Raw genomic sequence first — 56,132 nt, 5'->3', positions numbered from 1 at the left:
TTTTTGCTTGAACCGGAACGGCCTGCGAGGGCGCCCGGAAAGGGTCAATAAACGGCAGGAAACGGTACTAAGGGTTCCCTCATTCGTTTCCGCGGATGCGTTTTTCCGTTTCCACATCGAAGAAATGGGCTTTGTTCATGTCAAAGGCCAAGGTGATTTGATCGCCGGCTTTGACTTCCGTGCGGGCGTCGATTCTGGCGACGAAATCGGTGCCGTTCAACGTCGAGTAGAGGATCTGTTCCGCGCCGGTCAATTCGGCGACTTCGATTTTCGCCTGGACCGTCGAACCGGGGAAGGATTCCAAATAGACCGGTTCATCGTGGATATTTTCCGGGCGGATGCCGAAAATGACTTCTTTGCCGACATAGCCTTGTTCCCGCAATACTTTCATTTTCCCTTCGGGGATGGCCAATTTCCTTTCGCCGAGGGCGATGGCCCCGTCTTCCAGGACGCCCCGGAAAAAGTTCATGGACGGTGAGCCGATGAAACCGCCGACGAAGACATTTTCCGGTTTTTCATAAACTTCTTTCGGGCTTCCGACCTGTTGGATGACCCCGTCTTTCATGACCACCAGACGGGTCGCCATCGTCATCGCTTCCGTTTGGTCGTGGGTGACGTAAATGGTCGTCGTCTGCAGGCGTTGATGCAATTTGGCGATCTCCGCCCGCATCTGCACCCGCAATTTGGCGTCCAGGTTCGAGAGCGGTTCGTCCATCAGGAAGACTTTGGCGTCGCGCACGATCGCCCGGCCCAACGCCACCCGCTGCCGCTGGCCGCCGGACAATGCCTTCGGCTTCCGGTCCAAGTATTGTTCCAGCCCGAGAATTTTTGCGGCGTTTCGAACCCGTTCTTCAATTTCTTTTTTCGGGAATTTGCGCAGTTTTAATCCGAAGGCCATGTTGTCGTAGACGGTCATGTGAGGATAGAGGGCGTAGTTTTGGAAGACCATCGCGATGTCCCGGTCTTTCGGCGGGACGTCGTTCATCCGTTTCCCGTCGATGTAAAGATCCCCTTGGGTAATTTCTTCAAGGCCGGCAATCATCCGGAGCGTGGTGGATTTTCCGCATCCGGACGGGCCGACGAAGACGATGAATTCTTTGTCTTTAATATGCAGATTGAAATCGGATACGGCGGTCACTTTGTTGTCGTAGACTTTGTATACGTGATCCAGGATCAGCTCTGCCATCTTTCTTCTCCTTCCCAAAAAGTTGTCCGCATTTTCAGTGTAATGAAATGGCTTTCATCGCGCTATAGTCAGCCTGCACAAAATTCCGCCGCCGATTTTCGTCACGTTGAATAATGCATTCCGGAGGAAGGGGAAGGGGTTTTCTTGCGCCGGATGGAAACGGCTTATCCGTCTGTGGCTGAGAATGGGAGCCATCATTTTATGGCGCCATGCCGGCGGAACGGATATCCGCCTAGGAAATGGGAACCGCAAGAAGGGGCCATTTCCGGAAAAAGAGGCGGGGAGGAAAAGCCGTCCGGCGGCGTCGGAGCGGCAGCGGCCCCGCGGGAATTTTCCGGGCCGATTGGCATGGAAAAAAGAGGGGGAACGGGAGCGCCAGGGAATCCCTTTTCGGCAAGGCATCGCCGGCGTTTTCGGACCCGGCATGCGGCCGGCCATTTCCGTCCCGGGCAAGGTTCCCTTTGGAACCAGGCGATGCCGGACTAGAAGCCCCGCTTTCCCAACCTCCTCCCGACGGATCGCCGCTTGGGGCTCTTTCCGGTCCGTCGGCAGAAAAAGCGAAAGCCCCGGCCGGAACGGGGCTTTAAGGAACGTCATCCTCCCCGGGGAAAACCGTCCCTCTTCCGGACGATTTCCCCGAACAGGCAGATGAAATAAACGGACACGGAACCGTGGAAGGTTTTAATATCGACGGATGTCCGCTCGATAAATTTGTCGATCCGGTATTGCAAGCTGTTCCGGTGAAGATAAAGCATCTTCGCCGTGGAGCTGATGTTGGAATTATTTTCGATAAACAATTTGATCATGGAAAGCAGTTCGTAGTCCCCGGCGAAAAGTTCCTGCCATTCTTCCGCCAAAAAGTTCCTTGCCGTCTCTTCATCGGACAGAAGCAGGAAGACGGGAAAGGCCCTTTCAAAATTGAACAGCCTTTCGTTCTGAATCTTTTTCAAAGCGGTATGGAAATAGGCCTGCTCCCGGCGAAAACGGTCTTTCAGCCCTTCATCGGCCGGGAAAAACCGCCCCCTGTAGAAATAGACATCGTAATAAAAATCCGATTGGATCGCCTCGATGAACGACTGCCATTCCTCTTCGGCCACCGGTTCCGCCGATTCCCTTTCCACGATGATCCCGTTGTTTTCATCCAGCCAAACGACGACCATCCCTTCCTGCAGGAAGGATTGCAAGGCATCGATAAATTCCTGCTGTTTGATGGGCTGCTGGATGAAAAAATGCAAAAAGCGGATCCGCCTTTCCTCCCCGTCCGGCAGCGGACCGCCGCCCAGCAGATACCGATGCCACCGTTCTTGTTCCGGCGTGCTGTTCAACCGGTTTTTTTCCGCGGCATCCGCCGGCGTGAGGAAGGCGGACAGCAATTTCCTTTCCCGGTCGGTCAGGCTTTTTTCCGGGATGTGGATGTACCGGCCGCTCGCCGGGTCGAAGAAGCTGGCATATCCCGCCCGGAAACGGGGGGCGTCCGCCAAAATGGCATCGGGAAAAATATCGCGAATGTCCATCTTTCATGACCTGCCGTTTTCGTATCCTTATGTTTTATATGGTATATTAGCCGGATATGCAGATCAATAGAAAGATTCGTTAAATGGTTTCCCGCTTGCGTGCCGCTTTGTTCGGAAAACCCGGCTGCCGCCGCTCGAACGAAAGCAGGCCCCAGGCTTGGGTCCGGCATGGCCCCGGTTCGCCACGTTTTCCCTTATGGAAGCGATGTTGAACCAGCAGCAACTTTTTGCCCGGGAATTTCGGTTCGCCCGGCGCCGCAAAACGGGAAATCATTTCGAAAGAGGACCCCATCCGTTTCGCAAAGACGGTCATGCCGCTGCGGAGAGGCCGCAAACAGCGACGGCAAAGGAAGGGGCTTGTATCCGGCAAAGCGTCTTGGGCGCCGCGGGCGGGTTGCGAGATGACCGGGCACGGTTCGGATAAAGCCGCGGGCGATGTGCCTGGCCGCCGGAAGAAGTTACAAGATGACAAGACATCGGATCACCGGCCGGGATGCGGTCATCGCCCGTTGCGGGAGAAGTTACAAGGCCACGGGGCTCATCCCCGCTGTTTCCGGATGGACGATCGCCTCTTTGGCGAGATCGGCACAGAAGGCGAAAAGGGAGCGGTTGATTTCCTCCTCCAGCCCCTTCAATTTCCGGCTGGCGAAGACGGACCTGCCCGGCTTCGAATTCGCCTCAAACAGCCAGATTTTCCCGTCCTGGTCAAAGGCCATATCCAATCCGATTTCCCCGAAGATTCCATCCAGCTGTTTTTCCAAGGCGCGGCAAACCGCAAGCGCCGCTTCCGTCAGCTGGTTTTTCCGCACAGACCTTTCTTCTTCGTTTGGAAAAACCTCTTCCAGCGTTTTTGCTTCCCCGCCGGATAAAAGATGGGTAGTGGCGCTGTTTCCGCCCGTGCATTTGGCGATAATCGCCGTCGCTTTCCAATCTTTTCCGACCTTGTTCGCATGGATCCGGAAGTCCATTTCCCGGCCCCGGAAGCGCAAAAGGCGGATGCCCCGCTGGATCATCCAGTTGCCGTCCCGGCCGGCGAACAAATGTTGATAGATCTCTCCGGGGGAGGAAAACTTATACATCCGGTTTGTCTGCCCTTCGTCACGGAAGAGGCAAAGATATTTTTTTTCGTGGATTTTCCGGATCCGGAATACTTCGTTTCCATGGCTCCCGTTCGTCCCTTTCACATAGACGAAGCCGTATTCGTCCAGCATGGACGATAGGGAGCCTTGATCCTTTAAGAGAACCGTCTGGGGCAAATATTTTTTTGTCTCCGGGAGCTTTTCCAGCCGTTGATGGATTTCCATTTTGTTAAAAAATCCCGGGTTGAACCAGGGGATTCCATATTCGGAAACGATTTTTCGCTTCATGTCCCGGACTTCCTTCAGTTTTTCGACCTTCCGGTTGGGCAAACGGTCGTAGATCACGTTGGGGAGGGGAACGGCGATTTGCCGCCAATGTCCGTTCCGGCAAGTGTAGCCGTTGACCAGCCCCCTTTCCCAATCGATATGCCGGATGCCAAAGACGACCGAAAAAACCCCGCTGTTCTTCGCCGAAGCGATGAGCCTGGCGAAAGCTTCGGAACGGTCGTTTAAAGGGGAGATTTCCGACCGGGAAAAGCCGGCGGTCAATATGCCGAGAATCGGGCCGAGATACAGGGTCCGGTCGTGGACGAAAGCGGAAAGGGCAAGCGGCGGCTTCGGCAGATGCAGTTCCTCATACAACGGGCTGCTCAGCAAAATTTTCTTTTCTCCATTTTTTAACCTTTTGATGCCGACCCGGACGAAAACGGATCCGAAACTGACGGAATGCACATCTTCGCCGAAGGTGTCCGGCAAACAGACGACGGGGACATCGTGGGAAAACGGTTCGATCCGGTATACATTAACCATTGGAGAATCCAGCTCCTTTCTTTGGAAAATGGGGCGAGAAAACGAAATCCGGTTGGGCGAATGCCATATTTCATCATATGTGGGATCGAAGTTTTTCGTGCCGCCCGGTAAGGATGAAGGACGGGCGGTTCGTTGGCGGACTGCTTCGCCGGCCGGATCTCCCGGTATTCCCACGGGCGCATGTTTTTTCCGCATGGCTGATGGCGCGCTTGCCTGCCGCGGAAGGGCCGGAAACTCGACGCTCCGGTTGCCGTCCGTTTATGGGCAAGCGGAGCCGGGCCATTTCCGGAAAGATTTTTCCCGGGTACCATGGGACCCGTTCCGCCGGCCGCTCATTCCCTATCCTCCGGCCGCGATTTTTTCCATATGAAAGGCAGGACGCTCAAAATGGGGCCTCTGTTTTACATCCGGGGAAAGGATGAAGTCCAGGATTTTGTGTAAAAGAAGCGGGCGCAAAGCCGTTCCATTTCCGGAAGGCGATGTTCCCTTGACTGGGAGCAGGATTTTACACAAATGGGAGGACTTGATCCGGGGAAAGGGGACGCCGGAAGCCTTGGGCCGCCATCGTTTTGTTCAAAAAATGTTTGGAAACGCCAATTAGAAAAAGCGGAAGGGGGAATTGCATCGGCCGGGGACGGGGATTACAATAAAGATGAAGAATTTTCCATCATTTCAGCCGTAAAATCGAAAGGGAGGAAAGAATGATGCGAATCAAAGCGGCTGTCGTACATGACAAAGGGGAAAACTTCCGGATCGAAGAGGTGGAATTGTCCGATTTAAAGCGGGATGAAGTGTTGGTTAAAATCGTGGCTTCCGGGATTTGCCATACCGACGCGGTGGCCCGCGACATCGGCTTGACCCCCTTTCCCGCGGTGCTGGGGCACGAAGGGAGCGGAATCGTCGAGAAAGTGGGTCCCGACGTCAAAACCATTCGGCCTGGCGACCATGTGGTCATATCCTTTGCCTCTTGCGGCCAATGTGAGCACTGCTTAACCGGACATCCGGGAGCTTGCTTTAAAATTAACGAATTGAATTTTGGCGGAAAAGATGAAGACGGCGACTACCGGATTTTTCAAAACGGCCGGGGAGTGTCGACCTTCTTTGGGCAATCTTCTTTCGCGACTTACGCCATTGCCAAGGAAAGAAACGTCGTCAAAGTGGATAAGGATGTGGATTTGGCGCTTCTCTCCCCCCTCGGCTGCGGCATTCAAACGGGGGCGGGAACCGTATTGAACAAATTGAAACCGGCATTCGGTTCCTCGATCGCCGTTTACGGTTGCGGAGCCGTAGGCCTGAGCGCCGTCATGGCGGCAAAGATCGCGGGATGCAAGCATATTGTCGCCGTCGACATCCATCAAAACCGGTTGGAATTGGCGAAGGAATTAGGCGCCACCCACGTTTTGAACGGCAAAGAAGCGGACGTCGTAAAAGAAATCAAGGCCGTCACCGAAGGCGGCACCCATTATGCGGTGGAAACGACCGGCGTGCCCGCTGTCGTCCGGCAATCGCTCAAGGCTTTGCGGCCGTTGGGACAAACGGCGATCGTCGGTGTAACGCCGGAAATGACGATTGACGTCCATAACGAGATTATGGCGGAAGGGAAAACAATGATGGGCGTGATCGAAGGGGACGCGGTGCCGAAATTGTTCATTCCCCAATTGATCGCCTATTACAAGAAAGGGCTTTTCCCGTTCGACAAACTCATCCGTTTTTATGCCTTTGACGAAATTAACAAAGCCTTTGAAGACTCCGCCAAAGGCATTACCGTCAAACCGGTCATCAAAATATCCGCTTGAGGAACATCCTTTCGTCCGAAACTGGGACGGGGGCCTTCGTCCGCTCCGGGCAGGCCCCCGATTCTTTGCATTCGCGGCCTTAACCACCGATGTTTTCCGTCCGAGGCGCTCCCGCCGCAGACGGTCCGCTGTTGCAAGAGCGCCGGAGGAAGCGTATAATTCATTAGAAACTGAATATGTTAAAAAGACACCTGCAAGCGCTGAATTCCGTAAGGAAGCGGGGGACCCGCCGTTCTTGGGGTGAACCTCATGGGCCTTGAGGGGGGAGACTCTTTCTTCCTAACCCGTCAGCTAACTCCGCAAGCGTGAAAGAGGGGTGGTTTTTTTGTCGTGCACAGAAATCCAGCCCTTCTGTGCCTTTTTTATTTTGGATAAACTTGGAATGAGGAGACGAAGAAAAGGGGATTGAAATGAAACAAGCGAAACGTTCATTTCTGGTCATCGGCCTGGGCCGTTTCGGAGAAAGCATCACAAAAACATTGGCTTCCTTCGGTCACGAAGTGATGGCGATCGATAAAGATGAAACCAAAGTCAACAAACTGGCCGATTTGGTGACCCAGGCCGTCCAGGCGGATGCCACCGACGAAGATGTCCTGAAGGAACTTGGCGTCTCCAATTTGGACGAGGCCGTTGTGGCGATCGGGGATGACATTCAAGCCAGCATATTAGCCACCTTGATCTTAAAGGATATGGGATTTGAGCGGATTATTGCCAAAGCAACGAACGATTATCACGGCAGGGTGTTGGAGAAAATTGGCGCCGATGTGATCATTCAGCCCGAAAAAGACATGGGGGTTAGGGTTGCCCACAGCATTTTGTTCGGCAATTTTATTGATTTGATCGAGCTTTCTCCGGATTACAGCTTGGTTGAGGTTGCAGCTTCGCAAGCCATGACCGGCAAATCGTTAAAAGAATTGGATTTGAGGGCGAAATACGGCTGTACCGTACTGGCGATCAAATCCAAAGATGAAGAAAAGGTGAATATCTCCCCCAGCGCCGACGATGTGATCAAAGAAGGGGACGTTCTGTTTCTCGTCGGTACCAATCGGGATCTCAGCATGTTGGAACAAGAACTTTTGGGCGAAAGCCATGCCAGGAAAATCAGATAGGGGTTAAGTTTATGCGCGTCCGTGTATTTAATAACGATTTAAGTCCGCATCGAACCATGATATTCGGTTTTGCCGCCGTCATCCTGATCGGCGCCGTTCTCCTGGCCCTGCCGATCGCTTCCGCCAATTCCCGGAGCATCGGATGGCTGGACGCGTTATTTACGGCAACTTCCGCGGTATGTGTAACGGGTCTCGGTGTTTTGGATACCGGCTCCGACTTTTCCCTCTTTGGCCAGCTGGTCATCATGCTCTTGATCCAGATCGGCGGCCTCGGCTTCATGACCTTTGGCGTGATTTTTGCCGTCATGCTGGGAAAAAAAATATCTTTAAAAGACAGGATGCTCGTCCGGGAATCCACCAAGTCCATCAGTTTAAAAGGGGTCGTCCGGCTGACGATCGCCATCATTGTGATTACCTTCAGCTTGGAACTGATTGCCGCTGCCATTCTGACCCTGCGCTGGGCAGGGGAATTCGGATGGCAAAAGGCGGCATATCAGGCGGTTTTTCATTCCGTTTCCGCCTTTAACAGCGCCGGATTTTCTTTGTGGCCCGACAGTCTGAGCCGATATGTGGGGGATCCGGTCGTCAATTTGACCATATGTGCATTAATTATTATTGGCGGTCTTGGCTTCACGGTGCTGGTGGACATTTATGAAAAGCGAAACTGGCGCCGGTTGGCGCTCCATTCCAAAGTTGTGATTTTAACATCGTTCATTTTAACGCTAAGCGGTTTTCTCGTTATCTTTATTTTGGAATCTTTTAACCCGCAGACATTCGGCCATTTGAGCCCGGCTGAACGCCTGTGGGCGGCGTTCTTTCAGTCCGTCTCACCTCGGACGGCCGGGTTCAACACCATTGATACGGGCGCCATGATGAGCACGAGCTTATTGTTCACGATTTTTCTCATGTTTGTCGGGGCTTCGACAGGATCGACAGGGGGTGGGATTAAAACGAACACCTTCGCCGTCCTCATCATGACCCTTAAAAGTGTTGTCAAGGGACAAGAGGAGGTAACCGTCCTGAAGAGAAGGATTAATGAAAATATTGTCTTCCAGGCGCTGGCCGTTATCATTCTCTCCTGCGGCATCGTCCTGTTGGCCAGCCTGCTGTTGACCATTACCGAGAGCACGGCCCATCACGACTTTTTGGAGATCTTGTTTGAAGCGACGTCCGCATTTGGGACCGTAGGCTTGTCCATGGGGGTGACAAGTGGATTGTCCCCATTGGGCAAACTGATTGTCATTGCCACGATGTTCATTGGCCGTTTAGGTCCGCTCACCTTCGCTTTCGCCTTGGCGTTGAAGCCGACGAAATCCAAGATCCGTTACCCGGAAGACAAGATCCTCATTGGCTGAGCGTCCGTAATGTTGCTTTATCGGATGCCCCGGATGCGGGCGGCATGCGGGCATCCCGTGCGGGAATTTGTGGCGGATGGCCGAAAAGACCGCTTCCCGGAAGCGGAAATCGCGCATCCCCGGGTGCCGGAAGGATGGCTTTTCCCGTTTTCACGCCTTGCTTTTTTCTTCATAGTTTGTTATAGTAAATCGACTTGCAAATTTACGGAAAAATTTCTAGGAGGATCAGGATGCCGGAAGATATGTATGAGGTAGCCAGCCAATTGGGGAAAGCGATTCGGGAAAGCGAAGAATTTGCCGCCCTGAAGGAAAAATACGACGAGTTGCTGAAGGACAACATCGCCCGCAAGATCTTCGATGATTTCCGCGTTTTGCAGATGCGTCTTCAGGAGAAACAAATGATGGGCCAGCCGGCCTCCGATACGGAGCTCATGGATGCCCAAAAATTGGCCCTCCAGGTCCAGCAAAACGAAAAGATCCTTTCGCTCATCGAGGCCGAACAACGGATGGGGACCGTGATGAATGAAATCAACGAGATTTTTATGAAGCCTTTGGCGGAACTGTACAAAATATTGGAATAGCAGATACGGCGGCATAATAGGAAAAACTCGCCTTTCCTTTTATGCCGCTTGTTCGTTCGGCGGGCCGCGGCTTCCGGCGGACGTCCCGGAAGGGGATCGGCGAACCCCTGGCGCCGGCTGAAGGATAGGGCGGAATCTGAAGGGAGAAGCGCTGTTGCCGATATCGGCGATCGTGCTGTCTTCCGTTCGCCGAGGAATCTGAAGGGAGAAGCGCTGCTCCTTGAAAGGGCCCGAATTTCAGCCCCGGGCGGAATCTGAAGGATGCCGGGGAAGAGCCTCCATCGGGCGGGCACGCCCCAATCGGGGACGTCGGCCGGGGGCGCCTATGGAACAAAAAAGGTTTACACCGTCCGGGCAAGGCGGGCGCATGGGCGGACGGCGCATCCCTTATCCGGGCTTTTCCGGCGCTTCCGCCGGCAACCAAAGGTCTGTAGTGTGAAAATACGGTTGCCAAAATGGTTCCTATTCCGCGGCACGGGAAATCGGATTTTCCGCAATCATTGGGCTTCCGCCGCGGTTTCCCCGATTCCGAAAGGTTTCACGGCCCCTTTCTTCTCCGCCGAAGAAAGGGTTTTTTCATCGCTTTTAACGCGAAATGGATGCCCGCCGCCGCGGGCCATATGAGGAAAAGGGCCATGCCGAAAAACGCGGCGGCCGCTCCGATGCTGAAATACAAATACGCGCAGATCGCCAATAATATGACGTTCGCGGAAAACAAATTCTTGGCCTCGAACGGCATCATTAACCGTCATCCCCTTTTTAATTTTTTAATATCGCACAAAAAATCTGACCGCATCGTCAAAGAAGTAAATGACGAGGAGATCGATGATGAGGGTAATCCAGAAAATTTTTCCGTTTTTCATGAACCATGTGAACAACAATAAAAAGAAGGCCAAAGGGACATAAAAGATGACGAGGCTCGCGCGAAGGCCCTCGAATTGCAAGCCGTAAGGAACCGCCGGGGAAAAATGCCGGAAAAAATCGAAGGCGATCAGCCCGATGACAACCGTTCTTATGAAAAACAAAAACAGTGTCAAGAATTTTTTTAACAGGATCAGCTTTTTAAAGGGCTGAACGGGGAGGGAATCGTTTTCGCCGGCTTCCCGGGGGCCGATTTCGATTTTTTTGCTGGCGGTCAAATTCGTTCTGCACACTTCGCATTCCTCGGCATGTTTTTCAATCACCCGCTTCGCCGGGACATCCAAATCGTCGTACATGGGGATTAATTCCTGGCATAGGACATGAACTTCTTCAAAACCGGTCATCCTTATCCGCCTCCCGGAAATGTTTTAAAAAGCTCTTTCTTGCCCGAAAGATCCGCGTTTTTGCATTTTCCAAAGAAATTCCCAATAAGTCGGCGATTTCCTGATAACTGTAGCCGTAATAGTCTCGCGCGATAAGGACAAAACTGTATTCGCGGGGCAATTTTAACAGGATTTCCTGAATTTCTTTGCGCTCGGGGATCCGACTCGCCGAATATTGATCGATCAGCAGCCTTTCCATCATCTGGCCGTCTTGGAGCAATGACCGTTTTTTCTTCCGGTAATGATCGATCAGCCGGTTCCTCGCGCTGGTGATCAAAAAGCTTTGGATATTCCGGACTTTTAGCATCGTCTCGGGGTGCGTCAACAGGTTGGAAAACACCTCTTGGACGATGTCTTCCGCCAGCTGCCGATCAGGCGTCAAACGCAAAAGGAAATTCAGCATGTACCGGTAATGGGTGTTATACAGATCTTCGATGACTTCCATCGGGCTTCCATTATTCTTCATGGCACGATACCCCGCGAAAAAATAAGTCCATAATGAAGGGGGTTAGCCGGGCGGTATTTAAAACCTGCCAGCGCATCCCCCACGAAATAAATTTATAATCAAGACGATTAATGGCATGCAAAAGTTGCTCCCATCCTGTTTTTTCTTGGTGATCCGCGGGATTTTAAGCAAGGGGCCGTCCGCAAAGGCCGATCCGGCGCCTTTTGCCCGCGTCTTTTTTTCGCGAACGGATTAACTCCGACTGCTGGAGAGGGGGTTGGAATTTTGCGGACCGCCTCTTTTTTCTGTTACCGCACCTGTCCCGTGAAAAGGGAACCTTCGCTTTCCGCAAGCGGTCCGGAAGGGGCACACGTGCCAGGCGGCGAAGGGGAGAGGTTCGCTTTCTCAAGGGCGATGAACGCCGCTCCATTCAGAGTTCTCCGCAAAATGGAAAGGCTTTGCGGATGCGGTCAGAAACCCGCCTGCCCCGTCCGTTCAAAGTTCTCCGCAAACAGGAAAGCTCTTTCCGCCTCATGTTCCCCGGTTCCGGCAAAAACCGCCCGGCCGGTTTTTTCCGCTGCTGGTGCTTCCCTTTTCCTGCGTCCGTCGCTGCCCGGGGGTCCGAAAATGGAAGAATGATTTTGCCGAGAAGGGGAAAATTATGGAAAGAACCGGTCCGGCATGCCGGAGAGGAAAAGGAACTGGCGGGAACGATCCGGCCGCCCCGGGGCTTTCCGTTGACACGGGGCAGCCGTAACTCGGCCGTCCTTTCCCGGCGGACAAAGACGGGTTGAAGGGCCGGAACAACGACGAAACAGGGGACGGATAACGATGAAATCCAGCGAACGGCCTCCTATGCGGTGCAAGAGAGAATCCCTTTGGGCAGGGCTCGCCCTCGGCGTTATCCTGCTCTATGTCCTTCCTTATTATCTATTGGGGGAGGATTCCCACATCCGGGTCCATGACAATCTCGACTCCAACATCGCCTGGTATAAGGTGTTGGCAAGAAGCGGAAAACTGTTTGCCGGACCCGGGGCGGTCATTCCCCAGGTGATCAATGGACTGCCGCGGGAAGCCTACGGTTCGGAATGGACGGGGATCGTCTGGCTCAACGCCCTTTTCCCGCCGATGGCCGCCTACGCGGTCAACATGACGATAACACGGATTTTCGCCTTTTTGGGCATGTATCTTTTGTTAAAGGATCATTTCGTCAAAGAGCGGGGGGCGGCATTCATCCGGATCGGCGTCTCCCTCGCCTTCGCCCTCACCCCCTTTTGGCCTTCGGGGATGCTCAGCACATTGGGCCATCCCCTCGCCCTGTGGGCTTTTTTGAACATCCGCGGGAAGGATTATTCCCTGAAAAATTGGCTGACGCTCACCCTGCTTCCCTTTTATTCCAGCTTCGTCCTCGGGTTTTTCTTTTTCCTTGTGGGCATCGCTTTTTTCTGGCTGTACGATTGGATCAAAACGGGGAAAAGAAACCTCCCGTTTTTTGCGGCCATCGCCTGGATGACGGCGGTGTATCTGCTCATCGAATACCGGCTCTTTTATTCCGTCCTTTTCGGCGGCGAGCCGTTCCACCGGGTCGAGTTTGTTTCGTCACGGCATGATTTTTTCCGTACGTTCAAACTGTTTTTGAAAAATTTTCTCTTCGGCCACCACCATGTCTTGACCTTACATACCTTCGTCATTTTGCCGGTCCTTACGGCCGTGTTTCTCCTTCTGCTTTTCCAGAGAAGCAGGGACCGCCTGGAAAAAACCATCCTGTTTTTGGATTTGTTGAACGCCGCCCTTTCCTTTTGGTACGCCCTTTGGTTCAACAAAATTTGGCTGCCGCTGAAGGAAAATTTCGGGATTTTTACGGCCTTTAATTTCGCCCGCTTCCATTTCTTGCGTCCTTTTGTGATCTATTTCAGTTTCGCTTTGTCCCTTTATTTCCTTTGGAGAAAGGGAAGGAGATGGCGGGCTGTCGTTTATGGGCTGATCGTTGCGCAAATTTGCCTTCTGCTGCCCTTCCACGAAGAAGTTCTGTACGGCCGTTACTTCCGCAGCCCGTCGTTCAAGGCCTTTTACGCCCAGGCCCAGTTTCGGGAGATCGAGACCTTTATCGGGATGCCGAAGGAGACGTACCGGGTCGCCTCCCTCGGGCTCCATCCGGCGATCGCCCAGTACAACGGGTTTTATACCCTCGACACGTACAATAATCTGTATCCCCTTGCCTACAAACGGAAATTCCGGAAGATCATCGCCCGGGAATTGGCGAAGGACAAAGGCTTGCGGATCTATTTCGACGAGTGGGGAAGCCGCTGCTACCTGTTCGCCGCCGAGCTGGGGAAAAAATACGATTACCGGAAAGATTCGAATAAAGGGATCAAGAATCTGGAATTAAACACCGATGCCTTCGAAGAGTTGGGGGGACGCTTCCTTTTTTCCGCCGTGCCGATCGGAAACGCGGAAAAAAACCGCTTGCGGCTCCTCCGAATTTTTGACCATCCGGATTCGGCCTGGAAAATCTATTTGTATGAAGTCATGGGAAAGGAGAACAACGCCGCGGGGCAAACCGGATAGGAAAGCGGGAAAAATCGGCGCATCCGCCCTCCCCCAAAATTGCTTCCGTTGCAGCGGGCCATTCCCCGGAGAAGCTTCCCGTCGGGCACGGGGATTATCCCGCCGAAAACATATGTATAGAATGTTGCGAAAATAATAAAAATGCGGGAAATGCCTGTTAAGTCCTTGTCCATTCCCGATCCTGTGGTAAAGTAAAAGTGTATCCATATGCAGAACAAAAGGGGAGGATCAATTATGGAGATGCGAGTGGAGCGGGACACCCTCGGCGAAGTGCTGGTGCCCGCGGACAAATATTGGGGTGCGCAAACGGAAAGGAGCAGGCAAAATTTTCGGATCGGCGAAGAGAAGATGCCGCTGGCGGTCATCTATGCCTTCGCCCAGCTGAAGAAAGCGGCGGCCATTGTCAACCATAAATTGGGGAAGCTTTCGGAAGCGAAAAAAAATGCCATCGTCCAGGCCTGCGATGAAATCATCGCCAAAAAATGGGACGAACATTTTCCCCTCGTCGTTTGGCAGACGGGGAGCGGCACCCAATCCAACATGAACGTCAACGAGGTCATCTCCAGAAGGGGGAATGAGCTCCTCGGAAACAGCGGGGAAAAGATCCATCCGAACGATGACGTCAATATGTCGCAAAGTTCCAACGACACCTTTCCGACGGCGATGCACATTGCCGGATACACGGAAATCGTGGAAAAACTGTTTCCGGCCATTGAACAAATGATCGCCACCCTGAAGGAAAAAGAGGAAGAATACAAGGATTTGATCAAGATCGGCCGGACCCATCTCCAGGATGCCACGCCGTTGACCTTGGGCCAGGAAATTTCCGGTTGGCGGAACATGCTGGAAAAGGATTTGGCCATGCTGAAGCAAACGGCCGATTATTTGCTTGATTTGGCGATCGGCGGAACGGCCGTCGGAACGGGGATCAACGCGCCGAAAAATTTCGGGGAAGAAGTGGCCCGGCAATTGCGGGAACAAACGGGTTATCCCTTCCGTTCTTCGCCCAATAAATTTCAGTCATTAACGAGCCATGATGAAATCGTTGCCGTCCACGGCGTATTGAAAGCGCTGGCAGCCGATTTGATGAAAATCGCCAACGACGTCCGATGGCTGGCCAGCGGGCCGAGGAGCGGTTTAGGGGAAATCACGATTCCCGCCAATGAACCGGGAAGCTCCATCATGCCCGGCAAGGTGAACCCGACCCAATCGGAAGCGGTGACGATGGTCGCGACCCAGGTTTTCGGGAACGACGCTGCCATCGGTTTCGCCGCCAGCCAAGGAAATTTTGAGCTGAACGTGTTCAAGCCGGTCATCATCTATAATTTTTTGCAGTCGGTCCGGCTTCTTGCCGACTCGATCCGTTCTTTCCATGACCGATGCCTGGTCGGATTGAAGGCCAATGAAGGCAGGATCAAGGAATTGATGGAGCGGTCCCTGATGCTCGTGACCGCCCTGAATCCGCACATCGGCTACGAAAAGGCGGCGGAAATCGCGAAACTTGCCCACAGGGAAGGCATTTCCCTGAAGGAAGCGGCGCTGAAAACCGGCTACGTCACGGAAGAGCAATACGACGAATGGGTGGATCCGAGAAAAATGGTTTGAGCGGATTCGCGGCCTTGGTTCGGCCGGAGCGAAAGTTTCCCGCCCGACTCCCGCCCGGGGCATTCCGGGGTGGGAGTTTTCTATTCTTCAATAAAAGACTTCACCGCCCCGATCGCCGTAAAGGTTTTCAACCCCAATTTTTTGTTTACATATTTGTAAACAACAGTATATAATAATGTTAACAAGATAAAAGGGAGTTGAAACCATGGACGATTATCGGAAAAGATTGTTCAGAGGGGCGAAGGTGGAAGATTGCATTTTGTTTTTTGAAGAAAATGCCCGGAAAGCGGGAGAACATAAAAACGAAGCTTCTGATGATTACGAGAAGGGGTTTTGGGAAGGGAACAGGCTGGCTTACCAGGCGGCGGCGCAAAAACTCCGCTGGGATTTCGATTATAAAAAGGATGAATGGGAACAAGAGATAACGAAGAAGGTTCATCATCTGATCGAAGTGATTGACCGGATGGAACAATCCGCCAGGGATCAGGCTTCCGCAGGGAAGGCGAAGCTTTTGCGGCAGGCGGAACCGAAAGCCGGTGCGGTTTTTCTGGAGAAGGTCCGGGAAATTCCCGAAGCATATATGAAGGGCGTCATGGAAGGCATGGCAACCACGTATCGGCTGGCCGCGGCCAAACTGCGTTCGGAATTGGAGGCGAGGGAAGGGACGGAACGGATCGGGGAAATTCTGAAGGATTGCGTCCGGGATTTTGAAAGGGACGCAAAGATATACGAGGGGAATGCGGAAAAAACGGAAGATCTCTTCAGCAAAGGCTTCTTGGAGGGATCATACGCCGCCTGTCAGACGGTTTTAAAACAATTAAAATTGGAGCTATAGCGGAAGGAGATCCCCGGATTTTCCCGCGCAAAACCGAAACGCCCATTTGCCGGGATGGGACGGGACTTGCAATCATTCTGCACTAAGTTTTCAGAAGAACCCCTGTTTTTTCCCAAGGACCGGGCGGGAGCCGCCTGGCGGTCCGGCTGCCCGCCCCGGCCGCTGGAAGCTTCCCTTCCTACACGTGAAATAAGAGCAGATTCCCTTCCGGGGAAACCAGCCGGTGGGTTTTTTCCGTCAGCCCTTTTTCTTCCAGCAGTTTTTGCCCGATTTTTTTCGCTTCCTGGTCGGTTTTCGCTTCGATCAACTGATCGATGAGTTTTTCCCCGTTTTTTTCGAAGGCGGTTAACGCATATTGGCGCATCCGGCGAAACCTCCTGTCTATGATTCTATTATTCTTAATACTTTTTTTTCTCCGAAATTCCTTTTTCTTTGTAACTTTGCCGGAAGAAAAACGTAAAACTTAGGGAAGGAGGCTCGAAAAAATGGTTTTGCAATTGGAAAATGTGACAAAACGATTCGGCAATTTTACGGCCGTCAGGAATTTGAACCTGACCATCCCGGAAAAGGAAATGTTCGGGTTCCTCGGGCCGAACGGGGCCGGGAAAACGACGACCTTCCGGATGATCCTCGGGATCCTGCAGGCCAGCGAAGGGAGGATTACGTGGAACGGGAAAAAGATCGACTACGCGCTGAGCCCGGACATCGGCTATTTGCCCGAAGAGAGAGGCCTGTATCCGAAACTGAAGGTGAGCGAGCAAATCGTCTACCTCGCCCGATTGCGGAAAATGCATCCGAAGGATGCGCTGAAACAGCTGGACGATTGGCTGGAAAAATTTAAAATCCCCGAGTACAAAAACAAAAAGGTGGAGGAATTATCCAAGGGGAACCAGCAAAAAATCCAGTTTATCGCCGCCGTCATCCACAAGCCGAAGCTGCTCATCCTGGACGAACCGTTCAGCGGCCTGGACCCGGTGAATGTGGAGATGCTGAAGCAGGCGGTCGTCGACTTGAAAAACGAAGGGACGTCGATCGTGTTTTCCAGCCACCGGATGGAGCATGTGGAGGAACTTTGCGAACATCTGTGCATCCTGCACAAGGGCGCCCCGGTCGTCCAAGGTTCGTTGAAGGAGATCAAACGGTCGTTCGGAAAGAAGAATCTGGTCATCCACGCCGACTTCGATTTAAGTTTTTTGAGCGGCGAACCCGGGGTCACCAAATCCAAATTGACGCCGGAAGGGATCGAGCTGCAGATCGAAAACGAGGCGGTTGCGGAAAGGATTTTGCACAAGATTGCCGAACGGGGCTTCATCCGGAAATTCATCCTGGATGAACCGACCCTGAACGACATTTTCATTGAAAAAGTGGGTGAGTCCTATGAATAACTTTTGGGTGGTGTTTACCCATACCTTCGTGACGAAAATCAAATCGAAACAATTCCTTTGGGTGACGGCGATCACCGTCGGCATCACCCTTTTGCTCGTCTATCTGCCTTCCCTTATCGACAAATTCAACGGGGACGGGGAAAAGAAAATCGCCCTGATCGATCAGACGGGGCAATTGGAAGAAGCCTTCAAACAGTCGGCGGCGAATCTGGATAAAAATTTGAAGTTTACGGAAACCGCCGCGGAGGAACAGGAACTGAAGGAAAAGGTTTTGGAAGGGGAACTGGACGGCTATCTCCTTTTGTCCTTCGATGAAGCCGGATTGCCGAGAGGGGTTTTTAAAGCGGAAACGTTGACGGACCAATCCCTGGGCGGCAATCTGCAGATGGCGCTCCAGCAAGTCCGTTCGCAAAGGGCGGCCCAGCTCCTCAACTTGAACGCGGAACAGCTGGCCATGCTGAATGCCCCGGCCGACTTCCGGCAAGCGGCGATCGGGGAAAACGCCAAGACGGAGGAAGAATTGAACCAGGCGCGCGGCCTCGTATATAGCATGTTAATAATCATTTATTTCGCGGTGATCATGTACGCCTCCATGATCGCCACCGAAGTGGCGACGGAGAAATCGTCCCGGGTGATGGAAATCTTGATTTCCAGCGTTTCCCCGGTCACCCATATGTTCGCAAAAATTTTCGCCGTGGCGTCGGTCGGCGTCGTTCAGATGATCATCATTTTGGCGGCGGGATACGGGGCGGTGAAACGGAACATGGACACGTTTACCGGGGAATTTTTCCAATTTTTCGGCTTCGGCGGTTTTTCTTTGCAGACGATCATTTACGGGATCGTATTTTTCCTGCTCGGGTTCCTTCTCTATGCGACCATCGCCGCCTTCCTCGGCTCGCTGGTCAGCCGGATTGAAGACGTGAACCAGATGGTCAGCCCGTTGATTTTTACCGTCGTGATCGCCTTTATGCTGGCGATGGCCGGATTGTCCAACCCGGAGGCGCCCTATGTCACCGTCACTTCCTACATCCCTTTCTTTACGCCGATGCTCATGTTTTTGCGGGTCGGGATGCTGGATGTTCCCCTGTGGGAAACGGCTCTTTCGATCGGCCTGTTGGTCGGCTGCATCGCCCTATTTGCCTACTTCGGCGCCAAAATTTATAAAGGCGGCGTCCTGTTCTATGGAAGCGCGGGGCTCGTCAAGCAGATCAAAAGGGCGCTGCAAATGACGAAGGAAAACGGGTGACCGGCGCGGGGAGCGGCACCCCTAACCCTTTCTATGGTTTATTATGATTTCTATCGTTACAAACCAGAAAGAAGCGTTTGGGGAGAATCCACTTTCTTTGGTTTATTATGGTTTCTATCGCGAATCTTGTCCAAGGGCGGTTTCCCCGTGGAGGGGGACCGCCCGCTTTTGGGCAGGATGGAAGGAGGGACCGCCGGCGGTCCTTTTTTCGTTTTCCGGAGCTTGCCCGTTTTTGGCAGGCGAGCGGCCATGCCCGCCCTTTTCCGTTTTCGGGGGCGTCCGGGCCGGCAAAGGAAACCGGCGGGAAGGCCGTTTCCGGGCCGGGGAGGGAAAAATCCTCCGTCCGGAAGGAGATCTCATTTTCCGCCAGGGGAAAGGCATCCCGGAGCCGTTCAGGCCGCGCCCCGGGAGAAGGGGGTTTCCTCTGCAAGATTACAAGCATGCAAGTCGATGCACTGCAAAGGTGGTATTTGAGGACAAAGTTTCCTCCGCAAGAATACAAGAACGCAAGCGGGACGCTCCGTCTGTCGAAATTTCCTTTGCAAGAATGCGAGAACGCATGAACGCGGTTTTTCCGGTTTCCAGGCTGCATGCAGGGCGGGACCGGATTCCCTTTTCGGTGGTGCATCGCCTTTCCATGATTTAAAATGATAGTACGGGAAAATCGTGAAAAGAACCGGGAATCGGTGCGGCGGTTTTCCGGAACACGGGCCCTGTCGAACCGATCCGGGGCATTGCTGTACATTTTTTTCGACCGGGGGTTGCTCGATGAAAAAAATTTCATTTGTCCATACGGCGGATTTGCATCTGGGAAGTCCCTTTCTCGGTTTGGAATCATTGCCGAAATCCATTTTCGAAAGGATCCGCGACGCCGCTTTCCAGTCCTTTTCCCGCATCGTGGATTTGGCGATCGGGAGGCGGGCGGATTTCGTCTTGGTCGCCGGCGACGTCTACGACGGGGAAGACCGGGACGTCCGTTCCCAGCTTTATTTCCGCAAGGAGATGGAGCGTTTGCGCGGAGAAGGGATCCCCGTCTACGTGATCCACGGAAACCATGACCATTTGAACGGGAACTGGCTGAAGGTGGAGATGCCGGAAAATGTCCATATTTTTTCCGGGAAAGTGGAGACGAAGCTTTTGGAAACAGGAAACGGCGCCCGCATCCATCTTTACGGGTTCAGCTATCCGGCCAGGCACGTCCCCGAACCGGTGGCCGCCGGCTATCAAAAGAAAGAGGGGGCCCATTATCACATCGGCCTGCTCCACGGCCACGACGGGAAAAATCCCAATCATTACGTGTACGCCCCCTTTTCCGTGGATGAACTTTTGGAAAAGGGTTTTGATTATTGGGCGCTGGGGCATATCCACCAAAGGGCCGTCCTCCACCGGGACCCGTACGTCGTCTATCCGGGAAACATACAAGGGAGAAACCGGAAGGAGACGGGGGAAAAGGGATGCTATTTCGTGGAAATGGATCCGTCCGGGACGTCGTTGGAATTTGTTCCGACGGCACCGGTGCTGTGGCTGAGGGAAAAAGCGGAAAGGGAATTCCGAACGGTGGATGAGCTGTACGATTTTTTGGCGGAGCGAAAGGAACATCACCGGCGGCGGGGGGTAAGCGCCTTTTTGCAGCTGGACCTGGACAGGCACAGGCTCTCCGACTCCGTTGCCGCCGCCGCGGAAGGGGGAGACTTGCTCAAGGCTTTGCAGGAAGGGGAAGCGGATGAACATTGTTTCGTCTGGATCCATTCCCTCCGGGTCCGGGAGGAGTTCCCGGACCTTTCCCCGCTGGCAGGCGAGCCCTTTTTCCGGCAGCTGAAAAAGGAGCGGGAAATCTTTGACATCGATGCCGCCTTGGCTCCCCTTCTTTATCATCCTGCCGCGAGGCGGTACTTGGACCCGCTGACGGCGGAGGAAAAGGAAGAAATCATGAAGGAAGCGGAAGGCTGGATCGCTTCCTTTTTCCGGAGCGGCGGGAAATTTTGACGTTGCAGGTGGATGACCATGAGACTCAAGGAAATCCGGATTTACGGATACGGAAAATTTCAAGATTATGCGCTGACAAATATCCGGCCGTTCCAGGTGATCTACGGCGAAAACGAGGCCGGAAAATCGACAATCCTTTCCTTCATTCAAAGCGTGCTGTTCGGCTTCCCGCCCGTGCGGCAGACAAACGAGTGCCGTTACGAGCCGAAGACGGGCGCAAAATACGGGGGTGCCCTCGTGTTGGAGGTGCCCGGAAAGGGGGAGGTCCGGATTGAACGGATCAGAGGGAAGTCCCAGGGGGATGTGACCGTCCTTTTCGAAGACGGGACCCGTGGAGGGGAAGAGGCGCTTGCGGAACTGCTTTCCGGGATCGATAAGCCCCTTTTTCAATCGGTTTATTTTTTCAATATCCATCATCTGGAGAATATGCATAAAATCAGCGGAGATGATCTGGGGCGTTTCCTTTTTTCCACCGGCGCCGTCGGCTCGGACAGGATCCTCGAGGCGGAAAAATTTTTGGAGCGGGAAGCGGAAAAATGGTTTAAACCCTCCGGGAAAAAGCCGCTGATCAATGAACGGATCATCGATTTGCAAGGCACGGAAGAAAAATTGAAAGAGGCGAAGGGCTTCGTCCAGTCCTACCAAACCCTTTGCCGAAGGCGGGAAGAGACCGGGGAAAAAATCCGCCGGCTGCGGGACGAGATGATGAAAATCGAGGAGGAACGGCTGAAAAAGAAGGAATGGAACTCCTTCGTCCCCCTGTTGCGGGAAAGGAAGGAACTGAAAGAAAATTTGCGGGAAATCGGGGAGGTTCCCTTTCCGGAAGACGGGCTTTCCCGGCTCGAACGGCTGGAAGTCCGCCTGAAGGCGGCGGAAGGGCAAGCCGAACGGCTGCGGGAACGGATGGACAGGGTCCGCTCGGAGCTGGAAGGGACGGAGCCGGATCCCTTCTTTTTGGAGCACGAGGCGCAGATCGTTTACGTTTACGAAAGCCTTCCCGTGTACCGGCAGCTGGCGGAAAGGGAGCGGGAACTGAAGTTTCAATTGGACGGGCTGGACAGGGAGGAAGAAGGGCTGCTTGCGGGCCTCCATTTGCCGAAAGATTTCCCCGTCTCCCGCTGGCAGATCGATTTGGCGTTGAAAAAGCGGGTGGAAACCTACACCCAACGCAGGCATTTTTTGCAAATGAAAAAAAGGGAGCTGGAACAAAAACGGGAGGATTTGGCGGACAAGCGGGACGAGAAGCGGCTCTTGATCGATCGGCTGAAACAGCGGCAGCTTCCCGCGGATCGGAAAAGGGAGCTGGAACGATGGGCCGGGGAGGAAACGCCTTTCCTGGAAAGGGAATACCGGTGGACGGAGGAACAATTGAACCGGCTGAAAAATAAAAAACGGACCCGGATCTTCCAGCTTGCCGCCGTCCTTTCCCTTTCTGCGCTGGCCGCCCTTCTTTTCGCCGGAAAAAATCCCTGGTATTCCGCTTTTGCCATCCTTCCCGCACTCATCCTTCTGCTGCTGGCGCTTCCCGAGGGGAAACGGGATCTGTCCGAAAGGCGCCGATGGGAAAAACGGAAGGCGGAATTGGAAGCCCGCTTGGGCGGTTTCCGTGGAAACAAGGAGCGGATTTTGCAGGCGAAGGAAGCCCTGGAGCGGGAAAAGGAACTGGAACAGCAGATCCAAAGGGAAGAAATCCGCCTGGAACAATTGGAAAATCAGCTTCTGGAAACGGAAGAAAGCCTCCTTCAATGGAAACGGGAGATGGAGGAAAATTGGCAAGAAGGAAAAGCCATCATGAAGGCCCTGTATCTTCCGGAACATTTGGCCGGACACCTGACGGAAGCCTTCCGGACCGTTGAACGGTTGAAAGAAATCCGGGCGCAAAAAGACCGTTTCGCGGATGAACTCGGGGAAGTCCGGGGGCGCCTGGAACAGATGGAAGCCGAGCTGAAAACGTTGGCGGAAAAAGGTTCCCCCCTTTTTTACCGGGATTATGTCGGCACCGCCGTATCGCTCCGGCAGGCGCTCAACCGGGAACTGGAAAAAAGGCGGGAATATGCGGAGAAACGGAGGAAGCTGGCGGAGCTGGCCGAACAAATGGAGGATCTCGCCAAGGAAAAGGAAGCGGCGGAGAAGGAACGGACGGCATTGTTTCGGGAGGCCGGGACGGAAGGGAAAGAAGATTTTATCCGAAGGGGGAAGCTGGCCGAAACAAGGAAAAAATGGGAGGAGCGGCTGAAGGACATCGAGAGCCGGCTGGAACCTTTGAAAGCCGCGGAAGATTTGGAAAGGATCCATGACATCCCCTACTATTCCGAGGCCTTCTTCGCCGGATTGGAAGAAAAACGGGACGGCTTGAAACGGGAGCTGGAACAGTTGGAGAAGGAGCGGGCGGCCCTGGACCACCAAATCGGCGTCATCGAAAACGGGGGAACGTTCCATGAGCGCCTCGCGGAATTTCATCAAAAAAAATACCTGTTGCGGGAAGACGTGAAAAAATGGGCGGTTTACCGGGTGGCGGCCGATCTTTTGCAGGCGGCGATGAAACGGTTCAAGGAGGAGAATCTCCCCGAAGTTTTGCGCGCGGCGTCCCGCAACTTTTCCATATTGACCGGGGGGAAATACACGCAGATTTTTCCCGACGGGGATCAATTGGCCGTCCTCCGCGCCGACGGCATCCCCTTTCTCCCCCATGAATTGAGCCAGGCGACGAAGGAACAGCTCTTCATCGCCATCCGTTTCGCCGTCAGCGATTGGAACCGTTCGCGGCGCATCCCGCTCTTCATCGATGACAGTTTTGTCCATTTCGATGAAAACCGGCTGAACCATTTGATGGGCCTGCTGCGGGAGATGGAGAAACGGCATCAGATCCTCTTTTTCACCTGCCATAAACATCTCTTGTCCTTTTTTGAAAAGGAAAAAATTTTTCATTTAAAATGATAGAATAATAGCAGAACATTTTCCGGGAGCGAAAAGAACCGGCCGGATTGCTCCCGAAAAGGAGGAAAAGGATGAAAAAAGGCATCGTTTATTATGAAGCGGGTGAACAGATCGAACAGTACCTGTACATCAAGAGCGTGACGAAAGGGCTGGCCAGCAACGGGAAGCCTTTTCTCACCCTCCTCTTGCAGGACAAGAGCGGGGAAATGGAGGCGAAATTGTGGGATATCGGCGAAGAGGAGGAAAGGCTCTATACCCCCCAGACGGTCGTGAAGGTGGCCGGCGACATCCACAACTACCGGGGAAAGCTGCAAATCCGCATCCGGAAGATCCGCCCCCTTTCCGACGGGGAAAAGGTGCCGATGGAAGAGCTGATGGAACGGGCGCCCCTTTCCGTCGAGGAAATGGTGGAGAAGATCACCCAGTATATTTTCGATATTAAAAACCCGAATATCCAAAGGATTACCCGTTATTTGTATAAAAAATTCGAAAAACCTTTTCTGGACTATCCGGCCGCAACGAAAAACCATCACGAATACTCGTCCGGCCTCGCGTACCATGTGGTGACGATGCTGGATGCGGCAAAGGCCCTTTCCGCCGTCTACCCGGTGCTGAACTGCGATTTGCTCTACGGCGGCATCATTCTCCATGATTTGGGGAAAGTGATCGAATTATCCGGCCCGTTGAATCCGAAATACACGAACGAAGGAATTTTGCTCGGCCATATTACGATCATGGCGAACGAGATCGAGAAGGCGGCGGAAGAATTGCAGATCGAAGGGGAGGAAGTGCTCCTTCTGAAGCATATGGTGCTGAGCCATCACGGAAAGGCGGAATGGGGCAGCCCGAAGCCGCCGATGATCCTCGAAGCGGAAGTGCTCCATCTGATCGACAACCTGGACGCGAAGATCAACATGTTGGTGCGGGCATTGGAACGGACGAAACCGGGGGAATTTACCGAGCGGATCTTCGCCTTGGACAACCGGTCCTTCTATAAGCCGAAAATGTATTCGTTCTGAGGTTCGGCCTTTGCCGTTGAGGAGAAAGCGGGCTCCGGATCCCGGCATTGACTCCGAGGGCGGGTCCCCTGTGGAGATCGCCCGCACGGTCCCCGGGCGTTTAAAAGAGCGGGAAATGGAAAACTTCCCTTTTTCCAACGGGGAAAGGAAGCGGGTCCCTCCCGAAAAGGCGGGCATGTTTCCTCCCGGTTCGGCATATGCTTGTAAAAACGGACAATCCTTGAACGGGAGGAGATGGCCGGACATGTCTTGGTGGGTGTATATCGTCGTTCTGGGGATCATGTTCAGCGGCTTTATGACGGTTTGGATCAGCCGGAAGGAACGGGAAGAGGAATTGCGGCAGATCGAGAAGGAAGGGGAAGTATATATCCGGCGGATGGAAAAAGAAAAGGAAAAGAAAAACCGAAAGGCCATGTCCCGCGGCGTGTAACGGGGATGCCGCGCTTCGAGAAGGGCGCCGGGATGGCCGTTTGGCTGCGGGATGTCCCGAAGGAGCGGAAATGACGGAAAGGGAAGGCGCCGGACGAAGGCCAGGAAAAACTGCATATGAGGAAATTGAAGGATATGAACCGGTCCCCGAAGGCGTCGGACGAAGACCATGGGAAACGAAAGCCTTGTCCGTATCGGAAGCCTCCGCCGTATAAAGCCGCAAGAACGCGCCGGGAAAAACCGGGAATGAAGGATCACCGAGGACTCGGGCAGAGGGCGGTTCGAAATCCGAATGAAAGCTCATGGGGCTTCACGGACCGCCTGTTCCGAAAACGGGGGCTCTGCGTGGATGTTCCGATGTTTGGGCCCATGGATCTTGCCGCTTGTTTCGAAAACGGGCGCTCCGGGAAGGTCTCGGCGGATAGCGGTAGGAAAATGGAGATAAAAGGAAAATGCGGGAGCCGGATCGCTTTGCAAAAGAGAGGGGCTGTCCATAAGCCGGAAAACGGACTTATGGGACAGCCCCTTCCTTTCGGTTTTCCGATGCGGGCGGATTCCGGCGCCCGGCGCGGCAAAGCGCCATTTTGCCTTCCTTTCAGCTTTCCGATGTGAACAGATCCTTCAGATCCTTGTCGTTGATCTTCACGCCGGCATCTTTGATCAATTGATCCAATTTTTCCTGCATTTTGGCGGAATCGACCTTGGCATTCTTCACCTTTTCCGTCAGTTCGTCCTTCATTTCGTCAAAGGATTTCACGTCTTTTTTCGTTTCCACTTTGGTGGCTTGGATAATGTGGTAGCCGTAGGTGGTTTTTACCGGTTCGCTGATCTGGTTTTCATTCAGTTGGAAAGCGGCGACCGCAAAGGCCCGTTCCAACTCGTCGGGATTCAGCTCCCCGAGATCCCCGCCCTTGTCTTTCGTTGCCGTGTCGGTGGAATATTTTTTCGCCAAATCCTCGAATTTTTCCCCGCCTTTTAATTTTTCCAGCACTTCTTTGGCCGTTTTTTCATCTTTGACCAGGATGTGGCGGGCCGTCACGGTTTTCGTTTCCATGTTGTATTGTTGGCGCAGTTCTTCATCGGTGACCTTCACGCCGTCAAAGGCCGCTTTTTGCTGGAGCAGGTTGAATTTGATGGCATCTTTCAAATCGTCTTCGTCCTGATAGCCGGACTGCATCATGGCGTATTCGAAGCTGTCGCCGAGCTCGTCTTTAATTTTTTTCAATTCGGCTTCCACTTCTTTATCGGACACATCGTATTTGTCTTCCAAAACCTTTTTGTACACCAGTTCCTGGAGGGTGGCTTTCCCGTAGCGGTCCTTCAGGACTTTGTAAAATTCGTCCTTCGTGATGTTCCCGGCCTCCGACTCGACGATGTTCTCCTTGTTGCCGCAGGCGGCCAAGGCGATGATCCCGAAAAGAAGAACGAGGCAAAAAATCATTTTTTTCTTCATTTGCGAAAACAACTCCCAAATTTTTGATAATAAAGGGGCAGGCGGAACGTTACAAAACTAAATATACCATAAAAAGGGACGCATTCAAATTTTTTTCGGATTTTTTTCCCGCCCGTCCATGGGTGTTTGCCCCAAACCCTTCCGCGTTTTTCACATAGGATATGGCGCAGGGAAAAAAGGAGGGGTTTGTATGTCTTTCGGAAACCAAGGGTTTGTCTTGATCGTCATCCTGTTTATCTTGCTGATTTTGGTCGGTTGTTCATGCGGCTTTTAAGAAATTTGCGGAAGCCTTGAGGGAAACGCCTAATCGAAAAGGAATACGGGTGAATAACATATAGTGTGAAACCCCAGGCTCGAAAGGAGGTCGTCGCGATGTCGGCAGGATACGGAGGAGGATTTGCGCTTCTCGTCGTTTTGTTCATTTTGTTAATTATTGTGGGATGTGCATGCTGGTGGTAAAACCGGAAGATTTTCGGGAGGATCGATGTCCCCGCAGGAAAGGGACATCGGTCCTCTTTTTTTCGGAAAAGGCGGACGCCGGCCGGGGGGATTATACGGACACCGTTTTTTCCCGCTGATGCCGGAAACTGAGCGATTGAATGGGATAGCCCTCTTTTTTCAGCCGGCCGGCCAATGCCGGCCCGGGGTCCTCCCGTTCAAAAATTGGGCCGAGGGCCGAAATTTTTTGCAGGAGATTCGCAAAACGCCGGTCGAACATGACCGGAGACATAAGTGGAGAAGGGAAAACAGCAAGACGGCCGCGCCGCTTGCATAGAATACGTTTTTCCGGAGTTTTTCCGGGGTCTTCCTCCGCGGATGGCATCCTTATCGCCTTTTAAGGCGTTCTTCCGGAACCTCAATCCGGTCCCCTCTTCTTTCAATCTTTTCAGAAGTTCATCCACTTGCCAGGTCCTCCTTTGCCATCCAAACTTTCTTCAAGCGGTTCAAGGTGAGATTTAAGATCGGTTTTTACCGTCCCTTCCGGCCAATCCAGCACTTCCGTTAGTTTGAAAGATGATGTGAAAAAATCGTTGAAGAAACTTTGCGGTCCATGGGTTACGGCGCTAATGCCATCAAGGTCGAACGGCATATCGTCAGACCCTTGGAAGCAGGAACGGGATTGCAGCAAGAAACCGTCCGAAAAGTGAAGGAAGCATTAAGGGGAGATTGGTTTCAGCGATCGGGGAGTTGCCGTTCAGTTTCACGAGGATAATGGTTTGTTTGAGATTCGGATCATCGGCACGGGGACCTATTACCGATCCGTAAAAGACGAGGCCAAAGGGATCGCGGCCGATGCGCTTCGGAAAACGGAATTGGTCGTCAAACGGATCGAAGGGATCCGGGAAGATTCCCCTCCGGTACAAGCCGTGCCATTTGCCGAAAGGCCGGAATACCAACAAAGATGGAAACGTTCGGATGTCCTTTCCTATATTGGTGCCGAGTTGTACGGAATGAAGGTTATCATGCTGACGGCATTGCCCATAAGCAGGTCGACGGCACATTGCATCTAAAAATTACGCTGTCGCTGAAAAGCACGGACGAGGATATCCATGAGATTGCCGATGGAATAAAAGAACATATTGTCACGATCCTGGAAGCGGAGAGATTCCAAGCCGACGTCGCCGGACTTCCATACAGGATCGAAGTATATGGCAAAGATCACCAATTGATTGCCGAGTAAGCGACATAGAGGGCTTCCGATCAACCGATGGTTTTATGTTTTCGATAGAAGTTCACTTCCACAGTCCCCATTGTGATGTCGGGAAAAGAAAGTTATGGAGCTAACCGGAGATCAGGATTTCATAGACCATTTTTTCTTAACGAAAAACACAGAATAGCCAGCACAAAACTTTTTTAAATTGAAAGCCGTTGTTTTCATGAAGCAGAGTTTGATCGAACAATTGTCGAATTATAACGAATTTTTTTTAAATAACACTATTGAAAATAAACTGACATAATGTCATATTAATGGTGTAACCGAAGAAATTCGGATAATATATCGCAAGGCATTCAATTTTCGCAAACAACATTGGCAAGACAGCCCCGAACAGTTCACCATCTGTTTTATGTTGTGGTTTTCAGTAGCCTGTTTGTTCTTTTTGGTTATTTCATGAATGGCATCTTCAAAAAACCGGCATGCCGTTCTGGCAGGAAAGGAGGGACAAAAAGACACAAGAATCCCGTTCTTCGCTGTACTCAGAAGCCGATGCCGAAAAAATCATCTATTCTTTTTAAGGGATTGGGCTCACCGATGGGATTCCTGTTTGCGCCGACGGAGGACGGTCCGTATTTCAGGTCGGGGAGTTGCCGGCTGTCGGTCCTCTAGGCTGCCAAGGCATAAAAATCATCCGACAATGGTTTTGATAATTGGTATAGTTGAAACAATAGAGTCTTCAATCATTTCATTGAAGAAAGAAGAGGAATCAATCATCTTGGCCCGATGGGTCTTTTAAGATGTAGTATACGGGGTTTTCGGTTATTACTATTTATGCGGGGTGAATTTTTAATGCCAAAAAACGTTAAGATTATCTCATTAATCTTCTGTCTTTCTTTATTGTTTTTTGCGGGAATCGCATCTGCAAACGATATTTTTAAGAAATATGCAGATAAAGATGAGGAAACACTGATGAAGGATTTGGCGGCATTAAGCAAAAAACAGTTGATCGAAGAGATGGACTCCCTGGCAAAATCATCGGAGGGAACGGGAGATATCAATGCCTTAATTCCTTTTGCAACTGAGCTCTTTGAAAGAAAAGACGAAATAAGCGATGAAGAATTATTAACGTATATCAAAAATCCCTCCTTATCGCCCGCGACCAGAGATTTTTTTGTGGAATTATATGTTGCGAAACACGAAGACGGAAATAATTTGGATGAAATAAAGGCCTTATTGGCAGATCCGGAGGTCGACAAGTCCACTAAGACCAGTATCGTGACCACTGCCCATTTTTCGCCGGACGATGTGGGAATATTAATAAAATTAGCCAAAAGTGATAATGGATTGCTCGCTTTTCACAGTATAAAGGTGTTAAACAGCCTGGATAAAAATGCGGCGAATCAGTTGGCGGAAGAAATTTTATCAAACTTAAATCAATCTTCAAAAATTGAACTTGAGGCCGCTTTAAAATCCAAGGCAATATTTTTAAAAACTGCAAAAGAAAAAGATCAAAACTATGAAAATCTTGAAAAACAATTTATCCAATTGAATCTGGATATTTTGAAAAACAGCAATGATCCGGAATTAAAGGATACCGCGGTTTTTGCCTTATCCGATCTGGGAAGCAAAAACGCTTTGAAAACGATCCTTAAAAGCGAATTCATCGATCGTGAACTGAAAGTGTTTGCAGTAGATCAAAACTTTATGACTTTAAAAAGGATTCTGGAAAACCATCCCACGAGGGAAGAGTTGAATTTGGTCATACAGGCCATGGATATTCTGCCCATTACGGATTTGGCCGAACCTTTAAAACATATTGCGGGTAAAGTAAAGGAACTGGATTTTAAGAAAAAAATAGAAGAGACGATCGCAAATATCGAAAAAAATGGAATAAAAGGCAATGAAAAGTGGTTGGATCATGCTCAATAATCCTTCACGGCGATCGAGGCACCATTCAAGAGAAAATAAAAGTTGCGAATATTCGCAAAGGGGTGAACGTAATGAAAACGATTTTGAAAAAAATGATTTTCTTCATTTTCTTTTCTTTATTTTCGCTTGTCATGATAAACGCCCATGCTTATGCCGCCAGCGGTTTTCAAGGGTATGCCATTTACCGGGATGGTGTTTTTTTCAATTATACATGGCATGCCGGGATGATGGATGGGCCGTATTATGATTCTTATCTCCCCGTATTACATGCTCCCGGTTCTGGAAGTTATGTGAAATGGGATACATGGAATAACTTTATGAAAGGAAATAATTTCAAAGGCGTTTATCGGCCGAAACGCCAGCCATCGTCCAGTGAACGCGATCGATTTGTTGCATTGGGAAGAAAACTAAGAAGTGAACATATACCGTATACTTTAATCTATCAGGTCAATTACAATACGAAAACCTCCGGCACTTGGGTGGACGCAGAAGAGATTACCCAAATGAGATGTGATGGCGTTGTGGAATATATTTATGAATGGTATGGGTTTCGGGTATACGGACACGATCAGTACTGGGATGTTACCAAAAATTCGGCAATCAATCGAGACCACCATAGTCTTAACCTTGTTACGCCGAAAAGCCAGACAGGTTATCTTTCAAAGGTTCAATCCGGTGTTCCGAAAAGATAAAGATGGGAGAAAACAGGCGTGAATCCCTTCCCTTCTTTGATTTATCGGTGTATTTCACGCCCTTCATTTTTTGCGGAAGCCCGTTTCAGATGATCATATAGGAGGAAAAAGGACGTTGATCAAAAGATACTGGCAAGTTCTTATCGTGTTGGCCCTGTCCGCGTTCGTTAGCTGGGTGAATTTCAGCGCATACCTGAAAGGATATGAACCCGACATCCGCCAAATGGCCGCCTCGCTCGTTTTCCTTGTGTTTTGGTTCGGATACGGTTTATGGATGGGTGTAAAAAAGGATTCCTTTTTCTTAAAATTTTCTACCCTTTATTGGGGATTGGGGATTGCGGCCTTTTTGCTGGGCAAAACGACCGACTCTCTGGTCGGCGTGATTGCCGCTTGCCTTTTTTTCGGTCCTATATATGGGATCAATTATTTTTTCAACGCGAATCTTCATTTTTCCCTGTATGTTTTCATCGCGTATGGCATCGGCTTGGCGGGTTTTTTCTTGGGGAGATACGGGAAAAATACAAAGGGAAACGGATGATCGGAAAAAGGGAATCGGATATCGGGAATAGAAATAATCCATATCCATCGCTTGGCGCCTCAGCGTTGACAGTATGGGCGGCGCAGACCGCCCGGAACTTTCCTCCATTATCGCATTATGACGAAAGGAAAACGGATACATGGTGATTTGCTGCAAAAGAAATTGGCTTTCGCCTGGATGAAGTCCAAGAAAGGGTATAAATAAGGCGAATGCAAACGGTTTTGATGTTGATGCCGAAACTTGAATCCGCCGAGGTGGACGCCTATTACGAAGAGATTTGGAAGCAACCTTTCGCCTGCCGCTTTATGGCCAAAGGCGACGGTTCACCCGGGATGCCAAAGGAGGCAGGAAAGGGAAACGGACAAATGTTGGAAAATCAAAGGAGCATGCCGATGGATCTTCAAAAAAAGCTGGAGACGCTAGAATATCACCAAGAATTATTGTTGCAAATCGTGGAAAACCCCCGGGAGGAATTTTCCAAGATCATCGTGCGGAGGAAATTAAGCCGCGGGGAAGTGGAAGCCCTTTTCCGTTTATGTGAGGAGATGAGCATAAAAATGGAAGAACAAAAGGCGGAGGGATTGGTCTATTTCGCTCCGCTTTTCCAAGAATTTTCCTTCCGGTTGAACCGGAAATTGGATGCGCGGGAAACGGTCGAGGCGTTGCGGAAACAGGAACTGTTTTCGCCGCTGATGGACGAATTCCGGAAATACTTTTAGACGATTTCTTTTTTCTTTTTTTTCCGGATGAAGCCGTCTTCGTCGGTGAAGTCCTGTTCCAAATGCCGGAACGATTTTTGGAAGATCTCCATGAAATCGTCGCCGTATATGTTGCGGACGATGGCCGTCATGTCCAAAATGTCCGGGAACTTTCCGTAAAGTTTCTTCAAAGGGAGGGCGCCCATCAGCAGCGTGTTTTTCGACGGGTCGTATTTTTCCAACAGTTCCAGGACGATCCGTTCCCCTTTTTCCGTCAGCTGAATGTATGTATTCCGCTTGTCGTCTTCCTTTTTGGAAAAGGTTAAATATCCTTTTTCTTCCAATTTTTTGGAAAAATTGAAGGCCGTTGATACGTGCATGACGCCGAATTTGGCGACGTCGGAAATGGAGGCGCCGTTCAGGTGGTAGGCGATCCAAAGAATATGGTGTTCATTGATATTTAGGTCATAGGGCTTGATCCATTGCTGCCAGTCCTTTTCGATCGTTTTCCACAGCGCTTTCCCCAGTTGGGCGACCCTTTGGCTGAAAAGGAGCGCTTCTATTTTCGACACTTTGTTCTCCAATCCCATCACCTGCTTTCTTTCCTATGTTATTATTATGCCAATAAAATAAAAACAAGGAAAGAGAATAGAAAAAATTTTTTATTTTCTTTATTGGCGCAATGTTGGACAAGCGGAAAATTATCGGCAGCGGCCGCTTTTTTCAGGAGGCTTGGCGTTTTTAACCCTTATATTTCCATAATTTCGGGGCCGTTCCGTCCGTTTTGGCAACTTGATGGGGAAACATTGTCCGCCCGGGATTCGGCTGCCCAGCGCTTCGCTTTCGTACGGCAGCGTTTATCGGCTTGCGCGATCTGTCGTTTCAAGTTTCTTATTTCAATTATCGGCCGTCTGGCTCCCGCGTTGAATCGGCCAAACCGGCGGAAGGGACGAGGGCGGTGCAAAGGTTTGACCGGCAGGGCGTGCTTTCTTCCTTCTCTCCCGAAAAGGTGCCGGCCCGAGCAGCCGATTCCCTTTCCGGCTAAGGGGGAGGGGGCCCCGCGCCGGACAGTGAACATGCCCTTCGGGAAGGGATCGGGACAACGGGAATCTTTCTGTTCGGTCCGTGAACGTGAACCTGCGGATTCCTCGGGAAAAGGGAGAACCCGGTTCGGTCCCTGCGGAAAAATCGGGACCCGCCAAAAAGTCCGGGAAAGAATCCGGCCGGTCTCCGGCGAAAAAACAAAAACCGCCCAAAATGAACTGCACTTCCCGTTGTCGTCATGCCTGACATTTGGGCTGCAGTTCATTTTCGGGCGGATATTTGTCAATCGGCAAGGGTAATCAGATTCGATCGTTTTCCGATCGTTTTCACCAACGGCTCGATGATCAGTACGGCGACGGTATTGAATGCCGTCGTCGGCAAAACGACGGTGCCGAACAGGGCAACAAACGGTCCCGGAAGCCCGACCAGAAGCATCGCCAAACTTAAAAAGGCCAGGCCGGAGACGATGGTGCCTGCCGCCGTCAACAGTCCGTTGACCAGGGGCGTCCCTTTTTTCTTAAACAGAAGGAACAACCCGAAGAAAATAAATCCGGTGATCGGCTTTTCGATGAAATTCGGGAAAAAGCCGTTGGGAAAACTCGTCGTCATTCCCGAAATGATCCCGGTCGCCAAAGACAACAGCAAGACATGTTTTTTCTCCGGGAACAGCAGGATGCCGATGAAGAGCATGATCAGGCTGAAGTCGGGCTTCATGCCCAAATAGATTCCCGGAACGGTAAGATGCAGGATGGCACCGAGACCCACAAGCAAGGCCATAAAGACAAGATCTTTCGTTTTCATCGCTCAACTCTCCTCTCCTCTTCTCAACTTTCTCAACTGGGCTCAGCTCGCCGGCAAGGGATGCCGGTGGCCATAGTATAGCATATTTGCCGATTTTTGAATAGGGTTTGAATTATGTAATTTTTTTATTTCCCGAAGTTTTCGGCGATGGTCTTGGCAATCCTTTGCAGATCTTCGGGGCTGTACTCGTCATTATGGGTTTCCCACAGCGGCCGGAAGCCGTCGTCTTTGCCGTATCTCGGGATGAGGTGGATGTGGAAGTGGAAGACCGACTGGCCGGCGTGTTCGCCGTTGTTGTTCAATAAATTCAAGCCGATGGGCTGAAAGGCGTTTTTGATGGCGTTGGCGATGCCGGGCACGGCTTCAAAGACGTTGCGGGCGGTCTCTTCCGGCAGTTCGAAAAGATTTTTGCAATGTTTTTTCGGGATGACGAGGGTATGGCCTTTCGTCACCTGGCTGATGTCGAGAAAGGCGTATACATGCTCATTTTCAAAAACTTTGGCGGAAGGGATTTCCCCGTTGACGATCTTGCAGAAAATACAATCGCTCATGGGTACCACCTTTCGTTTTTATGAATATTTTAGCATATTTTCCCCGGCGGCACATTCGCAAGGGGCCGGTTTCTTGAAAAAACAAAGGCGAGGCTTCTCGGCAGCGATGCGGGTTGGGCTGCGCGTCGGGCGGTTTCTTGAAAAAAATAAAAGACAAGGCCCGTGCATCCGCTGCATGAGCCTTGCCGTATCGGTGAAGGAGAATGGGTTCATCGCAAGCCTTGCAAAGGTGCGGCAGAAAATGGGCATCTGGTTTACCGAAGGTTTACAGAGAACCCGCATCTTCATGCGCTTTCCGGGATAAACCCGTCAACTCCGCAAAACGTTTTTGCATTTTCCATTCTCCTTCATGTCTTATCCTGCCCGCCTTTGAAAAAATCATGCACCGGACCGGGAGGGAAATTTTTGCAATTCCCGTTTCCGAATTCGGAAAAATCGTTTGGGGCCGGAGACCGGTGCGACAAGGGGACCCAATTCCGTGCGGCGGCAATCGAAACATCCTGAAATCCGGCCATGAGAAGGCGGCAGGCACCGTTCCGTTCCGGCCCCGCAGCGATGAAAATTTTCCTCGATTTTGGACAGACCGCCTCGGATGTCGGACACTGGGAGCGATGATGGACATTTTTCTTGCGATGATGGACGTTTTTTCCGAGATGATGAACATTGTTTCTTTCATGTTGGACAAATTTTTCTCCATGTTGAACGAAAATGTCAAAATGATGGACAATAAATCGAAAATGTTGGACAGTTCCCTGCGGTTTCGGACGATTTTACGCCGATGTTGAACCATCCGAAGGGGATGTCGGACATTCCGCCGATCATGACGAAACCCATGTGGAACATTTTCCCCGAAATATTGGACGGACGGATCTTTTTTTGGACGTTTTCCAATCCATGTTGAATATTTTTCCTTCAATGTTAAACCATCCGACGCCGAGGAAAATGAAAATGATGGACATTCCGGCCGAAATTCGGAACATTCCTTCGCCGTGTTGGAGGACGAAACCCGGATGCCGTTCGATGGGCATTGGATCCGTCAATCGGATGAAGTTTCCTTGAGCATGGGTTTCCCATCGGCGTCGGTTTTCCCGGAGGAGGCTGCGCTGTCCCTTCCGTCTCCTTTTCGGTTCGCGGATGCGTTCTATTTTTGCTTTTTCTTTGTTAAAATGTGACATAAAGGAAAAAGGACGGATGTAAGGAGAATGATGATGGCATTGTTGGAAGTGGATTCGCTGACCGGCGGTTATACGAATAAAAACGTCATTGAAAATGTCAGTTTTACGGTTAACGTCGGGGAAATCGCCGCCCTGATCGGTTTGAACGGCGCCGGGAAAAGCACGACGATTAAACATATCATCGGTTTAATGGAACCGAAGTCGGGGACGGTAAAAATCGGCGGGCAGCAAATTTCCGAGGACCGTGATGCCTACCGGAAAAGGTTCGCCTACATCCCCGAAACCCCGGTCTTCTACGGGGAATTGACATTGGAAGAGCATTTGGAACTGACGGCGATGGCCTACGGGATCGAAGAATCGGAGTACAAAAAGCGGGCGGAACAGCTCCTGAAGGAATTTCGCATGGAAAAAAGGAAAAAATGGTTTCCCGCCCATTTTTCCAAAGGAATGAAACAGAAAGTGATGATCCTGTCCGCCTTTTTGACGGAACCGGAGCTGTACATCATCGATGAGCCCTTTGTCGGGCTCGATCCGCTGGCCATCCGGTCCTTGCTGGAATTGATGGACCGGCGGCGGAAGGAAGGGGCGGGCATCCTTTTGTCCACCCACATCTTGGCGACCGCGGAAAAATATTGCGACCGTTTTATCATTTTGCACAACGGGCGGGTAAAGGCGCAGGGGACGCTGGAAGAGCTGCGGGAACAGTTTTCCCTGAAAGACGCGACCTTGGACGAACTGTACATTCAAATCGTAGAGGATGACCGGGATGGAAAGTAAAGCATTGTGGGCGAAAAGGGCGGAGGAGCGTTTCCGGGAAATCGTCCGGTACGGGAGATACCTCGCCAACGATCATATGGCGCTGTTCCTGCTGATCGTCCTCGGAGCCGGGGGCTTCTATTACCAGCGTTGGCTGGAAAACATGCCGGACACGTTTCCCGCCGACGGAGTGATCGCCGCGCTGTTTGCTTTTCTCGCCGCCCGGGGAAGCGTCATCACTTTTTTTCGGGCGCCGGACCGGGTGTTCCTTCTTCCCCTGGAAGCAAAAATGGGTCCGTACCTGATCCGTTGTTTTCTTTTCAGTGCAGGGCTGAACGCGGCGGTCCTGTTCTTTTTCGCCATCGCCGCGCTTCCCCTGTATTTGCGCGCGGGAGGCACCGGGACCTTCTTTTTCGCCTTTTTCCTGACGGTTCTCGTGATGAAGGCCGCCAATCTCGCCGTCCGCTGGTTTATGGACCATGAAGCGGGGCCGGAATCCAGGCTGTTCGATTTTCTGATCCGGTTTTTTGCGAACGGCGCCGCCTTCTATTATTTCCTCAAGGGACAATACCTGTTTTTTGCCGCTGTTCTCGCCGTATTCTTTCTTTATTCGGCCTATTTTTGGAAGCGGCAAAAGGGAAAGGGCCTTCCGTGGGAAAGGCTGATCGAAAATGAAGAAAGAAGGATGCAAGCCTTTTACCGTTTGGCCAACATGGCGACGGACGTTCCGGATCTGGCGGCCGGGATCCGCCGGCGGCGCTGGCTCGATCCGCTGCTGAGAAGAATTCCTTACGGCCGGGATTCCGCATTCCGGTATTTGACGGCCCGGACATTTTTCCGGAGCGGGGATTATTTTCCTCTGTATTTAAGGCTCACGGGGATCGGGATCCTTCTCAATCTCATCGTCTCCGATTTCCGATTCTCGGCCCTCCTTTCCTTGTTTCTTCTCTTTGGCACCGGGTATCAGCTGCTGGATTTGCGGCGGCATCATGAAGCGGTGCTGTGGCTGGATCTGTATCCCCTTCCTGAAGAGAAGAAGGCCGAAGCGTTGCTGCATTTGCTTGGCGTCCTGCTTTCGGCGCAGGCGGCCTGCTTCGCCGCCGTCCCCTTCCTCCGGGGAGATTGGCAGTACGGCCTGCTTTGGCTCGGGGGAAGCGCCCTTTTTGTGTTGTGGTTTCTCCGTTTTTATTGCCGGGGGAGATTGGCAAAACGGAAGGATCGGGATTGGGGGAAACGTTGAAGTCGGGGAAACTTCGGAGCGCCGGAGGGGAAGCTGCAGCGGGGCATGCCGGACCGGATTCGTTCCGGCAGCGGACAAGCTCTCCGGGGATTTCCCGTTGAACCGGTCCGATCCGAAAAGTATCGGATAACAAGTTCGATTTTCTCCGGAGTCAATTTCCCGTTGAACCGGTCCGTTTCGAAATGGGACGAACCGGTATCCGCCGCCGGTCAAAACGTGCAGAAGCCCGCATAAAGCGGGCTTTCCCATGCCCCGAAAAGCCGAGGGTCCGGCAAAAGCCGCGGCCCCTTTCCGGATGCGCCTCCGAATGTGTCTCCGGGGCTTTATTCCCGGACCCGTTCCTCTTCCTTGACGATGTAGTAGACCGCCTTGTAATCCGATTTCGGGAAAAAATGGCCCGTTTTTTCCATTCCCTTCACCTTTTCCCGCCAAGCGGAGAAGGTTTTCGATTGTTCCCACCGTTCGCAGGAAGATTCCCGGTCCCAGCAGGAGAGGAAAAGATACGGTTCATTTTTTACCGGCTTCAGAAAACGGACGGCTTTCAAGCCTTGCGCTCCTTCCATTTCGGCCGTCAGCCGCTGCGATTCGTATTCGAGGACGGGTTTGGATTCTTCCTGGACGTAAATATGGTGCATGACGACAACCCCTTCATCGGGAAAAGGGTTGAAGGAAGCGACCACTTCGTAGGACCGGGGATATTGGAAGAAGGACTTTCCTTCCGTTTCGTGGAGCAGCAGGGCGTTTTCCGCGCTTTCCATCAAAACCGTTTTTTCTTCCCTGTGCCGGTCCGCCAATTTTTTTAAATAATCGTAAGTGCCCGTTGTCCAATGGATTTTCATTCTTTGATCCTCCCTGGGGTATGACTTTTGAAAAGGGGAAAGGAATGTTTCATGGCCGCCGCAGTGAGAAAAACTTGTCCGAGTATGAGGTTTGAAAAGGGAAAAAGGAAATGATAAATTAGGAGCGCGGCCCTTGGATCGTTTCTTTTTTTGAAATGATTTTTTTATGATAAAGGAGATAAAATGGCAACTTTATGACAATTTCTTTCATTTCGTCCATTTTCTAATATTTTATAGTATATTTTTACTTATGAACAGCGGGATATCTGCGGATCCCTTCGGACCAATTTTCAGATTGTTACGGTAGAAATCGTTGCCAAGCATCGGTGGAAAGGTGGACTTATTGCATGGCGAAACCGTTGAATCGCGCGTTTCTCGATGCCCTGGCGGGGAAAAGGACGGGCCATGTGCCCGTCTGGTACATGAGGCAGGCGGGCAGATCCCAGCCGGAGTACCGGAAACTGAAAGAAAAATATTCCCTCTTTGAAATCACCCGCAACCCCGAACTTTGCGCCTATGTGACCAGCCTGCCGGTGGAGCAGTACGGGGTGGATGCCGCCATCCTTTACAACGACATTATGACGCCGCTTCAGGCGATCGGCGTAGAGGTGGAAATCAAGGGCGGATTCGGCCCGGTCATCGATCCTCCGGTCCGTTCCGCGGAGGACATCCATAAGCTGGGGGAGATCGATCCGGAAGAGGACGTCCCCTTCGTCCTTGAGACGATACGGATATTAACCGGAGAGATGCTGAACGTTCCCCTGATCGGTTTTGCCGGCGCTCCTTTTACCCTCGCCAGCTACATGATCGAAGGCGGGCCTTCGAAAAATTACTTGAAGACGAAAACCTTGATGTATTCCGAGCCGGAAACTTGGTCATTGCTGATGGAAAAACTTTCCCGGATGACCGTCGCTTACGTGAAGGCGCAGATCCGCGCGGGAGTCCATGCGGTGCAAATTTTCGACTCCTGGGTCGGATCTCTGAACCGGGAAGATTACCGGCGCTATATCAAACCCCATATGCTGGCGATCTTTTCCGCCTTGAAGGAGGAAAACGTTCCCCTCATCCTGTTCGGCGTATCAAGCGGACATTTGCTTCCGGAATGGAACGATCTGCCCGTCGACTGCATCGGGCTCGATTGGCGGACGCCGATCCGGGAGGCCCGGAAATTGGGCATCCGGAAAGCGCTGCAGGGGAATCTCGACCCCGCCGTATTGTTGGCCCCCTGGGAGACGATCGAAGAAAAGGCGAAACAGGTGCTGGATGCGGGAATGGAACAGGAAGGTTACATTTTTAATCTGGGCCACGGGGTTTTCCCGGAGGTCAAACCGGAAACGTTAAAACGCTTGACAGCGTTTGTTCATGAATATTCCAGGAATAGATGAGGTGATCATCGTGGGACGGAAAAAAATGGCGCTCTTGGTCATGGCCTATGGCACACCTTATAGGGAGGAAGACATCGAACCGTATTACACCCATATCCGCCACGGAAGAAGGCCGAGCGACGAGCAGATCCGGGATTTGAAAAACCGTTACCGGGCGATTGGCGGAATTTCGCCGCTTTCCGAGATTACGAAACGCCAGGCGGAAAAGCTGGCCAAAAGGATCAATGAGGTCCAGGACCGTTATGCCTTCGAACTGTTTATCGGTTTGAAGCACATCCATCCTTTCATCGAAGACGCCGTCAAGGAGATGAAGGAAAAGGGATACGACGAAGGCGTCAGCATCGTTTTGGCCCCCCATTATTCCACCTACAGCATCAAAAGCTACAACGAACGGGTGCAAAAGGCCTGCCAGAACCTGGGGGGAATGAAGGTCCATACCATCGACGAATGGTATAAGGAACCGAAATTCATCCGTTACTGGGCGGAGCAAGTCAAAAAAACGGTGGAGAAAATGAGCGAGGAAGAACGCCAATCCTATGCCGCCATTTTTTCCGCCCACAGCCTGCCGGAAAAAATCCTGCAGCAGGGCGACCCCTATCCCGAACAATTGAAGGAAACGGCGAAGCTGATCGCGGAAGCGGCGGGGATTAAGGAATACGCCGTCGGCTGGCAAAGCGCGGGACAAACGCCGGAACCGTGGCTCGGCCCCGATGTGCAGGACTTGACGAGGGAGCTGCATCAAAAGAAAGGTTACAAGGCGTACATGTACCTGCCGGTGGGCTTTGTCGCGGACCATTTGGAAGTTTTGTACGACAACGACGTGGAATGCAAGGCTGTAACCGAGGAAATCGGGGCCGCCTATTACCGTCCGGAAATGCCCAATGACAACGATTTGTTTATAGAAGCCCTCGCCGATGTTTTGCTGAAAAAACTGGAAACCGTCTAAGGGGCCGGAGCGTGGGCGTTGGCGGCCGCAAAAAGCCGAACATATTATCCTGGCAAGCAAAAAATGAAGAAGGCGATAACAGTATGGATGGAATAAAAAAGAGGGTTGCTGTCATCGGAGGAGGAATTGCGGGGCTCACCGCGGCTTATTATCTGCAAAAGGAAATCCGGGAGAAAAATTTGCCTTTCGAATGCCTCCTGTTCGAATCCAGCCACCGGCTGGGAGGCAAGCTGCAAACCCTGGTCACCGGGGACGGGTTTGTCATTGAAAAGGGGCCGGACTCCATTTTGGCGCGAAAACCCGCGGCGATAAAACTGGCGGAAGAGGTGGGCATGGGCGACCGGATCGTGCGGAATGCCACGGGCCGTTCCTACGTGCTCGTTGACGGCCGGCTATATCCGGTGCCGGAAGGAACTGTGATGGGCGTTCCGACCAGATTATGGCCTTTCTTGACCACCCGCCTGTTTTCCATTACCGGGAAACTTCGCGCTTCCCTGGATTTGGTTTTGCCGCGGTCAAAGATGGAAAAGGATCAGTCGCTGGGGGCGTTTTTCCGGAGAAGGCTCGGCGACGAGGTCGTGGATAACCTGATCGAACCGCTCTTGTCCGGGATTTACGCGGGAGACATCGACCAGCTGAGTTTAATGGCCACTTTTCCCCATTTTTACGATGTGGAACAGAAATACGGGAGTTTGATCAGGGGCATGTTTCGGGGCGGCGCGAAAAGGCCGGAAAAACCGGAGAAGGAAGAGGGGAAAAAGGAAGGGCAGTTTTTCACCTTTACCACCGGTTTGCAATCCTTCACGGAAGCGATCGAAAGAAGATTGATGGACGGCACCGTGTTCAAGGGCGTAAGGGTGGTAAAAATCGCGGCGGGAGACGGCCGGTACGAGGTGTTTTTAAACGACGGGGAGAGATTTGTTGCCGATTCGATCGTGCTGGCCGTTCCCCATTCCGCCGTCCCCATGCTGCTGAAAGAATACGATTTCTTCGCCCCGCTCCAATCGGTCCCGTCGACGTCCGTGGCGACGATCGCCCTCGCCTTTTCCGAGAGGGACATCGGGCCGATCGGCACCGGCACCGGTTTCGTCATTTCCCGGAGAAATGTCCAATCGATCACGGCCTGCACCTGGGCGCACAAAAAATGGCCCCATACGGCGCCGAAAGGAAAAGCATTGCTCCGGTGCTATGTCGGCCGTCCGGGGGACGAAGAGATCGTCGATCTGGACGATGAAACGATCGTCCGCCTCGTCCTGGATGATTTGCGCCAGGTGATGGATCTGCCTGCCAAACCGGAATTTTCCGTCGTTACCCGGTGGAAGGACGCAATGCCCCAATATACGGTCGGCCATAAGGAGCGGCTGGCCAAGATCGAAAGGGAAATGGAAATCCATTTGCCCAACGTTTACCTGGCGGGAAGCTCCTACCGGGGATTGGGGATCCCCGATTGCATCCGCCAAGGGGAGGAAGCGGCGGAAAAAGTTATCCGGTCCTTCCGCGGATGATCGGGGAAGCCGCCGGAAAGGCCGCATGATGTTCGGATGCCGCGTAAAAGGCCGATATCGGGGGTTCCGCGCCCAATCCCGTTTCCCTGGCTTTTTCGCGGAAAAGGCCCCGCAATTCCCCCGTTATGGACTGGATGCCTATTCTTTTTTCACTCTGAAAGAGAGCGAAATTTTTTCGTAAAGCAAGAAGGCGGAGAAAGTTTTTCCGCCTTTTTGTTTTTTCCTCGCCGATCGGGAATTATTGCGGCGGCCTCATTCTTTTCGGGCCATTCAACCGGTTTTTGCCGAAGCGGGCCTGCTTGCGGGCCATGCAACGGCGGCCCTCGCATATTAAAGCCCGGATGCTTTTGAAGGGAAGAAAAACTTGCCTTATGCCGAATGAATCCGCCGGATCCCGTTCCATCCGGGCATCGCCCTGCGGCTGCCGCATTGAAAAAGGATTTCCCAATGAAAAATTCGCCAGAAAAATTCGCCAAAATAAAAAGGGATGAACCTTCCGGTTCATCCCTGTCCGATCCGGTTATTCCGGCTTGACCAAGATCTTGACCTGGTTTTTTTCTTTCAGCAGCGCTTCAAAGCCTTCCGTTACGATTTGATCGAGAGCGATGCGTTTTGTGACCAGTTTTTCCGCTTGGAAATAGCCCCGTTTCATCAGTTCCATAACCGCCGGGAAAATATCCCGGTAGGCGATCGTCCCTTTGACGTTCCTTTCTTTTAAAACGACGTTGTTCGGCAGGATATTCGCGGGTTTTTCCCAAATGCTTACGATTACCGTTTCCCCTTCAAAGGCGGTGCTGTCGATCGCCTGTTGCAATACGGCGGGGACTCCCGTCACTTCGAAAGCGACGTCGACGCCGCCGCCCGTGAATTTGACGAGGGTTTCAACGGGATCCGTTTCCATCGGATTGATGACGGCGGTCGCACCGAGTTCTTCCGCTTTTTTCAGCCGCTCTTTGGAAACTTCAATCGCATAGATTTCCGAAGCGCCGGCCGCTTTTAACGCCTCGATCAACAGGAGGCCGATCGGTCCGGTTCCAAAAACCGCGGCTTTGTCCCCCGCTTTGAATTTGCTTACCCGGACGGCATGCAGGGCAACGGCCGCCGGTTCGACGAGGGCGCCTTGTTCGTAGGAGAGCCCTTCCGGCATTTTGTGGACCATGACTTCATCGACAACCGTATATTCGGAAAAACCGCCGCCTCCTCCGGACAGGCCGTGGAAACCTAATTTCTCGCAAAGATTATACTTCCCGCTTTTACATGCCGGACATTCGCCGCAGCGGAGGATCGGTTCCACGACGACCGGGTCCCCCACTTGAACCTTCGTGACTCCTTCGCCGACTTCGACCACTTCGCCGCTGAACTCATGACCCATAATGATGGGCGCCATGTCTTTGCTGACGGGATGGGGTTCATGGACAGGCACGAAGATCGGCCCTGCGGCGTATTCGTGAAGATCGCTCCCGCAGATCCCCGCCCACTTCACTTTTATTTTTACTTGTCCTTTTCCCGCTTTCGGTTCTTGCACCTCTTCGACACGGATGTCTTTCGCTTGATGCCATACGGCAGCTTTCATGCATATCCCTCCAAAATTCGCTGATACTTCCATTCTATCACATATTTCCTTCTGCGGGCGGCCGCCCCCTTGAAGTTCAAAGATTGTTAAAAATTGCATGATTCCGTCGTAACTTTCAAAAAAAACAGGCCGGGCGGATGGTTCGGCCTGCCCTTCAACGGGCGGGCGGATCTCCATCCGGCGGGCCTGAACAGCCGCTTGCGGCGGTCGTATGGCGAAGGCATCCATTTAATCCCGTTCGGTCATTCCCATGCATTGGTGGCAAAGATCGACGTAACACTCATGTTGTTCTTCGATCTCCTTTCCGCAGCCGGCGCATGTTTTTGCCGGCAGGTTCCGGAAAAACTCCACGATGCTAATCAACATGGCGCCTCTCCTCCTTAAGGGCAATATCCGTTTCTTACCTCTATTGTATTATAACAATCAAAAAATTTCTACACTGTATTACTACAAAAGTAAAGAAAGATGCAAAATTTTAATAATTAGAGTATAGTAAAAATGATGTACCGTCCTTAATTCAAATGGTTGGGGGGAAGTATCTTGCAATTGACGGTCATTGGCTGCTGGGGAGGGTACCCGAAGGCGAATGAGGCAAGCACGGGGTACCTGCTGGAGCACAAGGGGTTTAAACTGCTTCTCGATTGCGGAAGCGGCGTCCTTTCCAAACTGCAGCAGTACACCGCTCCAATGGATCTGGACGCAGTGCTCATCTCCCATTACCATGCCGATCATGTGGCGGATATCGGCGTGCTGCAGTATGCGATCCAAATCCAAAACCTGGTCACAGGCACCGATAAAAATTTGCCGATCTACGGGCATACGCTGGATCCGGACGGTTTCGCCAAACTGACATGGAAAGGGGCGACGACGGGCGTCGCCTATGAAAAAGGACAAGAACTTCGTATCGGTCCCTTTTCGATCGCCATGCTGGAAACGATCCATCCCGTTCCGTGTTTCGCCTTCCGCATCGAAGCCGACGGGGAAGTCTTCGCCTACACCGCCGACAGCGCCTATAAGGAAGAATTTGCCGACCTGGCCAAGGGGGCGGATTTGTTCCTGTGCGAATGCAATTTTTATGAGCATATGGACGGGAAGGCGGCCGGCCATATGAACAGCAGGGAAGCGGGCACCCTCGCGGAAAAAGCCGGGGTGAAGGAACTGATGCTGACCCATCTTCCCCATTTCGGCGATGTGGAACAGCTGGCGGAAGAAGCGAAGAAATACTTTAACGGCCCCGTTCAATTGGCCAAATCGGGACTTATTTGGAAAAAAGGTTGAGGGGAAGGAGAAAGAAGATGCTGTTTATCGACAACAAAGGAATCACCGATCCGAGGATCAATCTGGCCATCGAGGAATACGCCTTAAAGCATTTGGACATCAATGAAACCTATTTGCTCTTTTACATCAACCGCCCTTCGATCATCATCGGGCGCAATCAGAACACCATCGAAGAAATCAATACGGATTATGTGGAAAAAAACGATATCATTGTCGTCCGCAGGCTGTCCGGCGGAGGGGCCGTCTATCACGATCTGGGGAATTTGAACTTCAGCTTCATCACGAAGGACGACGGGGACAGCTTCCACAATTTCCGGAAATTCACCGAACCGGTCATCCGAGCCCTGAACAAACTCGGGGTGAAGGCGGAATTGCAAGGGCGGAATGATATCGTCGTCGAGGGCAGAAAAGTTTCCGGAAACGCCCAATTTTCCACCGGCGGAAGGATGTTCAGCCACGGGACCCTCCTGCTGAATACGGAACTGGAAAATGTGGCCAAAGCGCTGAAGGTGAAAAAGGAAAAAATCGAGTCGAAGGGGATCAAATCGGTCCGGAGCCGCGTCGCCAACATTTCCGAATTTTTGCCGGAACCGATGACGATTGAGGAGTTCCGTTCCTTCCTCCTGAAAAACATTTTTGAAGGGGAGGAAAAGATTCCCGAATACGTGCTGACGGAAAAGGATTGGGAAAAGATCGACGAAATTTCCAGGAACCGCTATCAGAAATGGGAATGGAACTACGGAAAATCCCCGAAATTCAATATCCAGCATTCCAAACGTTTCCCGATCGGTTCGATCGACGTCCGCCTCGAAGTGGACAAGGGGATCATCCAAAACTGCAAAATCTACGGCGATTTCTTCGGCGTCGGCGATGTGGCCGACATCGAAAAGAGGCTGACCGGCGTCCGCTACGACAGAGAGGCCATGGCCGAAGCTTTGAAGGATGTGGACTTGAAACATTATTTCGGAAATATCGAAAGGGAAGAATTCTTCGCCTTTCTCTATTGAGGGAAAGGCTTCTTGCAGCCGCCGTCCGGCGGCGCAGGCTGTCGGCAGCATGGGTTTCAGGCATTCGTCTGGAACCCATTTTTTATACATCCCTAAAATTGTCCGCAGGGTGAAGGTCACCCGTTTAAATGAACAGGCCTTTCCAGGGATGTCGGAAGGAAGCGGCTGACCGGCGCTCGGGCCAGCGCCCCTTTCAGGCTTGAGGGAAAAGGAAGGAGCGGACCAGGAAGAAAAAATGGCCGCCGGCGCATATCTTCCTTTGTCTGAAAGCGCGGCATCAAAAGGCCGCCGATTGTGTCTCTTGCCCTGAACCTTTTTTGTACTTGCGCCCGCCGAAGGATCCTTCAAATCCCGAGATTCCTCAGAAATCTTTTGAATGGGTCCGTGCCGAAACATATTTCATGCTCAGGAATGTCCGCTGACAATAATAGAAGGATGGGATCAGGAAAGATGATCATTCGAAGGATGTTCAAATCGAATGCCCTTGAAATTTGGAAGATTGAAATCCCTGACACGGAAAGTACAAATTATTTGATCATTTCGGATCAAAAGCGACCGGGCACCCTCGCCGACTACCCTTGGCTCGATGAAGCGGATAAAAAATTTTTCGAACCAAGAGAAAACTTTATAAAGGTTCAGTTTGTCTCCAATCAAGATTTGCAGGGTTTAAACCTGTCCCGTCATGACGTATCCGGGTTGGCGGATGATTTATTGGCGCATGTCGCACAAGCCCATTGCGACTGGAATATAGATTTTTTACGGATCGCAAATCCGGACAGATACGTTCGGGCGCTGCTGAACAAGCAGGGAATAAAGGACGATGATGTGTCAAGGTTTAAATATCTTTCCCAGGATTAGCCGCCGCCTTCCGAACGGAAGGAGAAGGTCGATCAAATCATCCAAAGCTCATGAATTTTCCCTGCCCGCTTCCGGGCAGGCACCGAAAAGGCTGTTATCAAGGGGAAGGGAAGGGCGGATCGTTTCAAACCATTTCCGCAGGCGGCCGGGATGCGCATGTGCCGACGGAAGGGGGAAAAAGGGTGCAATTTCGGGGCGCCGAAGAAATGCCCAAGAACGGGGACATACCCAAAAGAAATGCTGGCGAATGGTCTTCGGCCCGGCAATGGCCGCCGGAAATTAAAGGGTTCCGCGATTCTTTCCCGACGGCGGATCCTCCGGAGTCGGAACCGGGCCGCCGCTGCCGGACGCCCGATGCTTTGGCGAGGGACGGTTTCGTTCCTTTTTTTATTATTCAAATTTCCGTTTGAATAAAAATGAGGTACAATATATTCAAACGGAAATTTGAATAAGATGGGGGGACCGTGGATTGCGGAGGGATGATACATGCGAAATTTATTGTTATAACGAAGAAAAAGTCTACCGGATCCGAGGAAAATTGCAAAAAGAAGATCTGTCCGGCGTTGCCCGGCTGTTTAAAACCCTTGCCGATGAAAATCGGGCAAAAATCGTTTATTCCCTTTGCCAAGAGGAAGAGCTATGCGTATGCGATATTGCCAATATCATCGGGACCACCGTGGCAACCGCCTCCCATCATTTGCGGACCCTTTATAAACAGGGGGCCGTCAAATATCGAAAAGAGGGAAAGCTGGTGTTTTATTCCCTGGATGATGTCCACATGAAACAGTTGATCATGATTGCGTCATCCCATGAGAAAGAGGGAAAGGCCCATGTCTGAGCAGCGGGAAGCGAAAACCTACCGGGTCCGGGGGTTGTCTTGCGCGAACTGTGCGGCAAAGTTTGAAAATAACGTAAAAGCGTTGCCGGGTGTACAAGATGCCAAAGTAAACTTTGGCGCATCCAAAATTACCGTTTGGGGTGCGGCCACCATCGAAGAATTGGAAAAAGCGGGGGCTTTTGAAAATCTGAAAGTTCTCGAGGAAGAAGAAAAAGCAGTCAAGCGCGAACCTTTTTGGAAACAGAAAGAAAACATGAAGGTGTGCATTTCCGCCATTTTGCTGGCGATCAGCTGGCTTTTCGGAAAACAGTACGGGGAAGGGCATCTCTTTGCGTCGACGGGGTACGCGCTGTCCATCATCATTGGCGGGTATTCGCTATTTATGAAAGGTTTCAGGAACTTCGTCCGATTGAATTTTGATATGAATACGCTGATGACTGTGGCGGTTTTAGGAGCCGCGGCGATCGGGGAATGGGGAGAAGGTGCGGCGGTTGTTATTCTCTTCGCCATCAGTGAAACCCTGGAGCGTTATTCCATGGACAAGGCCCGCCAATCCATTGAATCGTTGATGGAAATCGCGCCAAAGGAAGCTTGGGTTCGCCGCGGAAATGAAGAAATGATGGTCCCCGTCGACGAAATTCAAATCGGGGATATTATGATCGTGAAACCCGGCCAGAAATTGGCGATGGATGGAATCGTCATCAAGGGGACCTCTGCGTTAAATCAGGCTGCGATAACAGGCGAAAGCGTTCCGGTAACCAAAACGGTTGGCGATGAGGTTTTTGCGGGCACATTGAATGAAGAAGGGCTATTGGAAGTAAAGGTCACAAAGCGTGCGGAGGATACGACCCTTGCGAAAATCATCCATTTGGTGGAAGAAGCGCAAGCAGGGCGCGCCCCCTCTCAAGCGTTTGTGGACCGCTTTGCCAAATACTATACACCGGCCATTATCATTTTTGCCCTCTTGCTGTCTGTTTTTCCGCCATTATGGTTGGGCGCTGATTGGAGCGAGTGGATTTATCGGGGGCTGGCCCTGTTAATCGTCGGTTGTCCGTGCGCCCTGGTCATTTCCACGCCTGTCGCGATCGTAACCGCTATTGGAAATGCCGCGAAAAACGGGGTGTTGATTAAAGGCGGCATCTATTTGGAAGAAGCGGGAAACTTGGAAGTGGTCGCTTTCGATAAAACGGGGACATTAACGAAGGGCGTTCCTTCAGTCACCGATGTGGTCACTTACGGCGGGGATGAAAGGGAAGGGCTGGCCATTGCGGCCGCCATTGAAAAAAATTCACAGCATCCGCTTGCCAAAGCGATCGTAAGAAAGGCGGAAGAAGACGGGTTGCCTTTTCATGATGAACCGGTTGAAGGATTCCAATCCATTACGGGCAAGGGCGTGAAAGCCGAAGTAAAGAAGGAAATCTATTATGTCGGAAGTCCGGGGCTTTTTGAAGAGCTTCTTCCGAACGGCATCCCGGCGGAAATCAAAGAACAAATTGCAGCCCTGCAAACCCAAGGGAAAACGGTCATGGCGCTGGGAACGGAAAAAGGAATCCTGACGGTCATCGCCGCGGCAGACGAAATAAGAGATTCTTCCAAGGAAGCGATTCGAAAACTTCATCGGGTAGGCATCAAAAAAACGGTCATGCTGACGGGGGATAACCGGCGGACCGCGGAAGCGGCCGGAAAAGAAGCCGGGGTTTCCGATATAAAGGCCGATTTGCTTCCGGAAGACAAATTGAATTTCATCAAGGCGCTTCGCGAGAAGTATCGAAGCGTGGCCATGGTCGGAGACGGCGTGAACGACGCGCCGGCCCTTGCGGCTTCGACCGTCGGCGTGGCAATGGGAGGAGCCGGGACAGATACGGCCCTCGAAACGGCGGATATCGTTTTAATGGCCGACGATTTGAGGAAATTGCCATATACGATCCGATTGAGCCGCAAGGCCTTGGCAATCATCAAACAAAACATCGCCTTCGCTTTGGGCGTCAAGGCATTGGCTTTGCTGCTGATCGCGCCCGGCTGGTTAACGCTGTGGTTGGCGGTATTTGCCGATATGGGAGCCACGTTGATCGTCACTTTAAACAGCATGCGCCTGGTAAAGGTTGAAGACGAACCATGATGTTCCGCCGCGGGGCCGCGGAGGCGATTTATAAAGGCGGGACCGTTGAAGATTCTTCATCATGTTCTGCCGAATGCGGATCCGTCTGCCGCCCCGCCGCTTGCCGAGGGCTGCCGTTTTGGGAAATAAAGAAAAAATCTTCAAAACTGACTTGAAATATTTTTATAATCCTTTATAATTTTTTCTAACTTTATTCAGATGAGGAGAGAGGAGAATTAGACGAGTGATGAGCATGGTAAACAGGAAGACCTTCGCACTTATTTCTTTTTTATTGGCTGCCTTCGCCATTTTTGCCGCCGGCTGCGGCAAGGACGAATCGGAAACCGGAAGCGGGGAAAACAAGGAAAAGACGTATAAAATCGGGATTTCCGTTTTCGCCAACCATCCGTCTTTAAACGCGGCGACGGAGGGGTTCAAGAAGGCCCTCGCCGATAAGGGATTGAAGGTGGAGTTCGACGAACAGAACGCCTCCGCCGACGTCAACAATGCCAAAACCATCGCCCAGAACCTGGTAAACGCAAAGGCGGATTTGATTTTTGCCAATGCCACGCCGAGCGCCCAGGCTGCCGTCAGTGAAGCGCAAGCTGCCGGGATCCCCGTCGTTTTCACTTCCGTAACGGATCCGGTCGGCGCGGAACTGGTGGAGTCGCTGGAGAACCCCGGAAAAAATGCGACGGGCACGACGGATTACCATCCGGAGGCGATCCCGAAAACGGTCCAGTTCATTGCCGAAAATTTCCCGGGGAAACGGGTCGGCACGATTTACAATGCGGGGGAACAAAACTCGGTCAAACAAATTGAAGCCGTAAAGGCGGCGATGAAGGACACCGATCTCAAGCTGGTGGAAAAGGTGGTCTCCAATTCCTCGGAAATTAAGCAGGCAGCGGAGGCCTTGGCCGGAGAAGCGGATGTATTCTACATTATTACCGACAATACGGTCGTAAACGGGCTGGAGGCGGTGATCGGCGCCGCGGAGGATCACGACATCCCGCTTTTTGTCGGAGAGCTGGATTCGGTCAAACGGGGCGGATTTGCCGCATACGGATTTGATTATTATGATATCGGCTATGAAGCGGGCCAGCTGGCTTATTCGATTTTGAAAGAAGGCAAAAAGGCTTCCGAATTGCCCGTCCGTTATCCGCAAAATTTAAAATTGGCCATCAATGCCAAGGCGGCGAAGGAAATGGGCGTGGAAATCAAGCCGGAATGGAAAAACATCGCGGAAATACTCGAATAGCGCACAAAGCCTGAAATTTTTGCGTGAGGACAGCAGCTTCTGCATGTTCTGTGAAGGGAAAAGACGATCGTTTCATTTTCACGGAATCCGAAAAGGGGGAAGGACGCTCCCCCTTTCTTGCGCTTTTTTCCTGAAGATGCGCAGAAAATATTTGCTTCGGATTCGGAAAAAGGGAGGACTGGCCTGCCCTTTTTTCTTTGAGGAGCGCAAAAAAGAGAGGCCCGCGAAAATCGCGGGGATCGCCAAGGAATTTCGCGGTTTGGGGGGAAAAGCTTTGCGCATGATGTCCGGAACGAGGATTGCCGGCCGTTTCCTCGACGGCATTCAAGATGCCGTTCCGATCGCCATCGGATACATACCGATCGCCTTAACTTACGGTTTCATCGCCAAATCGACGGGACTGAGCCTGGGCGAATGCCTGCTGATGAGCCTGTTTGTGTACGCCGGCGCTTCCCAATACATGGCCCTCGATATGATCGGAAAACATATCGGCAGTCTGGAAATCATCTTCACCACGTTTATTGTCAACATCCGCCATTTTTTGATGAGCGCTTCTTTGAACGAAAAGGTGGAAAAGGACCATCCGCTGAAAAAGGCCATTTACGCCTTCGGGGTCACCGACGAAACCTTTTCGGTCGCCGCCGTAAAAAATGAAAAATTGACCACTTTGTATATGTACGGTTTAAATGTCCTCGCCTATTTCAGCTGGTGCCTTTTTTCCGCCGTCGGCTTCATCATCGGCTCCAATATTCCCGGGGTCTTTCAGGACGGCATGTCCATCGCCTTATATGCGATGTTCATCGGCCTTCTCGTTCCCTCGATGAAAAAGAGCGGAAAAGTGCTCTTCCTGGCGGGCTCGGCGGCTTTCCTCAATTCCTTTTTTCAGTTCTGCCGGATCGTTTCCCCGGGATGGTCGATCGTGATCGCCACTTTGGCCGCTTCGGTATTTGTCGAATATGTCTTTTGGTTGAAAAGGAAAAGGGGGAAAGTACGGAATGGATAGCGGATATGTCCTTTTGATCATCGGAATGGGGCTGGTGACGTTCCTTCCCCGCGCCATCCCGCTCACCGTTTTGCAAGGAATCAAATTCCCGCCGTTTTTGCAGGAAGTGTTGAAAAATGTGCCTTACGCCATTTTAGGTGCCTTGATCTTTCCGGGGATCTTCTTCATCGACGGGGAGAACGTTTTGCTCGGGATCATCGGGGCGCTTGGCGCATTTGCCCTCGCTTTTTCCGGGGCCAATGTGATCGTCGTGGTGATCGGTTCCATCATTCTTTTGTCCGCCGTGTCCGCGCTCATTTGACCGTTTCTCCCGCGGCTGGTCCGTCCCGGGAGGGACGGGGCGATGGCGCTTTTTGGAATCGCCTGCCAGGATCCGAAGGGGCGAGGCTTCGGTCAGGCGCTTTTTTGGGCACAAAAAATAACTGCCCGATCAGCAGTTTCCTATGCGTTCAATTCTTTTTCCACTTCCCGGAGTCGGGCGGACAGTTCCATAAACGCTTCCCGGTCATTTCGGTCGAGGGCCTGGTCGATCTTCTGTTTCAGCTTTTCTTTTTTTTCCTTTAACAGCGCCTCATTGATCAAAATGTCGATGTAGATCGCTTCGACCCCTTTTTCCTTGTCTTTCTGGCGGGTCAGCGCCAAAGCCCCGTTCAGCTCCTCCCTTGCCGGCATAGCCATGCCCCCTTTGCGTAAAATTTAATTTTTGCATTTTTCACTTCCGTTTTTTATTAATAATTATATGAGAAGGAGGATAAAAATCAACAGTTCCGGGAAGGAATTTTTTGAAAATGCGATTTTCCTGCAAACTTCGAAAAATAAAAAGTATAGTGACATAAGTTGGTACAGATGTTAATATTATATTGAATTTCAAATTTCAGGAAAGGGAGGATTCGATGTTCGATCAGGAAGTTTTGCATGAGGATTTTGAGTTGACGGTCAACACGATGGCCATTGTGCCGGTACCGTACGGCGGCAGGATCTATTCGAAAATTTTCGAGATCGATGACGAATACGTGGTGCCGGAGAAGCCGATTGACATCATCAAGAAGAGCTGCCGGTTTTATGCCTCCAGTTTCGAAGGCCGGCGGGAAGGAACGAAAGAGTTGATCGGCATCACCCATAAATCCCCCATCGTCATCGACCCGGTCTCTTCCATTTACTTTTTCCCCACCACCTCGCCTAACCGCCCCGATTGCTGCTGGTTTTCCCTCGAACATGTCCAAGGCTTTTTCCGCAAAGGAAATAAGGAAACGGAAGTCCTCTTGAGCAACAAGCAAACCCTTTCCGTGCCCATCTCCGCGAATTCCTTCCGATCCCAATATCAGCGCACTTCCCTCTTGCAGACGAAAATGCAACAGCGCCTTTTGGAGAGCGAAAGACGTTCGAAGCATCTGTTCCATGACTGGCAGTTGGAGGCGCTGGAGCGAAAGAGGTTTTACCGGTTTTAACCGGCCGTTTTTTCCCCGGAGTTTTTGTCGGTGAAGCGGCGGAACAAAAAATGGGCCAACAGCTCTTCCACCTTGTTCCGCAGCCGCGGATTGAAATAATTATGGTATTCCTCGTATCCTTTGTAGATGAACAGGAAGGTCGTAAAGGTGTCGTCCCGCTTCGTTTCCTGCACCTTCATTCCGTTTTTCTTCATCTCCCGCTTGACCGCATGCAGCTGCTTTTGCACGGCCGCCATCGTCTCGCTCACCAGGGAAATATACGGATTGGGCAGTTTGAACGGGCTTTTTTCGATGACGCGCAAATCCCTTTCCAGCACTTTGAGCACCATCGGATAATAGATGGCTTTCTCCATCAAATCGCGGTCTTCCGCCGGGATCCTCGTCATTCTCTTCCCTCCCCGATACCAAACATATGTTCGTATATATTTATAATATAACCTGCCGGCGGGAAAATCAATCGCCAGGGAATTTTTTACAGATGCCTGATTTTAATGAATGGGCAAACCATTCGAAGGGCAAAATCCTGCTATCGGCAATTGAAAAAAGCCGTTTGCCTGCGACAGGAAAATCGGCTTCCATTCAAAAAAAGAAGAAGGGGGAGAGAAGCCGTTCCCCTTCTTCTATGCGTTTTATCTTCGTTTTTTCCGGGGCATCCCGAGCCGGTGCCGGCCTCCCGGACTGGCGGCGGCAATCTCGGCGGTTGCAATTTTCGCGGGTTGCGTCGCTGCATTTTCTCCCTTTCTTTTACCCGCCGACAGGCAAGGTTGGCCCCCGTTGCATGATCCCTCATTCCTCCTTTTACTCCGGAAAGGTGACGGCGCTCAGCTCATTTCCGTCCGGATCGAAAAACTCGAAGAATCTTGTCCCGCCCTCCTCGTGAATTTCGGTTACCTTAACCTTTCGTTCCAGAAGAAATCGGTGATACCCATCCACGTCTTCCGTGAAAAAATTGAATGCGACGTGCCCTAACCTTTCGATTTTATCGGTTTTATAAATGCAAAGTCCCGTCTGCAACGGATGGCGGTCTTTAAAGCTGAAGCCTATATAGTTCCCGTCGGCACTGCGGAAAGTCACTATAAAAGGGAACACATCCAGGTACCACTTTTCCGACCTCTCCAAATCGGTTACCGGTACAAATACGGTATCGATTCTCTTCACAAGCGCCATAAATCCAACTCCTTTAAAGCAAGATTTGATTCACATAATAAACGCAGAAGAAGGACGAAAAGATACGGTTATTTTTTATGAGCCGTTCCTGATTTTTTTCGCCGGTGCGGCGACGGTAAACACATTGCCGTCCGGGTCTCGCAACTGGAAAAAAACCATTCCTTCGCCTATGATCCGCTTCGCTTCCATCCCGCGATGCTTAAGGGAGCGGTATGCCCGGCTTACGGCAGCGGGATCATGTTGTTGGAAGGCATCAAGAAAGATATCGGCCAGTTCTGCGACGCTTTTCGCTTTGAATCGCGAACGGACCTCATCGTCCCGCCTTTTTACCCGTTTCAATGTTGTCCGGGCGCGATGCAGGGCAGCCTTCACAGCGCCTTCGGTCATTTCCAGCATCGACGCCGCTGACTGGGCGCTGAATCCGAAGACTTCCGTCAGAAGCAGAACAGATGCCTGACGGGGAGGCAAATGGCAGAAAAGTTCTTCCATGGCTTCACGGATTTCAAAATCAAGCCCATGCGGTTGAACCAAGGGCAGGGCCTCCCGATACGGATCCAAGGGGGCTTTATTTTTTCGGCAGTGGTCGATCCAGGCATTCGCGGCAATCCGGAACAGATAGGCTTTCGGCTCCGGATGGTTGACAAAGACAGCCGCAGACTGGAAGGCTTTGATAAGCGTTTCCTGCAGCAAATCTTCCCCGTCCCAAGGCGTTCCTGCCGTCATGCGGCAGTATCGGGATAAATCCGGGAGGTGGGGCTGGACGGTTTTCATAAATTCATTTTGAAAATGATGGGGCACAATCGCGTTTTCTCCTTCGTTCGAATCATTGGAATTATTATATCAATGAAAAATGTCAAAAAACAAGAACCTGTTTCTAGAACCTGTTTCCGCCCTTGCCGAATCTCAAATGGAAAGAATCCCGAAAAATTTTAGATGATGTATAAAAGTTTGTGTAAAGCATTTTGCTAGACCAAAAGAAAAAAGGTAGGGTATTCTCTGATTTAGCCATAACACATTCCAGAGAAAGGAGTACCCTACCTATGTCTAAAAGAAGTATACCGAATGTCGACTGGGCAAATCAACTGGAAAGTGTTATTCGTCAATTTGTGAAAGAAAAATTAGAGCTGATTATGCGGGAAGAAATGAAAAATTTCCTCGAAATCGAACAGGCTGGAACACCGAATATGAGAAACGGCTACTATCAGC

At 51.6% G+C, this 56,132-nt stretch carries 55 protein-coding genes, 1 pseudogene and 1 riboswitch; of the genes and pseudogenes, 37 read left to right on the top strand and 19 right to left on the bottom strand.

The genetic code is table 11. The annotated features are described in order from the left end of the window. Positions 1-79: 79 nt before the first annotated feature. The 3 genes from A3EQ_RS0119225 to A3EQ_RS21505 all read right to left on the bottom strand — a co-directional run bounded on the left by A3EQ_RS0119225 (position 80) and on the right by A3EQ_RS21505 (position 4,589). A complete protein-coding gene (locus A3EQ_RS0119225; protein ID WP_020156770.1) occupies positions 80-1,186 on the bottom strand; it encodes an ABC transporter ATP-binding protein in 1,107 nt (368 codons plus the stop codon). A gap of 593 nt (positions 1,187-1,779) precedes the next feature. Continuing rightward, a complete protein-coding gene (locus tag A3EQ_RS21510) occupies positions 1,780-2,700 on the bottom strand; it encodes a PucR family transcriptional regulator (RefSeq protein ID WP_020156768.1) in 921 nt (306 codons plus the stop codon). A gap of 521 nt (positions 2,701-3,221) precedes the next feature. Continuing rightward, positions 3,222-4,589, bottom strand: coding sequence for a YheC/YheD family endospore coat-associated protein (locus tag A3EQ_RS21505; protein ID WP_169382733.1), 1,368 nt, complete (start codon positions 4,587-4,589; stop codon positions 3,222-3,224). 704 nt (positions 4,590-5,293) lie between these two features. Here A3EQ_RS21505 and A3EQ_RS0119190 point away from each other — a divergent pair. From A3EQ_RS0119190 to A3EQ_RS0119170, 4 genes are all read left to right on the top strand, one after another. Further along, the gene (locus tag A3EQ_RS0119190) at positions 5,294-6,385 is read left to right on the top strand and encodes an NAD(P)-dependent alcohol dehydrogenase (protein WP_020156763.1); all 1,092 of its coding nucleotides are present in this window, start codon (positions 5,294-5,296) and stop codon (positions 6,383-6,385) included. 188 nt (positions 6,386-6,573) lie between these two features. Further along, positions 6,574-6,706: riboswitch (cyclic di-AMP (ydaO/yuaA leader) on the top strand. Between the two features lie 89 nt (positions 6,707-6,795). Beyond that, a complete protein-coding gene (locus A3EQ_RS0119185; protein WP_020156762.1) occupies positions 6,796-7,494 on the top strand; it encodes a potassium channel family protein in 699 nt (232 codons plus the stop codon). An 11-nt stretch (positions 7,495-7,505) separates the two neighbouring features. Continuing rightward, a complete protein-coding gene (locus A3EQ_RS0119180; protein ID WP_020156761.1) occupies positions 7,506-8,849 on the top strand; it encodes a TrkH family potassium uptake protein in 1,344 nt (447 codons plus the stop codon). A gap of 230 nt (positions 8,850-9,079) precedes the next feature. Beyond that, the gene (locus A3EQ_RS0119170; RefSeq protein ID WP_020156759.1) at positions 9,080-9,430 is read left to right on the top strand and encodes a YlbF family regulator; all 351 of its coding nucleotides are present in this window, start codon (positions 9,080-9,082) and stop codon (positions 9,428-9,430) included. 538 nt (positions 9,431-9,968) lie between these two features. Here A3EQ_RS0119170 and A3EQ_RS0119165 read toward each other — a convergent pair. The 3 genes from A3EQ_RS0119165 to A3EQ_RS21500 are packed head-to-tail and all read right to left on the bottom strand — an operon-like array spanning position 9,969 to position 11,200. Then, positions 9,969-10,172 (bottom strand): hypothetical protein, encoded by a 204-nt coding sequence (locus A3EQ_RS0119165; RefSeq protein ID WP_020156758.1) that lies wholly within the window; start codon positions 10,170-10,172, stop codon positions 9,969-9,971. 25 nt (positions 10,173-10,197) lie between these two features. Next, entirely contained in the window at positions 10,198-10,695 is a 498-nt protein-coding gene (locus A3EQ_RS0119160; RefSeq protein WP_020156757.1) for a hypothetical protein, read from the bottom strand. Continuing rightward, positions 10,682-11,200, bottom strand: coding sequence for an RNA polymerase sigma factor (locus A3EQ_RS21500; RefSeq protein ID WP_081626280.1), 519 nt, complete (start codon positions 11,198-11,200; stop codon positions 10,682-10,684). The genes A3EQ_RS0119160 and A3EQ_RS21500 overlap by 14 nt, the downstream gene beginning before the upstream one ends. A gap of 810 nt (positions 11,201-12,010) precedes the next feature. Between A3EQ_RS21500 and A3EQ_RS0119140 the strand changes: the two genes are divergently transcribed. The 3 genes from A3EQ_RS0119140 to A3EQ_RS21930 all read left to right on the top strand — a co-directional run bounded on the left by A3EQ_RS0119140 (position 12,011) and on the right by A3EQ_RS21930 (position 16,187). Further along, positions 12,011-13,747: a DUF6044 family protein gene (locus tag A3EQ_RS0119140; protein ID WP_051091442.1), complete on the top strand. Its 1,737-nt coding sequence runs from the start codon at positions 12,011-12,013 to the stop codon at positions 13,745-13,747. A gap of 234 nt (positions 13,748-13,981) precedes the next feature. Then, positions 13,982-15,352, top strand: a complete 1,371-nt coding sequence (fumC, locus tag A3EQ_RS0119135) for a class II fumarate hydratase (RefSeq protein WP_020156752.1) — start codon at positions 13,982-13,984, stop codon at positions 15,350-15,352. A 205-nt stretch (positions 15,353-15,557) separates the two neighbouring features. Then, positions 15,558-16,187 (top strand): hypothetical protein, encoded by a 630-nt coding sequence (locus A3EQ_RS21930; RefSeq protein WP_020156751.1) that lies wholly within the window; start codon positions 15,558-15,560, stop codon positions 16,185-16,187. A gap of 178 nt (positions 16,188-16,365) precedes the next feature. Here A3EQ_RS21930 and A3EQ_RS0119125 read toward each other — a convergent pair whose 3' ends face one another. Next, positions 16,366-16,551 (bottom strand): YhzD family protein, encoded by a 186-nt coding sequence (locus A3EQ_RS0119125; RefSeq protein WP_020156750.1) that lies wholly within the window; start codon positions 16,549-16,551, stop codon positions 16,366-16,368. Between the two features lie 121 nt (positions 16,552-16,672). Between A3EQ_RS0119125 and A3EQ_RS0119120 the strand changes: the two genes are divergently transcribed. The 6 genes from A3EQ_RS0119120 to A3EQ_RS0119085 all read left to right on the top strand — a co-directional run bounded on the left by A3EQ_RS0119120 (position 16,673) and on the right by A3EQ_RS0119085 (position 25,190). Next, positions 16,673-17,572, top strand: coding sequence for an ABC transporter ATP-binding protein (locus A3EQ_RS0119120; RefSeq protein ID WP_020156749.1), 900 nt, complete (start codon positions 16,673-16,675; stop codon positions 17,570-17,572). Then, complete coding sequence (locus A3EQ_RS0119115) at positions 17,565-18,818, top strand: ABC transporter permease (RefSeq protein WP_020156748.1); 1,254 nt, start codon at positions 17,565-17,567, stop codon at positions 18,816-18,818. Before A3EQ_RS0119120 ends, A3EQ_RS0119115 begins: the two co-directional genes overlap by 8 nt. 768 nt (positions 18,819-19,586) lie before the next feature. Beyond that, a complete protein-coding gene (locus tag A3EQ_RS21490; protein WP_020156746.1) occupies positions 19,587-20,804 on the top strand; it encodes a metallophosphoesterase family protein in 1,218 nt (405 codons plus the stop codon). A gap of 18 nt (positions 20,805-20,822) precedes the next feature. Next, on the top strand, positions 20,823-23,741 hold the full coding sequence (locus A3EQ_RS0119095) for an AAA family ATPase (protein WP_020156745.1): 2,919 nt from the start codon (positions 20,823-20,825) through the stop codon (positions 23,739-23,741). Positions 23,742-23,812: 71 nt separating this feature from the next. After that, a complete protein-coding gene (gene yhaM, locus A3EQ_RS0119090; RefSeq protein WP_020156744.1) occupies positions 23,813-24,760 on the top strand; it encodes a 3'-5' exoribonuclease YhaM in 948 nt (315 codons plus the stop codon). A 244-nt stretch (positions 24,761-25,004) separates the two neighbouring features. Continuing rightward, positions 25,005-25,190, top strand: coding sequence for a sporulation YhaL family protein (locus A3EQ_RS0119085; RefSeq protein ID WP_040369705.1), 186 nt, complete (start codon positions 25,005-25,007; stop codon positions 25,188-25,190). 594 nt (positions 25,191-25,784) lie between these two features. Here the strand turns inward: A3EQ_RS0119085 and A3EQ_RS0119075 are convergent. Continuing rightward, positions 25,785-26,642 carry a peptidylprolyl isomerase gene (locus A3EQ_RS0119075; RefSeq protein WP_020156741.1) on the bottom strand — a complete coding sequence of 286 codons (858 nt, stop codon included), beginning with the start codon at positions 26,640-26,642 and terminating at the stop codon, positions 25,785-25,787. Between the two features lie 118 nt (positions 26,643-26,760). Here A3EQ_RS0119075 and A3EQ_RS23290 point away from each other — a divergent pair, with 118 nt between their 5' ends. Next, positions 26,761-26,916, top strand: coding sequence for a YjcZ family sporulation protein (locus tag A3EQ_RS23290; protein ID WP_081626278.1), 156 nt, complete (start codon positions 26,761-26,763; stop codon positions 26,914-26,916). 98 nt (positions 26,917-27,014) lie between these two features. Further along, positions 27,015-27,101, top strand: coding sequence for a YjcZ family sporulation protein (locus tag A3EQ_RS22325; protein ID WP_081626277.1), 87 nt, complete (start codon positions 27,015-27,017; stop codon positions 27,099-27,101). A gap of 427 nt (positions 27,102-27,528) precedes the next feature. Here the strand turns inward: A3EQ_RS22325 and A3EQ_RS0119055 are convergent, their stop codons facing one another. Next, on the bottom strand, positions 27,529-27,732 hold the full coding sequence (locus tag A3EQ_RS0119055) for a hypothetical protein (RefSeq protein WP_020156736.1): 204 nt from the start codon (positions 27,730-27,732) through the stop codon (positions 27,529-27,531). 127 nt (positions 27,733-27,859) lie between these two features. On the opposite strand from A3EQ_RS0119055, the gene A3EQ_RS0119050 reads away from it, so the two are divergent. From A3EQ_RS0119050 to A3EQ_RS21925, 6 genes are all read left to right on the top strand, one after another. Then, complete coding sequence (locus A3EQ_RS0119050; protein ID WP_020156735.1) at positions 27,860-28,153, top strand: hypothetical protein; 294 nt, start codon at positions 27,860-27,862, stop codon at positions 28,151-28,153. After that, positions 28,144-28,323: a hypothetical protein gene (locus tag A3EQ_RS0119045; RefSeq protein ID WP_020156734.1), complete on the top strand. Its 180-nt coding sequence runs from the start codon at positions 28,144-28,146 to the stop codon at positions 28,321-28,323. The genes A3EQ_RS0119050 and A3EQ_RS0119045 overlap by 10 nt, the downstream gene beginning before the upstream one ends. Positions 28,324-29,148: 825 nt before the next feature. After that, the gene (locus A3EQ_RS0119040; protein ID WP_020156733.1) at positions 29,149-30,228 is read left to right on the top strand and encodes a hypothetical protein; all 1,080 of its coding nucleotides are present in this window, start codon (positions 29,149-29,151) and stop codon (positions 30,226-30,228) included. 71 nt (positions 30,229-30,299) lie between these two features. Next, entirely contained in the window at positions 30,300-30,920 is a 621-nt protein-coding gene (locus A3EQ_RS0119035) for a hypothetical protein (RefSeq protein ID WP_154652928.1), read from the top strand. 115 nt (positions 30,921-31,035) lie between these two features. Continuing rightward, complete coding sequence (locus A3EQ_RS21485) at positions 31,036-31,458, top strand: hypothetical protein (RefSeq protein WP_020156730.1); 423 nt, start codon at positions 31,036-31,038, stop codon at positions 31,456-31,458. 230 nt (positions 31,459-31,688) lie between these two features. Next, positions 31,689-32,177 carry a DUF1878 family protein gene (locus tag A3EQ_RS21925; protein WP_169382731.1) on the top strand — a complete coding sequence of 163 codons (489 nt, stop codon included), beginning with the start codon at positions 31,689-31,691 and terminating at the stop codon, positions 32,175-32,177. Here A3EQ_RS21925 and A3EQ_RS0119015 read toward each other — a convergent pair. The 3 genes from A3EQ_RS0119015 to A3EQ_RS0118995 form a co-directional block, all read right to left on the bottom strand. Next, complete coding sequence (locus A3EQ_RS0119015) at positions 32,174-32,746, bottom strand: HTH-type transcriptional regulator Hpr (RefSeq protein ID WP_020156728.1); 573 nt, start codon at positions 32,744-32,746, stop codon at positions 32,174-32,176. The genes A3EQ_RS21925 and A3EQ_RS0119015 overlap by 4 nt on opposite strands. A 736-nt stretch (positions 32,747-33,482) precedes the next feature. Next, positions 33,483-34,001 (bottom strand): tryptophan transporter, encoded by a 519-nt coding sequence (locus A3EQ_RS0119000; protein ID WP_020156726.1) that lies wholly within the window; start codon positions 33,999-34,001, stop codon positions 33,483-33,485. 125 nt (positions 34,002-34,126) lie between these two features. Further along, the gene (locus A3EQ_RS0118995) at positions 34,127-34,561 is read right to left on the bottom strand and encodes an HIT family protein (RefSeq protein ID WP_322786165.1); all 435 of its coding nucleotides are present in this window, start codon (positions 34,559-34,561) and stop codon (positions 34,127-34,129) included. 64 nt (positions 34,562-34,625) lie between these two features. Here A3EQ_RS0118995 and A3EQ_RS22655 point away from each other — a divergent pair, with 64 nt between their 5' ends. The 3 genes from A3EQ_RS22655 to A3EQ_RS21480 all read left to right on the top strand — a co-directional run bounded on the left by A3EQ_RS22655 (position 34,626) and on the right by A3EQ_RS21480 (position 37,723). Then, positions 34,626-34,856: a hypothetical protein gene (locus A3EQ_RS22655; RefSeq protein WP_154652927.1), complete on the top strand. Its 231-nt coding sequence runs from the start codon at positions 34,626-34,628 to the stop codon at positions 34,854-34,856. Positions 34,857-35,757: 901 nt separating this feature from the next. Beyond that, positions 35,758-36,504, top strand: coding sequence for an ABC transporter ATP-binding protein (locus tag A3EQ_RS0118980; protein ID WP_026500088.1), 747 nt, complete (start codon positions 35,758-35,760; stop codon positions 36,502-36,504). Next, positions 36,494-37,723 carry an ABC transporter permease gene (locus A3EQ_RS21480; protein WP_020156721.1) on the top strand — a complete coding sequence of 410 codons (1,230 nt, stop codon included), beginning with the start codon at positions 36,494-36,496 and terminating at the stop codon, positions 37,721-37,723. Before A3EQ_RS0118980 ends, A3EQ_RS21480 begins: the two co-directional genes overlap by 11 nt. Before the next feature lie 323 nt (positions 37,724-38,046). Here the strand turns inward: A3EQ_RS21480 and A3EQ_RS0118965 are convergent, their stop codons facing one another. Beyond that, positions 38,047-38,562, bottom strand: coding sequence for an antibiotic biosynthesis monooxygenase (locus A3EQ_RS0118965; protein ID WP_020156719.1), 516 nt, complete (start codon positions 38,560-38,562; stop codon positions 38,047-38,049). 347 nt (positions 38,563-38,909) lie between these two features. Here A3EQ_RS0118965 and hemE point away from each other — a divergent pair, with 347 nt between their 5' ends. The 3 genes from hemE (at position 38,910) to hemY (ending at position 42,398) form a co-directional block, all read left to right on the top strand. After that, entirely contained in the window at positions 38,910-39,947 is a 1,038-nt protein-coding gene (gene hemE / locus A3EQ_RS0118955) for a uroporphyrinogen decarboxylase (RefSeq protein WP_020156717.1), read from the top strand. A 10-nt stretch (positions 39,948-39,957) separates the two neighbouring features. Continuing rightward, the gene (gene hemH, locus A3EQ_RS0118950) at positions 39,958-40,893 is read left to right on the top strand and encodes a ferrochelatase (protein ID WP_026500087.1); all 936 of its coding nucleotides are present in this window, start codon (positions 39,958-39,960) and stop codon (positions 40,891-40,893) included. A gap of 83 nt (positions 40,894-40,976) precedes the next feature. Continuing rightward, positions 40,977-42,398 carry a protoporphyrinogen oxidase gene (gene hemY, locus A3EQ_RS0118945; RefSeq protein ID WP_026500086.1) on the top strand — a complete coding sequence of 474 codons (1,422 nt, stop codon included), beginning with the start codon at positions 40,977-40,979 and terminating at the stop codon, positions 42,396-42,398. Between the two features lie 520 nt (positions 42,399-42,918). Here hemY and A3EQ_RS0118930 read toward each other — a convergent pair. Both A3EQ_RS0118930 and yhfH read right to left on the bottom strand, forming a co-directional pair. After that, positions 42,919-43,971: a 2,3-butanediol dehydrogenase gene (locus A3EQ_RS0118930; protein ID WP_020156712.1), complete on the bottom strand. Its 1,053-nt coding sequence runs from the start codon at positions 43,969-43,971 to the stop codon at positions 42,919-42,921. Between the two features lie 228 nt (positions 43,972-44,199). Next, positions 44,200-44,337 (bottom strand): protein YhfH, encoded by a 138-nt coding sequence (gene yhfH, locus A3EQ_RS22320; RefSeq protein WP_020156710.1) that lies wholly within the window; start codon positions 44,335-44,337, stop codon positions 44,200-44,202. 174 nt (positions 44,338-44,511) lie between these two features. Here yhfH and A3EQ_RS0118915 point away from each other — a divergent pair, with 174 nt between their 5' ends. The 8 genes from A3EQ_RS0118915 (at position 44,512) to A3EQ_RS0118860 (ending at position 52,612) form a co-directional block, all read left to right on the top strand. Beyond that, positions 44,512-45,249, top strand: coding sequence for an MBL fold metallo-hydrolase (locus A3EQ_RS0118915; protein WP_020156709.1), 738 nt, complete (start codon positions 44,512-44,514; stop codon positions 45,247-45,249). A gap of 17 nt (positions 45,250-45,266) precedes the next feature. Then, positions 45,267-46,256 carry a lipoate--protein ligase gene (locus tag A3EQ_RS0118910; protein WP_020156708.1) on the top strand — a complete coding sequence of 330 codons (990 nt, stop codon included), beginning with the start codon at positions 45,267-45,269 and terminating at the stop codon, positions 46,254-46,256. A 384-nt stretch (positions 46,257-46,640) separates the two neighbouring features. After that, positions 46,641-47,114, top strand: a complete 474-nt coding sequence (locus tag A3EQ_RS0118900; RefSeq protein ID WP_154652926.1) for a hypothetical protein — start codon at positions 46,641-46,643, stop codon at positions 47,112-47,114. Positions 47,115-47,583: 469 nt separating this feature from the next. Beyond that, positions 47,584-47,952 (top strand): ArsR/SmtB family transcription factor, encoded by a 369-nt coding sequence (locus tag A3EQ_RS0118890; RefSeq protein ID WP_020156704.1) that lies wholly within the window; start codon positions 47,584-47,586, stop codon positions 47,950-47,952. Then, the gene (locus A3EQ_RS0118885; RefSeq protein ID WP_020156703.1) at positions 47,945-50,071 is read left to right on the top strand and encodes a heavy metal translocating P-type ATPase; all 2,127 of its coding nucleotides are present in this window, start codon (positions 47,945-47,947) and stop codon (positions 50,069-50,071) included. Before A3EQ_RS0118890 ends, A3EQ_RS0118885 begins: the two co-directional genes overlap by 8 nt. A gap of 226 nt (positions 50,072-50,297) precedes the next feature. After that, positions 50,298-51,308 carry an ABC transporter substrate-binding protein gene (locus A3EQ_RS0118875; RefSeq protein WP_020156701.1) on the top strand — a complete coding sequence of 337 codons (1,011 nt, stop codon included), beginning with the start codon at positions 50,298-50,300 and terminating at the stop codon, positions 51,306-51,308. 280 nt (positions 51,309-51,588) lie between these two features. Next, positions 51,589-52,311, top strand: coding sequence for an AzlC family ABC transporter permease (locus A3EQ_RS0118865; protein ID WP_169382739.1), 723 nt, complete (start codon positions 51,589-51,591; stop codon positions 52,309-52,311). Continuing rightward, complete coding sequence (locus tag A3EQ_RS0118860; RefSeq protein WP_020156699.1) at positions 52,304-52,612, top strand: AzlD domain-containing protein; 309 nt, start codon at positions 52,304-52,306, stop codon at positions 52,610-52,612. Before A3EQ_RS0118865 ends, A3EQ_RS0118860 begins: the two co-directional genes overlap by 8 nt. A gap of 140 nt (positions 52,613-52,752) precedes the next feature. On the opposite strand, the gene A3EQ_RS0118855 is transcribed toward A3EQ_RS0118860, so the two are convergent. Further along, entirely contained in the window at positions 52,753-52,983 is a 231-nt protein-coding gene (locus tag A3EQ_RS0118855; RefSeq protein WP_020156698.1) for an IDEAL domain-containing protein, read from the bottom strand. A gap of 221 nt (positions 52,984-53,204) precedes the next feature. Here A3EQ_RS0118855 and A3EQ_RS0118850 point away from each other — a divergent pair, with 221 nt between their 5' ends. Then, positions 53,205-53,759 (top strand): competence protein ComK, encoded by a 555-nt coding sequence (locus tag A3EQ_RS0118850; protein ID WP_026500082.1) that lies wholly within the window; start codon positions 53,205-53,207, stop codon positions 53,757-53,759. Here A3EQ_RS0118850 and A3EQ_RS21475 read toward each other — a convergent pair. The 3 genes from A3EQ_RS21475 to A3EQ_RS21920 form a co-directional block, all read right to left on the bottom strand. Next, entirely contained in the window at positions 53,756-54,145 is a 390-nt protein-coding gene (locus tag A3EQ_RS21475) for a hypothetical protein (protein WP_020156696.1), read from the bottom strand. The genes A3EQ_RS0118850 and A3EQ_RS21475 overlap by 4 nt on opposite strands. Positions 54,146-54,557: 412 nt before the next feature. Further along, complete coding sequence (locus tag A3EQ_RS0118840; protein ID WP_020156695.1) at positions 54,558-54,926, bottom strand: VOC family protein; 369 nt, start codon at positions 54,924-54,926, stop codon at positions 54,558-54,560. A gap of 75 nt (positions 54,927-55,001) precedes the next feature. Then, the gene (locus A3EQ_RS21920; protein WP_280510714.1) at positions 55,002-55,697 is read right to left on the bottom strand and encodes an RNA polymerase sigma factor; all 696 of its coding nucleotides are present in this window, start codon (positions 55,695-55,697) and stop codon (positions 55,002-55,004) included. 269 nt (positions 55,698-55,966) lie between these two features. Here A3EQ_RS21920 and A3EQ_RS21465 point away from each other — a divergent pair. Continuing rightward, positions 55,967-56,132: pseudogene (locus A3EQ_RS21465) on the top strand (IS256 family transposase); the annotation flags it as partial.

This window comes from Caldibacillus debilis DSM 16016 (genome assembly GCF_000383875.1).
GTDB classification, from domain to species: Bacteria; Bacillota; Bacilli; order Bacillales; family Caldibacillaceae; genus Caldibacillus; species Caldibacillus debilis.
This window is presented reverse-complemented; position numbering and strand designations above follow the sequence as displayed.

Excerpts from the sequence above, each read along its gene's own strand:
- A3EQ_RS0119225 (WP_020156770.1), bottom strand. The coding sequence starts at position 1,186 with ATGGCAGAGCTGATCCTGGATCACGTATACAAAGTCTACGACAACAAA.
- A3EQ_RS21510 (WP_020156768.1), bottom strand. The coding sequence starts at position 2,700 with ATGGACATTCGCGATATTTTTCCCGATGCCATTTTGGCGGACGCCCCC.
- A3EQ_RS21505 (WP_169382733.1), bottom strand. The coding sequence starts at position 4,589 with ATGGTTAATGTATACCGGATCGAACCGTTTTCCCACGATGTCCCCGTC.
- A3EQ_RS0119190 (WP_020156763.1), top strand. The coding sequence starts at position 5,294 with ATGCGAATCAAAGCGGCTGTCGTACATGACAAAGGGGAAAACTTCCGG.
- A3EQ_RS0119185 (WP_020156762.1), top strand. The coding sequence starts at position 6,796 with ATGAAACAAGCGAAACGTTCATTTCTGGTCATCGGCCTGGGCCGTTTC.
- A3EQ_RS0119180 (WP_020156761.1), top strand. The coding sequence starts at position 7,506 with ATGCGCGTCCGTGTATTTAATAACGATTTAAGTCCGCATCGAACCATG.
- A3EQ_RS0119170 (WP_020156759.1), top strand. The coding sequence starts at position 9,080 with ATGCCGGAAGATATGTATGAGGTAGCCAGCCAATTGGGGAAAGCGATT.
- A3EQ_RS0119165 (WP_020156758.1), bottom strand. The coding sequence starts at position 10,172 with ATGATGCCGTTCGAGGCCAAGAATTTGTTTTCCGCGAACGTCATATTA.
- A3EQ_RS0119160 (WP_020156757.1), bottom strand. The coding sequence starts at position 10,695 with ATGACCGGTTTTGAAGAAGTTCATGTCCTATGCCAGGAATTAATCCCC.
- A3EQ_RS21500 (WP_081626280.1), bottom strand. The coding sequence starts at position 11,200 with ATGAAGAATAATGGAAGCCCGATGGAAGTCATCGAAGATCTGTATAAC.
- A3EQ_RS0119140 (WP_051091442.1), top strand. The coding sequence starts at position 12,011 with ATGAAATCCAGCGAACGGCCTCCTATGCGGTGCAAGAGAGAATCCCTT.
- fumC (WP_020156752.1), top strand. The coding sequence starts at position 13,982 with ATGGAGATGCGAGTGGAGCGGGACACCCTCGGCGAAGTGCTGGTGCCC.
- A3EQ_RS21930 (WP_020156751.1), top strand. The coding sequence starts at position 15,558 with ATGGACGATTATCGGAAAAGATTGTTCAGAGGGGCGAAGGTGGAAGAT.
- A3EQ_RS0119125 (WP_020156750.1), bottom strand. The coding sequence starts at position 16,551 with ATGCGCCAATATGCGTTAACCGCCTTCGAAAAAAACGGGGAAAAACTC.
- A3EQ_RS0119120 (WP_020156749.1), top strand. The coding sequence starts at position 16,673 with ATGGTTTTGCAATTGGAAAATGTGACAAAACGATTCGGCAATTTTACG.
- A3EQ_RS0119115 (WP_020156748.1), top strand. The coding sequence starts at position 17,565 with ATGAATAACTTTTGGGTGGTGTTTACCCATACCTTCGTGACGAAAATC.
- A3EQ_RS21490 (WP_020156746.1), top strand. The coding sequence starts at position 19,587 with ATGAAAAAAATTTCATTTGTCCATACGGCGGATTTGCATCTGGGAAGT.
- A3EQ_RS0119095 (WP_020156745.1), top strand. The coding sequence starts at position 20,823 with ATGAGACTCAAGGAAATCCGGATTTACGGATACGGAAAATTTCAAGAT.
- yhaM (WP_020156744.1), top strand. The coding sequence starts at position 23,813 with ATGAAAAAAGGCATCGTTTATTATGAAGCGGGTGAACAGATCGAACAG.
- A3EQ_RS0119085 (WP_040369705.1), top strand. The coding sequence starts at position 25,005 with ATGTCTTGGTGGGTGTATATCGTCGTTCTGGGGATCATGTTCAGCGGC.
- A3EQ_RS0119075 (WP_020156741.1), bottom strand. The coding sequence starts at position 26,642 with ATGAAGAAAAAAATGATTTTTTGCCTCGTTCTTCTTTTCGGGATCATC.
- A3EQ_RS23290 (WP_081626278.1), top strand. The coding sequence starts at position 26,761 with ATGGGTGTTTGCCCCAAACCCTTCCGCGTTTTTCACATAGGATATGGC.
- A3EQ_RS22325 (WP_081626277.1), top strand. The coding sequence starts at position 27,015 with ATGTCGGCAGGATACGGAGGAGGATTTGCGCTTCTCGTCGTTTTGTTC.
- A3EQ_RS0119055 (WP_020156736.1), bottom strand. The coding sequence starts at position 27,732 with ATGCCGTTCGACCTTGATGGCATTAGCGCCGTAACCCATGGACCGCAA.
- A3EQ_RS0119040 (WP_020156733.1), top strand. The coding sequence starts at position 29,149 with ATGCCAAAAAACGTTAAGATTATCTCATTAATCTTCTGTCTTTCTTTA.
- A3EQ_RS0119035 (WP_154652928.1), top strand. The coding sequence starts at position 30,300 with ATGAAAACGATTTTGAAAAAAATGATTTTCTTCATTTTCTTTTCTTTA.
- A3EQ_RS21925 (WP_169382731.1), top strand. The coding sequence starts at position 31,689 with ATGCCGAAACTTGAATCCGCCGAGGTGGACGCCTATTACGAAGAGATT.
- A3EQ_RS0119015 (WP_020156728.1), bottom strand. The coding sequence starts at position 32,746 with ATGGGATTGGAGAACAAAGTGTCGAAAATAGAAGCGCTCCTTTTCAGC.
- A3EQ_RS0119000 (WP_020156726.1), bottom strand. The coding sequence starts at position 34,001 with ATGAAAACGAAAGATCTTGTCTTTATGGCCTTGCTTGTGGGTCTCGGT.
- A3EQ_RS0118980 (WP_026500088.1), top strand. The coding sequence starts at position 35,758 with ATGATGGCATTGTTGGAAGTGGATTCGCTGACCGGCGGTTATACGAAT.
- A3EQ_RS21480 (WP_020156721.1), top strand. The coding sequence starts at position 36,494 with ATGGAAAGTAAAGCATTGTGGGCGAAAAGGGCGGAGGAGCGTTTCCGG.
- A3EQ_RS0118965 (WP_020156719.1), bottom strand. The coding sequence starts at position 38,562 with ATGAAAATCCATTGGACAACGGGCACTTACGATTATTTAAAAAAATTG.
- hemE (WP_020156717.1), top strand. The coding sequence starts at position 38,910 with ATGGCGAAACCGTTGAATCGCGCGTTTCTCGATGCCCTGGCGGGGAAA.
- hemY (WP_026500086.1), top strand. The coding sequence starts at position 40,977 with ATGGATGGAATAAAAAAGAGGGTTGCTGTCATCGGAGGAGGAATTGCG.
- A3EQ_RS0118930 (WP_020156712.1), bottom strand. The coding sequence starts at position 43,971 with ATGAAAGCTGCCGTATGGCATCAAGCGAAAGACATCCGTGTCGAAGAG.
- yhfH (WP_020156710.1), bottom strand. The coding sequence starts at position 44,337 with ATGTTGATTAGCATCGTGGAGTTTTTCCGGAACCTGCCGGCAAAAACA.
- A3EQ_RS0118910 (WP_020156708.1), top strand. The coding sequence starts at position 45,267 with ATGCTGTTTATCGACAACAAAGGAATCACCGATCCGAGGATCAATCTG.
- A3EQ_RS0118885 (WP_020156703.1), top strand. The coding sequence starts at position 47,945 with ATGTCTGAGCAGCGGGAAGCGAAAACCTACCGGGTCCGGGGGTTGTCT.
- A3EQ_RS0118875 (WP_020156701.1), top strand. The coding sequence starts at position 50,298 with ATGAGCATGGTAAACAGGAAGACCTTCGCACTTATTTCTTTTTTATTG.
- A3EQ_RS0118865 (WP_169382739.1), top strand. The coding sequence starts at position 51,589 with ATGATGTCCGGAACGAGGATTGCCGGCCGTTTCCTCGACGGCATTCAA.
- A3EQ_RS0118860 (WP_020156699.1), top strand. The coding sequence starts at position 52,304 with ATGGATAGCGGATATGTCCTTTTGATCATCGGAATGGGGCTGGTGACG.
- A3EQ_RS0118855 (WP_020156698.1), bottom strand. The coding sequence starts at position 52,983 with ATGCCGGCAAGGGAGGAGCTGAACGGGGCTTTGGCGCTGACCCGCCAG.
- A3EQ_RS0118850 (WP_026500082.1), top strand. The coding sequence starts at position 53,205 with ATGTTCGATCAGGAAGTTTTGCATGAGGATTTTGAGTTGACGGTCAAC.
- A3EQ_RS21475 (WP_020156696.1), bottom strand. The coding sequence starts at position 54,145 with ATGACGAGGATCCCGGCGGAAGACCGCGATTTGATGGAGAAAGCCATC.
- A3EQ_RS0118840 (WP_020156695.1), bottom strand. The coding sequence starts at position 54,926 with ATGGCGCTTGTGAAGAGAATCGATACCGTATTTGTACCGGTAACCGAT.
- A3EQ_RS21920 (WP_280510714.1), bottom strand. The coding sequence starts at position 55,697 with ATGAAAACCGTCCAGCCCCACCTCCCGGATTTATCCCGATACTGCCGC.